Annotated in this window: 47 protein-coding genes, 1 tRNA gene and 1 pseudogene (2 of these 49 only partly in view); 21 read left to right on the top strand and 28 right to left on the bottom strand. The window is 47.3% G+C overall.

Features of this window, described 5'->3' with window-relative positions:
* The 3 genes in view from SIB74_RS11930 to SIB74_RS11920 are tightly spaced (at most 27 nt apart) and all read left to right on the top strand, a layout consistent with a single transcriptional unit that may run on beyond the window.
* Nucleotides 1–598 carry the 3' portion of a transketolase C-terminal domain-containing protein gene (locus tag SIB74_RS11930; protein WP_063396474.1) on the top strand. It extends 461 nt beyond the left edge of the window, so the window shows 598 of its 1,059 coding nt (coding positions 462–1,059); its start codon lies off the left edge, out of view; it ends in the stop codon at nucleotides 596–598.
* A 27-nt stretch (nucleotides 599–625) separates the two neighbouring features.
* Nucleotides 626–862, top strand: coding sequence for a hypothetical protein (locus tag SIB74_RS11925; protein ID WP_063396475.1), 237 nt, complete (start codon nucleotides 626–628; stop codon nucleotides 860–862).
* Entirely contained in the window at nucleotides 859–2,022 is a 1,164-nt protein-coding gene (locus SIB74_RS11920) for a radical SAM protein (protein WP_063396476.1), read from the top strand. The genes SIB74_RS11925 and SIB74_RS11920 overlap by 4 nt, the downstream gene beginning before the upstream one ends.
* An 823-nt stretch (nucleotides 2,023–2,845) precedes the next feature.
* Here the strand turns inward: SIB74_RS11920 and SIB74_RS11915 are convergent.
* From SIB74_RS11915 to SIB74_RS11865, 11 genes are read right to left on the bottom strand one after another with little or no spacing between them, the layout of a single operon-like run.
* Complete coding sequence (locus tag SIB74_RS11915; protein WP_063396477.1) at nucleotides 2,846–3,898, bottom strand: nucleotidyltransferase family protein; 1,053 nt, start codon at nucleotides 3,896–3,898, stop codon at nucleotides 2,846–2,848.
* Nucleotides 3,898–5,382, bottom strand: coding sequence for an imidazole glycerol phosphate synthase subunit HisH (gene hisH / locus SIB74_RS11910; protein WP_063396478.1), 1,485 nt, complete (start codon nucleotides 5,380–5,382; stop codon nucleotides 3,898–3,900). Before hisH ends, SIB74_RS11915 begins: the two co-directional genes overlap by 1 nt.
* Complete coding sequence (locus SIB74_RS11905) at nucleotides 5,360–6,718, bottom strand: N-acetyl sugar amidotransferase (RefSeq protein WP_063396479.1); 1,359 nt, start codon at nucleotides 6,716–6,718, stop codon at nucleotides 5,360–5,362. The genes hisH and SIB74_RS11905 overlap by 23 nt, the downstream gene beginning before the upstream one ends.
* 42 nt (nucleotides 6,719–6,760) lie before the next feature.
* A complete protein-coding gene (gene neuC, locus SIB74_RS11900) occupies nucleotides 6,761–7,894 on the bottom strand; it encodes a UDP-N-acetylglucosamine 2-epimerase (protein WP_063396480.1) in 1,134 nt (377 codons plus the stop codon).
* 4 nt (nucleotides 7,895–7,898) lie between these two features.
* A complete protein-coding gene (gene neuB, locus SIB74_RS11895) occupies nucleotides 7,899–8,909 on the bottom strand; it encodes an N-acetylneuraminate synthase (protein WP_063396481.1) in 1,011 nt (336 codons plus the stop codon).
* A complete protein-coding gene (locus tag SIB74_RS11890; protein ID WP_063396482.1) occupies nucleotides 8,909–9,487 on the bottom strand; it encodes a NeuD/PglB/VioB family sugar acetyltransferase in 579 nt (192 codons plus the stop codon). Before SIB74_RS11890 ends, neuB begins: the two co-directional genes overlap by 1 nt.
* Nucleotides 9,480–10,673 (bottom strand): LegC family aminotransferase, encoded by a 1,194-nt coding sequence (locus SIB74_RS11885; protein ID WP_063396483.1) that lies wholly within the window; start codon nucleotides 10,671–10,673, stop codon nucleotides 9,480–9,482. Before SIB74_RS11885 ends, SIB74_RS11890 begins: the two co-directional genes overlap by 8 nt.
* The gene (locus SIB74_RS11880; protein WP_413681733.1) at nucleotides 10,670–11,680 is read right to left on the bottom strand and encodes an NAD-dependent 4,6-dehydratase LegB; all 1,011 of its coding nucleotides are present in this window, start codon (nucleotides 11,678–11,680) and stop codon (nucleotides 10,670–10,672) included. Before SIB74_RS11880 ends, SIB74_RS11885 begins: the two co-directional genes overlap by 4 nt.
* Nucleotides 11,677–12,453: an oxidoreductase gene (locus SIB74_RS11875; RefSeq protein ID WP_231906117.1), complete on the bottom strand. Its 777-nt coding sequence runs from the start codon at nucleotides 12,451–12,453 to the stop codon at nucleotides 11,677–11,679. The genes SIB74_RS11880 and SIB74_RS11875 overlap by 4 nt, the downstream gene beginning before the upstream one ends.
* Nucleotides 12,454–12,463: 10 nt before the next feature.
* The gene (locus tag SIB74_RS11870) at nucleotides 12,464–13,171 is read right to left on the bottom strand and encodes a cytidylyltransferase domain-containing protein (RefSeq protein ID WP_063396484.1); all 708 of its coding nucleotides are present in this window, start codon (nucleotides 13,169–13,171) and stop codon (nucleotides 12,464–12,466) included.
* The gene (locus tag SIB74_RS11865) at nucleotides 13,171–14,151 is read right to left on the bottom strand and encodes a Gfo/Idh/MocA family protein (protein ID WP_063396485.1); all 981 of its coding nucleotides are present in this window, start codon (nucleotides 14,149–14,151) and stop codon (nucleotides 13,171–13,173) included. The genes SIB74_RS11870 and SIB74_RS11865 overlap by 1 nt, the downstream gene beginning before the upstream one ends.
* 415 nt (nucleotides 14,152–14,566) lie before the next feature.
* On the opposite strand from SIB74_RS11865, the gene SIB74_RS11860 reads away from it, so the two are divergent.
* Entirely contained in the window at nucleotides 14,567–16,063 is a 1,497-nt protein-coding gene (locus SIB74_RS11860) for a TIGR04372 family glycosyltransferase (RefSeq protein WP_063396486.1), read from the top strand.
* A 93-nt stretch (nucleotides 16,064–16,156) separates the two neighbouring features.
* Here the strand turns inward: SIB74_RS11860 and rfbB are convergent, their stop codons facing one another.
* From rfbB to rfbA, 5 genes are all read right to left on the bottom strand, one after another.
* The gene (gene rfbB / locus SIB74_RS11855; RefSeq protein ID WP_063396487.1) at nucleotides 16,157–17,212 is read right to left on the bottom strand and encodes a dTDP-glucose 4,6-dehydratase; all 1,056 of its coding nucleotides are present in this window, start codon (nucleotides 17,210–17,212) and stop codon (nucleotides 16,157–16,159) included.
* A 40-nt stretch (nucleotides 17,213–17,252) separates the two neighbouring features.
* On the bottom strand, nucleotides 17,253–18,173 hold the full coding sequence (gene rfbD, locus SIB74_RS11850) for a dTDP-4-dehydrorhamnose reductase (RefSeq protein ID WP_063396488.1): 921 nt from the start codon (nucleotides 18,171–18,173) through the stop codon (nucleotides 17,253–17,255).
* Between the two features lie 18 nt (nucleotides 18,174–18,191).
* A complete protein-coding gene (locus SIB74_RS11845) occupies nucleotides 18,192–19,385 on the bottom strand; it encodes a hypothetical protein (protein ID WP_156486153.1) in 1,194 nt (397 codons plus the stop codon).
* 175 nt (nucleotides 19,386–19,560) lie between these two features.
* Entirely contained in the window at nucleotides 19,561–20,166 is a 606-nt protein-coding gene (rfbC, locus tag SIB74_RS11840) for a dTDP-4-dehydrorhamnose 3,5-epimerase (RefSeq protein WP_063396490.1), read from the bottom strand.
* Nucleotides 20,156–21,085, bottom strand: coding sequence for a glucose-1-phosphate thymidylyltransferase RfbA (rfbA, locus tag SIB74_RS11835; protein ID WP_231906118.1), 930 nt, complete (start codon nucleotides 21,083–21,085; stop codon nucleotides 20,156–20,158). The genes rfbC and rfbA overlap by 11 nt, the downstream gene beginning before the upstream one ends.
* A 12-nt stretch (nucleotides 21,086–21,097) precedes the next feature.
* Between rfbA and SIB74_RS11830 the strand changes: the two genes are divergently transcribed.
* Complete coding sequence (locus SIB74_RS11830; protein ID WP_063396492.1) at nucleotides 21,098–21,568, top strand: GNAT family N-acetyltransferase; 471 nt, start codon at nucleotides 21,098–21,100, stop codon at nucleotides 21,566–21,568.
* Nucleotides 21,569–21,581: 13 nt separating this feature from the next.
* Here SIB74_RS11830 and SIB74_RS11825 read toward each other — a convergent pair.
* From SIB74_RS11825 to psbZ, 3 genes are all read right to left on the bottom strand, one after another.
* A tRNA-Gly gene (locus SIB74_RS11825) sits at nucleotides 21,582–21,653 on the bottom strand.
* A 78-nt stretch (nucleotides 21,654–21,731) separates the two neighbouring features.
* The gene (gene ribH / locus SIB74_RS11820; protein WP_063396936.1) at nucleotides 21,732–22,226 is read right to left on the bottom strand and encodes a 6,7-dimethyl-8-ribityllumazine synthase; all 495 of its coding nucleotides are present in this window, start codon (nucleotides 22,224–22,226) and stop codon (nucleotides 21,732–21,734) included.
* A 55-nt stretch (nucleotides 22,227–22,281) separates the two neighbouring features.
* Complete coding sequence (psbZ, locus tag SIB74_RS11815) at nucleotides 22,282–22,482, bottom strand: photosystem II reaction center protein PsbZ (protein ID WP_011129459.1); 201 nt, start codon at nucleotides 22,480–22,482, stop codon at nucleotides 22,282–22,284.
* 156 nt (nucleotides 22,483–22,638) lie between these two features.
* Between psbZ and mutS the strand changes: the two genes are divergently transcribed.
* The 5 genes from mutS (at nucleotide 22,639) to SIB74_RS11790 (ending at nucleotide 33,189) form a co-directional block, all read left to right on the top strand.
* Complete coding sequence (gene mutS / locus SIB74_RS11810) at nucleotides 22,639–25,422, top strand: DNA mismatch repair protein MutS (RefSeq protein ID WP_063396937.1); 2,784 nt, start codon at nucleotides 22,639–22,641, stop codon at nucleotides 25,420–25,422.
* Between the two features lie 53 nt (nucleotides 25,423–25,475).
* Nucleotides 25,476–26,237 (top strand): peptidylprolyl isomerase, encoded by a 762-nt coding sequence (locus tag SIB74_RS11805; RefSeq protein WP_063396938.1) that lies wholly within the window; start codon nucleotides 25,476–25,478, stop codon nucleotides 26,235–26,237.
* Nucleotides 26,234–29,161 (top strand): peptidase domain-containing ABC transporter, encoded by a 2,928-nt coding sequence (locus tag SIB74_RS11800; RefSeq protein ID WP_063396493.1) that lies wholly within the window; start codon nucleotides 26,234–26,236, stop codon nucleotides 29,159–29,161. The genes SIB74_RS11805 and SIB74_RS11800 overlap by 4 nt, the downstream gene beginning before the upstream one ends.
* Before the next feature lies 1 nt (nucleotide 29,162).
* Nucleotides 29,163–30,338, top strand: coding sequence for an HlyD family secretion protein (locus tag SIB74_RS11795; protein WP_063396494.1), 1,176 nt, complete (start codon nucleotides 29,163–29,165; stop codon nucleotides 30,336–30,338).
* A 346-nt stretch (nucleotides 30,339–30,684) separates the two neighbouring features.
* Entirely contained in the window at nucleotides 30,685–33,189 is a 2,505-nt protein-coding gene (locus tag SIB74_RS11790; protein WP_063396495.1) for a S8 family peptidase, read from the top strand.
* A 75-nt stretch (nucleotides 33,190–33,264) separates the two neighbouring features.
* Here SIB74_RS11790 and SIB74_RS11785 read toward each other — a convergent pair whose 3' ends face one another.
* Nucleotides 33,265–33,900, bottom strand: coding sequence for a precorrin-8X methylmutase (locus SIB74_RS11785; RefSeq protein WP_063396496.1), 636 nt, complete (start codon nucleotides 33,898–33,900; stop codon nucleotides 33,265–33,267).
* A 65-nt stretch (nucleotides 33,901–33,965) separates the two neighbouring features.
* Here SIB74_RS11785 and holA point away from each other — a divergent pair, with 65 nt between their 5' ends.
* Nucleotides 33,966–34,976: a DNA polymerase III subunit delta gene (holA, locus tag SIB74_RS11780; protein WP_063396497.1), complete on the top strand. Its 1,011-nt coding sequence runs from the start codon at nucleotides 33,966–33,968 to the stop codon at nucleotides 34,974–34,976.
* Between the two features lie 48 nt (nucleotides 34,977–35,024).
* Entirely contained in the window at nucleotides 35,025–36,812 is a 1,788-nt protein-coding gene (locus tag SIB74_RS11775) for an aspartate kinase (protein WP_063396498.1), read from the top strand.
* 68 nt (nucleotides 36,813–36,880) lie between these two features.
* On the opposite strand, the gene SIB74_RS11770 is transcribed toward SIB74_RS11775, so the two are convergent.
* From SIB74_RS11770 to SIB74_RS11755, 4 genes are all read right to left on the bottom strand, one after another.
* A complete protein-coding gene (locus SIB74_RS11770; RefSeq protein WP_063396499.1) occupies nucleotides 36,881–37,081 on the bottom strand; it encodes a hypothetical protein in 201 nt (66 codons plus the stop codon).
* A gap of 349 nt (nucleotides 37,082–37,430) precedes the next feature.
* Nucleotides 37,431–39,470 carry an excinuclease ABC subunit UvrB gene (gene uvrB, locus SIB74_RS11765; protein WP_063396500.1) on the bottom strand — a complete coding sequence of 680 codons (2,040 nt, stop codon included), beginning with the start codon at nucleotides 39,468–39,470 and terminating at the stop codon, nucleotides 37,431–37,433.
* 104 nt (nucleotides 39,471–39,574) lie between these two features.
* Entirely contained in the window at nucleotides 39,575–39,994 is a 420-nt protein-coding gene (locus SIB74_RS11760; protein ID WP_197463314.1) for a phage holin family protein, read from the bottom strand.
* Nucleotides 39,995–40,047: 53 nt separating this feature from the next.
* Nucleotides 40,048–40,824, bottom strand: coding sequence for a DUF561 domain-containing protein (locus tag SIB74_RS11755; protein WP_063396501.1), 777 nt, complete (start codon nucleotides 40,822–40,824; stop codon nucleotides 40,048–40,050).
* An 84-nt stretch (nucleotides 40,825–40,908) separates the two neighbouring features.
* Here SIB74_RS11755 and tilS point away from each other — a divergent pair, with 84 nt between their 5' ends.
* Both tilS and SIB74_RS11745 read left to right on the top strand, forming a co-directional pair.
* The gene (gene tilS / locus SIB74_RS11750) at nucleotides 40,909–41,940 is read left to right on the top strand and encodes a tRNA lysidine(34) synthetase TilS (RefSeq protein ID WP_063396502.1); all 1,032 of its coding nucleotides are present in this window, start codon (nucleotides 40,909–40,911) and stop codon (nucleotides 41,938–41,940) included.
* Nucleotides 41,889–43,010 (top strand): hypothetical protein, encoded by a 1,122-nt coding sequence (locus SIB74_RS11745; protein WP_413681729.1) that lies wholly within the window; start codon nucleotides 41,889–41,891, stop codon nucleotides 43,008–43,010. Before tilS ends, SIB74_RS11745 begins: the two co-directional genes overlap by 52 nt.
* Here SIB74_RS11745 and SIB74_RS11740 read toward each other — a convergent pair.
* The 3 genes from SIB74_RS11740 to SIB74_RS11730 form a co-directional block, all read right to left on the bottom strand.
* Nucleotides 42,996–44,999 carry a ribonuclease J gene (locus tag SIB74_RS11740; RefSeq protein ID WP_063396503.1) on the bottom strand — a complete coding sequence of 668 codons (2,004 nt, stop codon included), beginning with the start codon at nucleotides 44,997–44,999 and terminating at the stop codon, nucleotides 42,996–42,998. The two genes, SIB74_RS11745 and SIB74_RS11740, sit on opposite strands and share 15 nt — an antisense overlap.
* A 100-nt stretch (nucleotides 45,000–45,099) precedes the next feature.
* Nucleotides 45,100–46,008 carry a 4-hydroxy-tetrahydrodipicolinate synthase gene (gene dapA / locus SIB74_RS11735; protein WP_063396504.1) on the bottom strand — a complete coding sequence of 303 codons (909 nt, stop codon included), beginning with the start codon at nucleotides 46,006–46,008 and terminating at the stop codon, nucleotides 45,100–45,102.
* Nucleotides 46,005–47,036, bottom strand: coding sequence for an aspartate-semialdehyde dehydrogenase (locus tag SIB74_RS11730; RefSeq protein WP_063396505.1), 1,032 nt, complete (start codon nucleotides 47,034–47,036; stop codon nucleotides 46,005–46,007). Before SIB74_RS11730 ends, dapA begins: the two co-directional genes overlap by 4 nt.
* 173 nt (nucleotides 47,037–47,209) lie before the next feature.
* Between SIB74_RS11730 and tig the strand changes: the two genes are divergently transcribed.
* From tig to SIB74_RS11695, 7 genes and pseudogenes are all read left to right on the top strand, one after another.
* Complete coding sequence (gene tig, locus SIB74_RS11725; protein WP_063396506.1) at nucleotides 47,210–48,649, top strand: trigger factor; 1,440 nt, start codon at nucleotides 47,210–47,212, stop codon at nucleotides 48,647–48,649.
* Nucleotides 48,650–48,695: 46 nt separating this feature from the next.
* Complete coding sequence (gene clpP, locus SIB74_RS11720; RefSeq protein ID WP_063396507.1) at nucleotides 48,696–49,370, top strand: ATP-dependent Clp endopeptidase proteolytic subunit ClpP; 675 nt, start codon at nucleotides 48,696–48,698, stop codon at nucleotides 49,368–49,370.
* A gap of 88 nt (nucleotides 49,371–49,458) precedes the next feature.
* Nucleotides 49,459–50,817, top strand: coding sequence for an ATP-dependent protease ATP-binding subunit ClpX (clpX, locus tag SIB74_RS11715; RefSeq protein ID WP_063396508.1), 1,359 nt, complete (start codon nucleotides 49,459–49,461; stop codon nucleotides 50,815–50,817).
* Between the two features lie 4 nt (nucleotides 50,818–50,821).
* Nucleotides 50,822–50,959, top strand: a pseudogene (locus tag SIB74_RS11710) (lecithin retinol acyltransferase family protein); the annotation flags it as partial.
* A gap of 332 nt (nucleotides 50,960–51,291) precedes the next feature.
* The gene (locus tag SIB74_RS11705; protein WP_063396509.1) at nucleotides 51,292–54,549 is read left to right on the top strand and encodes a S8 family serine peptidase; all 3,258 of its coding nucleotides are present in this window, start codon (nucleotides 51,292–51,294) and stop codon (nucleotides 54,547–54,549) included.
* A 97-nt stretch (nucleotides 54,550–54,646) separates the two neighbouring features.
* The gene (locus SIB74_RS11700) at nucleotides 54,647–55,327 is read left to right on the top strand and encodes a lecithin retinol acyltransferase family protein (protein WP_063396510.1); all 681 of its coding nucleotides are present in this window, start codon (nucleotides 54,647–54,649) and stop codon (nucleotides 55,325–55,327) included.
* 23 nt (nucleotides 55,328–55,350) lie between these two features.
* On the top strand, nucleotides 55,351–57,171 hold the full coding sequence (locus tag SIB74_RS11695; RefSeq protein ID WP_063396511.1) for a DNA polymerase III subunit gamma/tau: 1,821 nt from the start codon (nucleotides 55,351–55,353) through the stop codon (nucleotides 57,169–57,171).
* Between the two features lie 4 nt (nucleotides 57,172–57,175).
* Here the strand turns inward: SIB74_RS11695 and SIB74_RS11690 are convergent, their stop codons facing one another.
* Nucleotides 57,176–57,671: the 3' end of a glycosyltransferase gene (locus SIB74_RS11690; protein WP_063396512.1), read on the bottom strand. It continues 836 nt past the right edge of the window; only the last 496 of its 1,332 coding nucleotides appear in the window; its start codon lies beyond the right edge, outside the window; it ends in the stop codon at nucleotides 57,176–57,178.

The following is a 57,671-nucleotide window of genomic DNA, read 5'->3' as shown; positions in this document are numbered from 1 at the left end:
TATATTAGAAAACTTTAATATGTTTATCAATCCAACCATATCACTAGAACACAGATGGATACATTATTCATACGATATTGGCAGGAATCAACTTTGCGATGGAAACTCTTACATTGTAAAAGAAGGAAAAGATGTGACAATTATTGCATATTCATATAATGTCCTCTTAGCGTATAAAGTATCCGAAATATTGTTGGGCTTTAGCATTAATATAGAAATAGTTAACTTATTCAAGGTATCAGGTTATGATTCAACCATGATTAAAGAGTCTGTCAAAAAAACAGGAAGGGTCATTGCAATTGATCTAGACAAACGAAATTTTAGTATAAGTGATCAGATATTCTCAGATCTATTCCAAGTATCTGACATTAGGCTTAAAAGTAAGCCTATAAAACTAGCGAATAGAGATGGTTATTCGCCTTCTTCACGCGAACAAGCAAAAGAGTACTATTTGACGATTATTGATATAGCAAAGGCTATCATCAGTACACTTAATATAGAGTCTGGAAAGGCAAAAGAAATAGAAGAGTTGGTTCAGGCTAAAGAAAGTCAAAGGCCTAGTGACGTGCCTAATTCGGAATTTTTAGGGCCATTCTGATATAATTGTTGAAATTTTGTTCTAACCATGGAACTGCCTGAGAGGTACTCAAAATTGATGAACATTATTGATGATCATGTTGATATCGATGGTATCCGTAATATTGAAGTGAATTTAACAACTGCTATGAAACCTAGGGAGCGCGGTGAAGTGCTTTTAGATCTTGAAGATGATTTAATCAAAAAAGATCCAAGAGTTAGAATATGGCATTCCCCATTAGGCGATAAGAATAGTTTAAGAAATCTCAGAGGAGTCGAGCTATGACATTAGAGAAAACAAAGGTAGAGGGCGTACAAACAAGTGAGGGCAAACTAGTTCTTGACAATCACAAGCTTGCATACCATTACCCTCGATTTGAATCTTGGCTTCAAGGAAACAAAACAGCACCTATATCAGTCGACATGGCATTGACTCGTTCATGCGGTGCAATGTGTAAGTTCTGCTATGCAATGGTTCAAGAACCTCAAGAGAGAAAAGCTATTAAAGTTAAGGATGCACTTAATTTACTAGATGATTTTGCGGAAATTGGTGTTAAAGGTGTTTCATTAATATCTGATGGGGAGAGTACTTTATCTCCTGCATACGTACCTTTCATACAACATGCAGGAAATGTGGGAATTGATGTTGGTAATGCAACAAATGCCTGGGATTGGGATGAAGAAAAAATAGAGAAAGTTCTTCCTAATTTAACATGGGTTAGGTTTACAGTGGCAGCTGGTACACCATCAAGATATGCAGAAATAATGTATAAAAGCAAAGACGACACGCAAGTCTTTGACAATGCAATGAAAAATATTAAATACGCAGTAGAATTGAAAAAACGACTTAATTTAAATGTCACCTTAGGTATTCAAATGGTGCTTATGCCTGAGTTCAAGGATGAAATTATTCCTTTTGCAAAGCTTGGTGTGGATTTGGGTGTAGATTATGCTGTGATAAAACATTGTTCAGATGATACAGAAGGTTCACTGGGAGTTGACTATACAAAGTACGCAGAGCTCACAGATAAACTTCTGGAGGCAGAGGCATTATCTAATAAAAAGACGAAAGTAATTGTTAAATGGTCAAAGATTGAAGAAGGCTCTGATTGTACATACACAGCGATGTATGGACCACAGTTTTTGTTACAAATTAGTGGTTCCGGCCTGGTGGCTCCATCAGGAATGTTTTTTAATGCGAAATATTCTAAGTTGCACATAGGTAATTTTACAGAAGAGCGGTTCAAAGATATATATAGCTCTAAGCAATACGACCGAGTAATGAATTATCTGACTTCATCTAGATTCAATGCGAAAACGATGATGGGGAGTTTGCCTATACAACATTATTTGAACAAGTCAATTGATAATCACATCAATGGTATTGAGTTAATTAAGCCATCAAGCATAGAAGAGCAAAGACCATTGCATGTTAACTTTCTATAGATTGATGTTTTTTATAAAAAATTCCAAGACTTAAGTCCAGAAACTACTATGGAATGTGTTTTACGATTCTAATTACTTATAAATGTTAATGCAATAGTTAACGAGAAAAGAAAGGGTGTTTAAAATTTATTTCAAGAGAATTAAAAGGCAAGTGATTAATCACTAATGAGTAAATATGCGGAGTATAATAAATAATCAATTGGCAAGTTATTAGGTAGATGACTCTTGGTAATATAGTTGAGGGTATCAGCAGTAAAAGAGCTTCAATAAATTGAATCAAAGGAATAGGCGATAATATAACAAGGTAGGATATTACACAAAAGGGCACACTGTTTGTATGATAACTAGCAGGGCTATACCTGAATTGAGAAAAATGCCTGTGGGTTCTAAATTGTAGGGTATAGGTTTAAGGAAAAGATATAGACTAATTAGGAAGTTTTATACATTAAGCTGGGGTCAAAGATATTCAGAAGCATAACATAAGTAAAATGGCAAAGGTTAATGCTAGCATGTATAAGTGAACCTTTTAAGAATATTTATTGCCAAATTATAAGAGTTTTTGTAGTTTATAGAATATTAACTCGAGGGAAGTCTGAAGCAGATATACAAACTAAAAAGGAATAAGGTTTGACTGTATGGCGATCTTAAATATTACAGCTTAGATATATATTACAATGATAGGTAAATTGAAAAAACAAGAAGTCTTACCAATAAATAATTATTATTTTATGAAACAGATTAGTCAGAAATGACCTGAGCTAGAAGATAAATATATAGAATATACGATAATAGCCAGTAAGGAATAAAAGAAATAGGAATTTGATTAATTGTGCATTTCACAAGCAATTTCGTAATCCGATGGTCTTCCAATATCTATCCAGTTTTCATGAAGTGGAAAAACCTGCAAATTTAACCCTTTTTCTAACCCGAAACCAAATAAATCGGGCATATCACAGTAACTATTAGTGTTCAACAACTCTAGTAATTTGGGTCCGATCACATACATTCCCGCATTGACTTGATTTCGATAAATAGGTTTTTCTTCTAATCCTGTTAAAATATTACCTTTGCTTCTTACAACTCCAAATGGGTTTTGTATCTCGTGTGATCTAACAGCAATAACTCCATCAGAATCATCTCGTTTCGCTTGTAGCACCAGATCACCAAATGAAACATTGGTGATCACATCCGCATTGGTAACTACAACGTGATTGCTTCTAGTATGGTCTGGCAGGGATGCAAGGGAGCCAGCCGTACCCAGGGGTTTACCCTCATGAATATAATCAATTTTAACGTCTAGGTTCGAACCGTTCCCAAAATAGTTTGTAATAACATCTGAAAGGTAATTAACGGAAATGACAATATTGGAAAAGCCATCATATTTAGCTCGATTAATAATATGTTCTAAAATAGGTCTGCCTTGCAAGGGCAGCATAGGTTTCGGTACATTAGCAGTAAGTGGCATTAGTCTCTTGCCACGTCCTCCAGCCATAATTACAAAAGTCTCAGAACGTTGTTCAGAAGTGCAAAGGGTTGGAGATACATGTACACCAACCAACATCCCAAGAGCGTCAACTATTGGAAGGTGAAAAAAATGATTTAGTTGCATTAGATTAATTGCTTCATTATCGTCTAAATTAGGGGAAACAATAAGAGGAGAAGTATTCATGACTTTCCTTATTGGACTGTCTAAATTAACCCCATTCAATAGAGCTTTTCTGATATCACTGTCAGTTACCATACCAGCTAGTTTCCCGTCATCCCCTCGAACCAATGCCAGTTGGTAACCTCCCTTATTGATTACTTGAAGGGATGAATTAAATGAGTCAGACTCAGATACTGTAATTTTATGCCAATCATTTATTCTGGTGTACATTAAACCCTCTCCAAAAGCTGATAGCACATTGATTGAAGAAGCTCTAAGCCTTTAAGACCGCTTCGTTCAGGATGAAACTGAAATCCAGCTATTGATTTCTTTCTTACACCTGCTACAAAAGTTACATCGTCATACTCGCAATTAAATATGATTTCGGATTCTTTAACATTAGAGGCGACATAGCTATGTACAAAATATTGACTTATTCCTTCGAAAGATGAAAGGTTAGCAGACATTCTAGTTGAAATTAAATTATTCCAGCCTATATGAGGTAATTTTAATGTATCAATATTAAGGTGCAGAGATGATAGCAATCTAACATCGCCATCTATAAATCCCAGGCCCTTGGTAAATTCAAATTCATCACCTTGTTGAAATAGAAGTTGCATGCCCAGGCAAATACCGATCAAAGGTCTATCATGATTTATCCAATTAGCTAAAAATTTATCGAGTTTTAAGTCTGTTAGGTTTGACATTGCTTTTGGGAAAGATCCGACTCCAGGCAAGGCTAATAAGTCACAATCTTCAAGTTTATTTATTGTATTAGAAAGAAGTGTCTGATAGCCAAGTTTCTGGAATGCATTGATTAAGCTCTGTTGATTGCCCATATTATAGTCAATAATGCCTATCAGTTTAGGCTTTAACTGAGGTTTAGTCAGTCTCGGATGAGTTAGAACTGGATTCCTAATAGGTAACTCTGGGGAAGAAGACTTAATATTATCTTTTAATCCCTGAACATTGATAATTTGTTTATGAAGTGCTGTAGCTATGCTAACAGCCATGATATTAGGTTGCTTTAAACAATCAATGATTTCCTGATCCTTGCTCAAACCTCCACCATAAATTAGCGGTATCTTTGCTACCGAACCGGCAGAAATAATGAGATCATTGTCTGGGCCAAGACATGTACCATCCTGGTCAACTGAAGTCAATAGAATTTCACCAGCTCCATTATCCTGTACAAATTCTATCCATTCGATTACAGATTTTCCGGTTCTCTCTCTACCGGCTTCTGCCATAGCTTCCCAGTGTTCATTGCCAATCTTCCTTGCTTGAACAGAAGCAACTACAGATTGACTACCAAAGGTTTTTGATATTTGACTGATAAGGCCAGGATTCTGATGTGCAGCCGTGTTAATAGCAACTTTATCTGCACCAACTGCTAATAATGAAGCAGCATCATGAACTGATCGGATTCCCCCCCCAGCTGTGATGGGGATAAAAACATCATGACTTGTTTGCCTGAGGAGTTCATATAGACTATTTCTACCATATAAACTTGCTACGGCATCAATATATAAAATTTCATCCACACCAAAGTTTGTATAATTAATTGCCGCCAAATGTGGATCTCCTATTACACGTAATCCTTCAAATCTAACCCCCTTGATAAGTCGACTTCCTTTGATATCGAGTCTAGCTAGAATTCGTTTTTGTAAAGTCATTATAAGTAGATAATATTTATATATTACCAGCCCACTCATCAGCAACAAATTCTTGACTGTCGCTACTTCCGTCAAAGATACTATGCCTTAACTTCCAACCTGATATCGAATCATATTTCCACAAGTGAGGAGATCTAAAACTTTCGCATAAGTTAGTGTAATAAGTTTTATCAAATATTGGATTTTCAAATGCTCTAGAAGCGACTGGAAAATCACTCTCAGGTAGGCTTAAGTAATTGAAAATTTCCTCTGACCATCTTTGGGGAAACTCACCATCATACTTACGGATTAAAGCTATACCTTCCTCTCTGAGTATATCTCCAGAACGAACTTCTTGTGCAGCATCATATGTTGCCCTTCCTATTCCAAATTTAATCCATGTTGTATGATAATGAAAGTCATCAATTCGATCATCAATCGAATTGTATGTACTGTATGTACCAGCAGTTCTCTCAGGTGCACTTTGGAACCCACCATGGGCAATTGAATAATAATAAGCATTTTGTGGGTGCCATTTTTCATAATATCCAAGATAGTGAACTTCTATCTTCTTTTCCTTGATTAAAGATGGATTAATGGGAACATATGGATCCCAGTCAACTGGTTTAAGCCCCAAATTTCTGAGTTCAGATAGTGATGCACCTCCTAAATAAATTTGATCTTCGCTAGCAGCCGAAAAGTAATCCCAGCTACGTTGAGCTTTACTCATGTCTGCCTGTGGATTACCATACTCAGCTTCATTTTCACCATAGAATATAAGCGGTATATCATATAGTACTGCTAATTTTGGTCCTAAGTTTTTCTGGCCAAGTATAAATGGTTGAAAAGGATGGAGCAAGTTCTCTACTGCTAATCGTGTTATTAATCTGTGAACTCTACCATTTGGAGTAAACAGAATATTGTCGAAACCTGCATGAATCCATGCTTGATGATTCTTCCAGCCCCAGTCGGTATAAATATGGGGGGCCCATGTACAAGTTAGAGGATTCATTCGATATTTTGTTTTTAGCAAGTGTGCTTGCATAAAACTGTCTTTCCCGCCACTCCCAGGGACTAGACAATCGTAACGACCATCTTCTCTTCGATATCTATTACAAAGTTCTTGGAGTTCTTTCTCTCTTTCTTCCCAATCTATATCATTTTTTTTATGTGCGACATTACATGCATCACATATTTGATTTTCGTCAAAATTAATTGTTTGCTTTGGTGACTTACCGTCATTCTTAAATTCAGGCGTACTGGAAGGGCGTTGATTACTTATTACACATGATTTGCAAAACTTAACTTCACTAGGCAGGCCGTATAAGGCTTCTGAAGAATTACCTTCAGAAAACCTAGACTTGTCAATAGGCCTAGGGTATGGATAGATCACCATGTCTTCTTGGCAAACGAGTTAGGTGCTGGTGTGGAAATTGAATTAATTTTGGAATTCAGATTTAAGCCACTTTACAATAAAATCGGATGGACTGGCAAGCATAGTGTTTTGAGTGCTCTGATTTGTGCTATGTAAGTTTTGCAAGCAGACTTTATTGAGTTTCTCAAGTATCTCTTCTTTGTCTGTACTGGTATTTGTTACATCGCCGAAAGGAATTCGGCCAGACTGCCTATTACCAATATTTAAGACTTTAACTTGAAAATATGCTGCTTCAATTAAACCGCTTGATGAGTTACCTGCCATAACATCAAATAACCTCAGTGAGTTAATGTATAGTTCATGCCCAAGAGAAGGAATACACCAAGAACGGTGGCAGTTATCATTCACAAAAGAAGTCATCAACTTGAGAATTTCTTCACCGCCTTTATCTATATTGGGATGAGTGAACAAAACATTGCAATCGATCTGCTTAATTGCTTCTAATAAATTTTTAAATCCAATGATACCTTTATCAGGTGATAGAGTTTCGGAATGGTAGGTTACAAGAAGATTTCTATTTGTAAAGCGATATTTTGTAAGATTCTCAAACTCATCTTTTGAAATTATACGGCATCCCATTATATTGTCTAATGCCATGGGGCCAATATTGAAGACATGAGTTTCTGGTTGGCCCATTTTAATGACTTTATCACGATAATGTTCATGAGAAGTAAAGTGCCAGGTGCTTAGTTGAGTTATTGCATGTCTTAGCTTGTTATCTATAGCACCTTCTGTAGTTTCTCCTCCGTGTAAGTGTGCTATTGGTATGCATTCTAAATGTGCTGCAGTCGCAGCTGCATATGATTCATAGCGATCTCCTAAAATTATAATCATGTCAGGTTTACTAGTGAGAAGACATTTACTTGCTCCTACAAGAGTCTCTGCACATAACTGGGCCATACTAGGCAATGGTAATGAATCAATTAGTAATGGAATTTTGAAGTCAACAGATATATTATCATTTATGATTTCCTGAACAGTAAAGCCATGTCTAGCACTAAGATGAGTTCCACTAACAATTAAATTGAGATCAATTTTTGGCTCTCTGTCTAATTTCATTGCAAGATGTCGAAGCAACCCATACTCGGCTCTTGTGGCAGTAAATATAGCGACTATTGGATTGTGATTAACAGTCATGAGCTCAATAAGAAATTAATTCACCTGCATTAAAATCCCGGATTGCTTTTGTACCAATGATTTTTTGTATAAGCATTGGACTGAGTCCATCGGCAGGTCTTTGACAGATTAAATTATCTTCTGTCAATACACTATTTTTTTTAATAAATTCTGCCGCCCTGACGCTTCTCCGTGCAACATATTTTGTATCTTGCTCAGATGGCTGAGTAACTTTAAATCCATCACCTAGCATTTTTTCACATTTGCGTATACTAGTTACCATTTCACTAAACTCCTTAGGGTTCAGACTGGATGCATGATCAGGCCCTTCCATCCGTGTATTTAATGTTATGTGCTTTTCAATAACAGTAGCTCCTAAAACCACAGCTGCTATTGGTGCAATAATTCCAAGAGAGTGATCTGAATATCCAATAGAACAGCCGAAGGAATGCCTAAGAGTCTGGATGGCATGCAAATTTAACTCAATTTCAGGAGCTGGATAAGAACTTACACAGTGCAACAAAGTAATGCTGTTTCGGTTGATTCCTGCTTCTAAAAAAATGTTAAATGCTGATTCTATTTCTCCTAAGTTAGTCATGCCGGTACTCATATAAATGGGCATTTTATGCTTTTTAGCACAAGAGGCCATTGCTATTAATAAGGGAAGATTTGTAATTTCACCTGAGGCTACCTTGATAATTCCAACGCCGAGGGTAACTAGCATATTTAGTTCAGGAATTCCAAATGCTGTGGAAAGGAAGCTTATCCCATGATCATTGCAATGATTTGCTAATTCGTAATGTTGATTTGTAGTCAACTCAAGTCGACTAAGCATTTTATTTTGGGTTTCATCAAGATTACTATTTTGCTGATAATTGGCTTTTATTGAATCAGGGCTTGCTAAATGGTTTGCTCTAAATGACTGAAACTTAACGGCATCTGCCCCTGCTTTGGATGCTTCATAAATCAACTCTTTAGCCAATTGCAAATCTCCATTATGGTTAACTCCAGCCTCTGCAATTATGTAAGTGGACATCACATTACTCGTTTACCAGCACTTATAATAGACCCAGGTGGTATTACGACGCCTTCTCGTATAATTGCTCCACTACCTACAAAACTTCGATCTCCTATTTTGACTGAGCCATTAATTAGAACGCCTGTACTGATGTGGCAAAAGTCTCCAATGGAGACATCATGCTCAATTAAACAATTGCTATTAAGGATACAGTGCCTTCCTACATGAGAATCTGCATTAACGATAGTGCCATGAGACACCAGGGTGCCCTCACCTATTTTGCAATGTTTGCTAACATATGAATTCGAAGATACTATGATGGGGATATTAAATTTTAGGGTTTTAATCAATTGTGCAACCTTAATGCGCGGTGTCGGGTCCTTAATTTGCCCTATCCCTATTATAATTGAATGACATATTTTGCTAAGATTTTCTAGATCATCATCACAACCAACAACTGAATAACCCATCAAAGTTTTGTGTAATTCCTCTTTTGTTCCGACAAGCCCTTGAATTTTCCATATATCTTGAGATTCAATAATATCTATGACCGACTTCGCATGACCACCACATCCTGCAATCAGTAATTTATTCATAACTATCTTTTCTGAGAATCTGAGGGCTGCTGGGGAGACATATAAGACGATCTGATTGATCTTCTGTGACAAATAGTTCACCTTTTGGGACATTCTTATACATAGGTAGCTTGTGAAGAGGCTGCCAGGCTGGCCTAAGCAAAATTCCTTTCTGATGAGATACTTCGAGTAAGTTAACTTTTTGTCGGCAGGCTTCTTCTCTATTTGTATCAGTAAATCTTACAGAAATGAGCCAGTTATTACTTTTGCCATGTCTAGTTGATTCAATAAATTGTATGTTTTTAATATTACTGAAGGATTTTCGGTATTTATTAGCGAGGTTATATTTCACTTTTATTAGTTCCTTAAGATTTTCCAATTGTGCAACTCCAAGAGCAGCATTAATATTAGGCATACGGTCATTCCAACCTATTTGATCATGGAAAAATTCCCATGAATGGGGTACCTTTGCTGTGGTAGATATATGCTTAGCCTGACGTGCTATATCAGAGTCATTTGTTATTACTGCACCCCCTCCACCTGTTGTGATTAACTTATTACCATTAAAACTAAGCACTCCCATTTTTCCGTACATACCGCAGTGAATATTCTTATACCAACTTCCGAGTGCTTCTGCTGCGTCTTCAACAACAGGCAGATTCCATTCATTTGCAACTGCACAAATATCTTCAATTAAAGCAGGATTGCCAAATACATGCACAGGGACTACACATGTAATTCTTCTACCGGTAATACGATTTATCGTCTGATTATCCTTTCTGATTGCAATGTTTTGTAGCTGTCTTTCAAGAGCCAGAGGACTCAATCCTAATGTATCTTGGTCTATATCAACAAAATGTGGAATTGCTCCAAGATGAGAGGCTGCATTTGCTGTAGCCACAAAGGTTAAGGATGGCATTATGACTTCATCGTTAGCTTTAACATCTAAAAGATGCAGTGCTAGCCTGAGAGCTACTGTTCCATTACAAACCGCTATAGCATGCGATGCTCCTGTTTGGTTACATAGTTCCTCTTCGAATCTGGTAACCCATTGCCCAGCGCTACTGACCCATCCATGATCTATACAATCTTTAACATAGGCCAATGCATTCGTTTCTCCAAAATCTGGTTCATGTAATGCAATTGGACAAGAAGCTGAGGAGTAACAGCAAACTTCCTCAATTGCATCAAGTAATTCTAAGTTCATATAGTGTATAAATTCGATTTATAAAGATCCAAGTTTGATGGCTCCTGAAACCATTCAGCGGTTATTTTTATACCTTTACGAAAGCCATCAATACCTCCATATTGAGGCACCCAGTTACTAATACTCTTCAGTCGACTGTTATCTCCAAACAATCTATTTACTTCGGAAGCATTTGGACGCATTCTAGTTTGTTCATGGTTTATTGTAATTTCAGCATTCATTACTTCTGCAATAAGGTGTGCAGTTTCTCCGATTGAAATTTCAAAATTACTTGCTGCATTAATTACTGAACCGATAGCATCGGGGCTTTTTGCTACCTCAATAAAAGCTGAGCATGTATCAGTTACAAAATTAAAATCTCTTGTAGGATTAAGTGCTCCAAGTGATATATTTTTTTGTCCGGAAGCAATCTGACTAATAATTGTAGGAATAACGGCTCTCGTACTTTGCCTAGGCCCATATGTATTAAAAGGCCGTAATATTGTCACAGGAGTTTCAAAGCTTCTCCAATAGCTTAATGCAATCTGATCTGCACCTATCTTACTAGCAGCATAAGGAGATTGAGCAACTAGAGGGTGGTCCTCCGTAATTGGAACAAACTGAGCTGTTCCATATGTTTCTGAGGTTGAAGTATGAACTACTCGATCAATTTCTAATTCACGTGCCGCCTGTACCACATTCAGTGTTCCATGGATATTTGTATCTATATAGCTACTCGGTGCTTGATAACTGTAAGGAATAGCAATTAATGCAGCCAAATGAAAGGTTTGCTGACAACCCTTCATCGCATTCTTTACACAGAGAGGATCTCTGATATCTCCTAAAACAATTTCCAGTTCCGATTTTACAGCTTGGGGTAGGTGTTCAAGCCAACCCCAATTCCCCTGTGAATTATAAAGACAAAAAGCTCTGACCTTATAACCTTCTATTAATAAGCATTCAACCAGATGGGAGCCTATAAATCCATCTGCTCCAGTAACTAATACACGAGTCATTGAGTTGTTCATAGCGACCAGCCATCATCTACAATGATATTTTGTCCGTTTATTGCTTCAGCATAATTTGACAATAAAAAGATTATAGAAGGACTAATCTGTGAAGAATCTAATAGTCCTATGTTGCTACAACTTCTCCTATATTCTTGTATAAAGGCTTCTGGTTGGTTGTCAAGAACTCCGCCTGGACTGACACAATTTACTCGAATATTTTTATTGGAATACTTTTTCGCTAACCAGCGTGTAATTGCAATGACTCCTGTTTTGATCGCGGAGTATTCAATGGGTGAATTCATTTGTGTGTCATCATAATGATGAAATTTTGGTGCTGACACGCCTTGGATAGACGAAATATGAACCAGTTTGCCCCCAGAATGCTGCAGAAAATGGTCAAGAATTTGTTGAGAAAATAAAATCACTCCTCCCAATTGATCTCCTAGATCTTGCTTTAAAAACTTTTCTTCAAGACTATCAAATGCTTCACCCCATCCTTGAGATGTTGGATATGCACAATGAACAGCACCAGTAATTGGCCCAGCAACATCAAAGGCCTTGCCAATAAGCTCTACAATATTAGTTTTATTAGTAATATCTGCAGGAATGGCATAGATTTTATTCTTAAAGTTAACTGACATTTGATGTTCAAAATCGGCCAGCTTTTTTTCATTGATATCCGAGATCACTACAGTTGCTCCCACCTCCAGCAATAATGTGCTAACTGACATGCCTATTCTTCCAACACCTCCTGTTACCAGTATAGTTTCAGAACTAAGGTCAATTTCCATAAGTAGATGCCTATAAAGTGAGCAAATTGTCAAAGCTTCTGCTTTCTATTAGAAACTTTGCGATCTTAAAGTCAAATTCAGAATCTATATCAATGGCTCTCTCCTCAGGGACTTGTGTTACTCCTACGCTACCATCCCATATGCTATTTGATTGCACTATATAGGAGCATTTTGCCGCATAGGCTACAGTAGTAATATCAAAGCATTTAGGAGCATCTTGCCTGCGAGTAATCGATTGACTTGAATTGATTAGTTTAACTTTGGATCCTTCATATTTAACCATATTAAACCAGGGGTTTCGCTTTGATTCTGTAATTGCAAAAACCATATCATTACAATTTTCCAACTCTTTAATACAATCTAAAACATCATCTACTATTCTACATGGAGATGTAGGCGGCAGGCTAACGAATATGTCAAATTCACCATAATTTTCATAGACATTTTTAATGGCATGCTGCCATGCCAACCACTCTGGCGCATCATCATCTGCAAGCTCCTCAGGCCTCCAGATTACTTTTGCGCCATAAGATTGGGCTATCGTGCCAATCTCACTGCAATCGGTTGAAACGAATATATCTTTGATGCAACTTATTTGCTGTGCAATTTTAATACTATGAGCGACAAGAGGATGACCTGCGATAGGAAGAATATTTTTGCGTGGGAGACCTTTAGAGCCGCCCCTTGCAAAGATAAATGCATTAACTTTCCCAGGCATTAGGAACAAGCAATCTGTTGAATCTCTGAAATTCGCCTTAGCACAGTCAAAGCCTCTGCGACTGTACACATTTTAGTACTTGGATTCCATTTGGCAAGCCAAAAATCCTCTAATTGACGCAGCAATCTCTCCTGAGCGCCTGAAAATAAATAATGTACTTCTTGATCTTGTTCAGGCCTTGTAATTACTAATTTGCCTTCAATCAGATCCCAAGTAATCTCTCCTTTTGTAAAGCGAAAATTGTAAATTCTTTTAGCCTCAAAGGTACAAAAGTCAATTCTGATTGTCATTCCAAGGGAGTGTTGTGTCTTTGCTAACACTATTGCATGATCTTCTACATTTATATCTAAAGTGTTTGAATTATTTGTTATTGATGAAATAATTTTAATCGGTCCTAATAGCCATTCGGAAATGTCGATTTCATGACTTAACTCATGTAAAACTCCTCCGCCTAAGCAACTTTTAGCCGAAACAGATTGTCTATAGTCTTTTCCTTTCCTCCAGTCAGGCAACCAAGATCCACAATAAAAATCAGAGATTATTAATTCGCCAAGTTCCTTAGACCTAATATAATCTTTAACTAAAGAAGCACCTGGGTCTTGCCTGAGCAAGTATCCGATATAAACCAATGTATGTTCCTGCAGATCCAGTAATTTCAACCATTCTTGCTCGCTTTCATTTCCAACTCCAATTGGTTTCTCAATTAAAGTGGGAAAACCCCTACTGGCCGATGCCAGGGCTTGGCTTAAATGCAAATTTGCAGGCGTGGCAATAATTACTGCATCTGGATTCCAACTAAGTGCATTCTCCATCTGGTCATATATCATTTTAATACCAGCAATACTTTGGAGATTCCTTTTGCTGCTGCACAGCACACCAATATCCACATCTTTCCATAAAGACTGAATTGCTGAATAATATTTCTTACCCATGCTGCCAAAACCACATATAAGAATTTTCTCGGGACTTTCAATAATCATTAATTGAAAAGTATAATAGTTTTAATTTAGCATAGTCTAATTCAATGCTGGAGTTAGCCTCAAATTATTGCAATGGTACTAGTCAAGTATCAAGCAGAAATCTCATTTTTTTAAATTATCATCGCTGGTCTTTATCTAAACCAGCACACCTTAAAAGACATTCCAATGTCACGTAAATGTATAGTGTACGAGTATCCATGAGTGAATTTGTTCACCAGACCATTCGCAGATGAGTTTGTTAGTATCTAAGCTGAATAGAACGTTATTATGATAAGCCATATAGATGGAAAGGCAGTACTGAGAATAATATGAACACCAAAACTTCATTCATTGTTTATGGGTGATACGCCCCTCTAGAGGACACAATTACTGGAGAGCCCTATAATTACCAACAAACTCCAAAAAGAGCTGGACATTGAAAATAAGATCATATCATCTTTTTTCCGCAAGCTATAAAATTAAATTAAAATTTTTTTCAAAATCTTTCTGGGTAGTCATTGACGCGACTATCTTCAATCTCACAAGATTTTATAATCTTATCTTATCCCATTTATTTAGCGATTGCCAGATAATATCACCCCTTCCCTATGCGATTGGCAATCAGGCAGAAGAGATTAAATTTCATGCTCTATTATGTGCAATCAACGAAAAAAAACCTGTTATTCTATTCCCGGCTCATCATTTACAAAGACTTCTACAATATAAGCAATGTAATTTATCTCTAAGCAGTGCATGCCAAAACTATTCCAAAGAAATGATAGGCAGCGTGAAGTACAACAGCATTTGGTTAATTTTCAATGTAATCTTTATAGTGCAAAGGTTTACATACTTACTGGTGGGCAAATATATAATTAAGAGAATCAATATACTCTCGGGAAACAATGTATCTGGCCTTTCATACTATTGGTCATTTCCAAGAATTGGCATAGATAATTTATGGAAAGAGTTAAGTATTCATACTATTGATGACATCAATAGTAAACGCCTTCAATTACTACAACGATTATTAAATGCTTCTATTGAGAAAATATTTCATAAATCTATTTTTTCAACATGCAGTCATCTAAACGATTTATTTTCAGGAGAAATAATTATCTTTCATGTAAGATCTAGTGTTTATCATAACGATGCAAATAGACGGAATCGTAATTCCAATGTAAATAATTTTATTAACAGCCTAGAAAGCTTATCTATGAAAACCGCCTCAAAGGTTATAATTATTGGTGATCGCAACTCATTAGATTTTACTATTAGAAATTCAATCATTAACTTGCCTAATCTTCTCAAAGATGAGTCTTTAAGACGAGTATTAGAACTTGAACTGATTCGAAAATGCTTTCTATATATCGGTACGCAATCAGGTCCGATGGACGTCGCAAATCTCCTGTCAAAACCAACAATATTATTTAACTGCATTGACTTATCAACTGCTAGTGGGCACTTGTGGTCAGAACAGCTAATGTTTACGAAGCCGCCAAAACTAAACACAACTATAGAAGCATGGATTGAGGCTTATTTTTGTGATTTAAATGGTGATTATCAAGGCGAAGATTTTGAATGTCATAGTTCAACTAATTTTATCGCAACTGCACTTTGCGAAGTTAAGGCAATGATACCTGAATTAAAAAGACTTAATCGTGATTATTACAACAATACTAGTCATTTCTCTCACCGTCAATTAAATTCAATCAAGACAATAGCGACAATGGTTCCCAATAGAACAATAGACCGCTTCATTAATGATTTAGTTAGAAACTGGGAAGACAGGGCAGCAGCATCGCCTTTTAGCAGCTTTTCCTCATACTTACGTGACGAAATTTTACGTTTATGTATAAAAAATAAGTTTTCCAATTTAAGCAAAGGCTATGCATTTATTGATAGTGAAAATATCAGCGTATCTAAAACCTCGTGATGCAAAAAAGTCGCGAAGTTAAAGTATATAAATTTAAAGTGTTAGCTCTTCTCAGAGCCTCACTGGTCATCCCCTTCAACCAGCTCGTCAGCTTCAGCCCAGACGCCCCCCGCTGTAACCGGCCTGCTGCAGGACCGCTTGACACCAGTCCAGATTGCTGAGATACCAGCGCACCGTGGCCTCCAGACCCTGCTCTAAGCCATGGCGAGGCTGCCAACCCAACTCGCTGCTGATCCTGGAGGCATTGATGGCGTAGCGGCGATCATGGCCAGGACGATCAGCCACCAGAGTAATCAAACCCGCATGGGGAGCACCCTGAGGTCTCAGTTGATCCAGCACGGTGCAGATTGTCTCCACCACTTGCTTGTTCGTACGCTCTCCATGGCCGCCAACGCAATAACTGTGACCCAGCTTGCCCTTGGTAGCAGCCAACAGAAGCGCATCCACATGATCCTCCACGAATAGCCAATCACGCACGTTGGCACCATCTCCATAGAGGGGAATCGGCTCACCGGCCAGCGCCTTGAGAATGACCACAGGGATTAACTTTTCCGGGAACTGCCAAGGGCCATAGTTATTGGAGCAGTTGGTTAAGACAACAGGCAATCCATAGGTGTGATGCCATGCGTTCACAAAATGATCACTAGCTGCCTTGCTCGCTGAATATGGGCTGCGTGGATCGTATGGAGTGGTTTCTGAAAAGCGTCCACTCTTACCAAGTGACCCGAAAACTTCATCCGTGCTGATGTGATGAAAGCGAAATTGCTCTTGGCGTTCCCTTGGCAATGCCTCCCAATGCTTCCTAACAGCCTGAAGAAGATTAAAAGTGCCGCTCACATTGCTAGCCAGAAACTCCTCAGGCCCAGCAATCGAGCGATCCACATGACTTTCAGCAGCTAAGTGGAGTACAAGATCAGGATCCGCTTGCTGTACTGCTGCGACTGTGGTCTCCGCATCAACAAGGTTGACCTGTTGCAACACGTGACGCTCAGCAACGCTGCCAACTAATTGCTGCTGAATACCGGTGAGATCACTTGCATAGCCAAGCTTGTCGAGGTTAAAGACGATGGTGCCACTATCTGCCAGCAGGCGTCGCACCACTGCACCACCAATAAATCCCGCTCCACCTGTCACCAAAACCCTCATCATGCTTCGGTTAATTGCGATATTCTTAGTCGACTGGGTGAACCTAGTCAGAAGCCAACACGGCGATCACCGCTTTTAAGGCTTCTCTCCAGTGCTGTGGTTCGAGTCCAAGAGCAGCCGAACTGCTACTGCAAGCAAGCAATGAATAACTAGGACGCTTGGCAGGAGTGGGGTACTCGGCAGTTGTAATGGGTATGACAGTCGCTGCTTGTTGAAGCAGCCCTGCATCAACACCCAACTCACCAATAGCTACAGCAAAGTCATACCAACTTGCAGCTCCTGCATCACTCCAATGAAGAATCGATGGCAGCTGCTGCTCTTCGATCCCTTCATCTTGCACTTGACTAGCCCGCTGCATCAATCGCCAACAGGCTTTGGCCAGGCCCAATGTGCTGGTCGGGCAGCCAACCTGATCAGCAACCACCGCCAATGGCTCCCTGGCCGCAGCTTTCGTCTGATGAAGCCTGAACATCGTGAGCAAAAAATTGCTGCCAACCGGTCCATAAAGCCAACTGGTACGCAGCACATGTGCCCGGTCTCCCAAAACGTTTAGTACTTGTTCTTCACCAGCTGCCTTACTGGCGCCATAAATACCCAGTGGCGAAAGAGATTGCTGAGGATGATATGGGGTACCCTGCTGGCCATCAAAGACAAAATCAGTACTCAATTGCAACATCCGTCCGCCATGAGCAGCCAGGCCCACTGCCAAGGCCTGCGGCCCGTCAGCATTCACAACATGAGCGAGCCTAGGTTCCTTTTCTGCTCGATCCACGGCGGTATAAGCACCAGCATTAAGCACCCAATCAGGGCGATGTGTGTCCACAATCGCTTTGCAAGCATCAGCATCGGCAAGATTCAACTGTGAACGATCAAAAGCAAACAACTCAACATCTGCTGGACAAGACCGAATCAACTCCTGACCCAACTGACCCGTGGAGCCGGTTAATAAAGCCCGCAAAGGCATAGAGGAGAAAGCGAGAGGCTAAAGATTAATGATCTGAGTATTGACATCAAATTCAGTAATATTGATGCCCATTAGCGTGATCGTGCCAAGAGAAGTCTGAACAAGCAGATCGTTGCCCTGCTGAGCAATGGAATAATTCAAACCAGCTTCTAAGCCAAGGCGATCAGCATCAAAAATATTGAAATCAAATACCGTGTCATTACCTGAGGTGAAGCGAAATAGATCGGCTCCAGAACCACCCCAATAAAGGTCATCACCAACTCCACCGGTGAGCTGGTCGTGTCCGCGCCCTCCCCTCAACGTATCGCTACCACTCCCTGAATACAACTGATCTGCATTCTTGCCTCCTCGAACAACATCATCGCCAGGGCCACCGCGTACAAGATCAAAACCTCTACCACCCAAGAGATCATCATTGCCACCAGCACCAAACAATGCATCGTCCCCGCCAGCCGCGATGATTACTTCGCTGTAATCTCCACCAAAAATCTGTTCTGAGTGATTAGAGAAAACCTGCGTTTCAGCGCCCCAAATCGATACCAAAGCCTCTAAATCATTAACGGTATAGGCATTCGGCCAACTCCCCGCAGAAGGAGAGCGATAGGCCATCACAGTCTCTTCTGGATAAGCACTGGTCCATGGATCTGAAATCCCATTGACCGCATCACCATCAGTGATATCAAAAGGATGCTCAAGGCCTAGTGAATGCCCTAATTCATGGATGAGGGAATACCGCAAATATTTCAAATCAGCACCAAAAGCCGGCGCATTGATAAATAGCTCCCACCAATCACGACCCGCCTCATTATTCGTCGTGGCGAGACCCAGAATGTCGCCACCAAGGTTGATCTCGCTATCATAATACAATTGAATATCGCTAACTTCTTTATCGCTTGTGAAGCGAAACTCAGCGTCCAAGCGCTGATCAAGGAATCGCACAATCTCCTGAAGAAACTGTTGATCTGCTGCACTAATTGGCAGGCTAGAAATTGTTTGGCTACCGAAACTCCCTCCTCCTACCGTCACTGCACCACCAGGAGTATGCAAATAGATATCGATGAAGCCATCACGATTGAGCTGACCCCGCGTAAAGGTCGCCAAATCTTCACCAATCAGCTCATTCGCCGCAATTGCCCTCATCGCAGTACTGCGATAGTTATAGCCACCTGTTTTGAGTTCTATTTGCCGATTAAATTCACACAAGAAACACATAATAACTTGCTAGATCATGCTCAAGCCTCTCATTCAGACTAGTCAAAACAAGGTGTTTGTATACCCTTCATCTGAAGGTTTCAGCCGTCTCTCAGCTGATGTTAAGGCGCTTGTATGCCCTTCATCTGAAGGTTTCAGCCGTCTCTCAGCTGATGTTAAGGCGCTTGTATGCCCTTCATCTGAAGGTTTGAGCTGCAGACAACTCCTCCATCAAAGGAGCAACAGCATCCTTCTGAGAAAGAGATGCTGGAATCTGATCTCCATCCACGTGCAGAACTGGCCAGGCAATGCCTAAACGTGGATCATCCCAGCGAATCGCACGCTCGCACTCCCGACTCCAGAAATCCGTGGCTTTATAAAGCACCTCAGCACTCTCTGAGAGAGTCAGAAAACCATGGGCAAAGCCAACCGGTATCCAAAGCTGCTGATGGTTCTCAGCACTCAAACGCGCGGCCACCCAATGCCCATAAGTGGAGGAATTGAAGCGCAGGTCAACTGCAACATCAAAGATCTCACCTACCACGCAACGCACCAGCTTGCCCTGGGGATGCGGCGGCAATTGATAGTGAAGTCCGCGCAGCACACCACAAAACGAACGCGAGTGATTGTCTTGGACAAACTCAGGCGCTTCCTGCCCATGACTTGCCAAAACGTCCTGCCAACGACGCTGATTCCAACTCTCAAAGAAAAATCCCCTCTCATCGCCATGCACCTGAGGAGACAGCAACAAAGGTCCCTTTAGATGGATCCCTGCCGACGTGGTCAGGACTTCAGCTTGCATTGATGGATCCAGATTGAGGATTCTCAAGGACTTGCAGGAGGTAGTCGCCATAACCGCTCTTGCATAGGGGAGCAGCCAAATCGGCCAACTGCTCAGCCGTGATCCATCCCAACCGCCAAGCCACCTCTTCAGGGCAACCAACCTTGAGACCCTGTCGATGCTCCAAGGTGCGGATATATGCACCCGCCTCATGCAACGAATCACAGGTTCCCGTATCCAACCAAGCCATGCCACGACCCATTAATTGCACGCGTAGTGATCCTTCGCTCAAATACTGACGATTGAGATCAGTAATCTCAAGTTCTCCACGCAGCGATGGTTCCACGCGCCTAGCACGCTCAACCACCGTGGAGTCATAGAAATAAAGACCGGTCACGGCATAGCGACTCCTGGGCTTTGCAGGCTTCTCCTCAATGCTCAACACCCGCCCATCAGCAGCAAACTCGACAACGCCATAACGCTCTGGATCACGCACCGGATAAGCAAACACCGTGGCACCAGCCCCAAAAGCATTACTAGCCAAAAGCTGGGGTACCAAATCATGACCGTGAAACAAGTTATCTCCGAGCACTAATGCTGCTGGTGCTTCAGCTAAAAAATCAGCACCAATCACAAACGCCTGAGCCAAACCATCAGGACTGGACTGCACCGCATAGCGAATCTCCATCCCCAAGGCACTGCCATCTCCAAACAAGCGCTGAAAAGCCGCCTGATCATTGGGAGTGGTGATGATCAATACCTCCCTAATACCCGCCAACATCAGCGTGGTAAGCGGGTAATAGACCATTGGCTTGTCGTAAACCGGCAGCAACTGCTTGCTCACAGCCTGAGTGATCGGATGCAGACGCGTGCCACTGCCCCCAGCAAGGATGATGCCTTTGCGCATCATTGAACTCTGTCGCTGAGAGGATGCTGCCATGGAGCTCGATCAATGGCAGCCATCCGCCTAATCCAACACGCCCCTGGAGCTCCTGGGCTGCGTTGGTTTGGCCTGGGACCAGGCCTACGACCAACACGCGGCTTACTGAAGTTGCAGCGCTTATTCAATAAGCACGCTTTCTGGGCTAGTGGACGCAGCATCGCCCAACTGCGCCGCCTCCTTGCTGGCAGCACTGTAGTGATAACCCTCTGGCATGACAAACGCATGATCGGCTTTGGCCGGGCTACCAGCGACGGCATCTACCGTGCCGTGCTCTGGGATGTGGTCGTCGCCGGCGACCTTCAAGGGTGTGGCCTAGGCCGCCAAGTTGTGGAAGCCCTGCTCACTGCACCCACGATCAGCAATGTTGAGCGGGTCTATCTCATGACAACCAAAAGTACAGACTTCTACAAGCAACTCGGCTTCCAAAAAACCAAGAAACAGAAATTACTGTGTTTAGAAGAGGTCTTGAACAGACCTTAAAAAAACCTTGGCAAGCGGATGAAGAGATTCGAACTCTCGACCCTCTCCTTGGCAAGGAGATGCTCTACCACTGAGCTACATCCGCAATTCATGCCTTAGGGATGTCTCCCCTTGGACAAAGACAGCATGCACCACCGAAGGGGAACTGGTCAATTCCAATCAATCAGCTGGCGGAAGTGACTGAGCGAAGCACTGCCATCAGCGAGCCCATTTCTAAAGCCTGTAGCCCATAACTCCAGCCCAAATTGCTCTTGATGCCAGCCCGTTCAAGCGCCTGCTGCATCGTGTCGGTTGTTAAAACACCAAAAATCACCGGCACACCTGTCTCCCTTGAAACTGATGCAATGCCCTTACTGGCCTCAGCAACCACCACATCAAAATGGGGCGTGTCACCACGAATAACCGCACCAAGAGTGATCACCACTTGATATTGACCACTGAGTGCGAGTGCCTGAGTCACGATCGGCAACTCAAAGGCTCCAGGTACCCATGCCACATCGAGTTGATCGCTGTTGAACGATGTGTCGACACCATGGCGAGCCAAACAATCAAGACAGCCACTTAAAAGCTTGCCAGTCACCAAGTCGTTAAACCTGGCAACAACAACAGCTATACGCAGAGCTTGTGCATCGGTATAACGCCCTTCATATGTGGCCATCATTCAGTGGCAGAAACTGCCCACATGCTCTCATCACAGCAAGTGAGTGATTGGTTCAAACCACCAAAAAGCTGATTGCTCCGTTGAGCAAAACGAGATGGAACCAAACCCCGCCAATGATTTCGATCTTTTTGATTTCAGGGTTGCGGCGATCGCCAGGATTTTTTTGGGTTGCATAAAGCACCGGAATCCCAACAACCAAAAGCAATGATGCGAACAACAGGGCGTTCACAGCGATGTCGGAAATGATCTGCATGGAGTTGAGGCGGCGGAGCCAATGCTCTGATCTTTGAAAATTCTCCCACGAGGCCGAGGCTTCTCATGAAAAGGCCGCCATGGGTGTCGCGAGGCTTCACATCCTGCCCAGCACACCAGACTTACGATGCCATCTCTTTGCTGGCAGGATTATCCAATGACTGCCAACGCTGAGTTATTGCAAGGCAGTCTGTTTGGTGATCTGGAACCGCAGGCAAACGCTGAAAGCTGCTCAGAAACGATTACACGGGCTCTGCGTAACGATCTCTCTGATCAAGAACTCGTCGACGAATCCCTAAAAAGGCCCCGCAATCGACATAAGCCAACATCCGTTCCAAGCATCCCACTTGATTCTGAAAGCCAAGAGCAACTCGAAACAGCCGATAAAGACAACGACCTGCCCGCCTGGGCACACCACAACCTCGTTGACCCTGAGCAGCTCACGCCAATGCTGCGTCACTACGTGGAACTCAAGGCCAAACATCCCGAAAGGATCTTGCTCTACAGACTCGGCGATTTTTTTGAATGCTTTTTTGAAGATGCCATTCAGCTCTCAAGGCTGCTGGAGCTGACTCTCACTGGCAAGGAAGGAGGTAAAGGGATCGGCCGTGTGCCAATGGCAGGCGTCCCCCACCACGCTGCAGAGCGCTATTGCGCCGAATTGATCCGCCATGGACTAAGCGTTGCCATTTGTGACCAACTGGAAACAACTCCAAGCAAAGGCGCACTGCTCAAACGCGACATCACCAGGGTGCTCACCCCAGGCACGGTGCTTGCCGAAGGCATGCTGACAGCTCGCCGCAACAATTGGCTGGCAGCAGTTGTAGTTGAGCCAGCACAAGGCAACCAACCGTTTTGCTGGGGTCTAGCCAACGCCGATGTCAGCACAGGCGAATTCCTTGTCACGCAACAGGAGGGGAGCGATGAGCTGCACCAACACCTTGCTCAACTCGAGGCTTCGGAACTGATCATCGCTCAAAAGATCGGAGAAAGCAGCAGGCCTGCGTGGTGTCCGGAGCAGCTCTTCCTGACAACGATGGCTACTACACCCTTCAGTCAGCCAGAGGCCGAGCGCACGCTGCTCAATCATTACCGGCTCAGCACCCTTGACGGTCTAGGGCTGCAAGAGGTGCCTTTGGCACTAAGGGCCGCCGGCGGACTGCTGACTTATCTAAGGGACACCCAACCCCTTGCTGAAAACGTCGATGAAGGCATCGCCCCGATGCCCCTGGAACATCCGCTCACAGTGTTCGCAGGCGATGCCTTAGTACTCGACGCTCAAACCCGACGCAACCTAGAACTCACTAGCACCCAACGGGATGGCCAGTTTCAAGGGTCACTGCTGTGGGCCGTAGACCGTACCCTCACTGCCATGGGAGCCCGCTGCCTGCGCCGCTGGATCGAGGCCCCCCTCCTAGACAGCAAAGCCATCCGCGCCCGGCAAGCGGTGGTGAACCATCTCGTGGAGACACGCTCGTTGCGGCATTCACTGCGACGCTTGCTACGACCGATGGGAGATCTCGAACGGCTGGCCGGCAGGGCAGGCGCCGGTCATGCTGGTGCCCGCGAACTCGTGGCTATCGCCGATGGCATTGAACGATTACCACGGCTAGCAGAGCAACTACACAATGCATTGAGCTCTGCCCCACACTGGCTAGACAACTTGCTGACTCTGGATAAGAGCCTGCCAAAGCTGGCGGCGAGTATCCGCGAGCAATTGATCAATAACCCACCGCTCAGCCTCAGCGAGGGAGGCCTCATGCACGACAACGTCGATCCGCTGCTGGATGGCCTGCGCAATAAAATGGATGACCAAGACACCTGGCTTGCAGGTCAGGAAATCCAAGAACGGAAACTCAGTGGCAACCCTAATCTGCGCCTGCAATATCACCGAACCTTCGGCTACTTCCTAGCCGTAAGCAAAGCCAAGGCTTCCATGGTGCCGGACCACTGGATCCGCCGGCAGACCCTGGCCAACGAGGAACGCTTCATCACTCCAGATCTCAAAACCCGGGAAGGACAGATCTTCCAGCTCAGAGCAAGGGCCTGCCAACGGGAATACGAACTATTCTGCCAGTTGCGCGAGCAAGTGGGAAAACAGGCAACTTCAATCCGTAAAGCAGCCCGGGCAGTGGCAGGACTCGATGCGCTAGTGGGCCTAGCAGAAGTAGCCGCCACTGGAGACTATTGCTGCCCAGAAATCGATAACAGCAGAAAACTACAGCTCAAAACCTGCAGACACCCAGTGGTGGAACAACTACTGGTAGAGAGATCCTTCATCCCTAACGATGTAGAACTTGGCAAGGACATCGACCTCGTCGTACTCACAGGCCCAAACGCCAGTGGCAAAAGCTGCTACCTGCGTCAAATCGGCCTCATACAGTTGCTAGCCCAGGTGGGTAGTTGGGTGCCTGCAAAGCAGGCCCGTGTTGGCATCGCAGACCGCATCTTCACCCGTGTCGGCGCCGTCGATGACCTAGCGGCAGGACAATCCACCTTCATGGTGGAAATGGCAGAAACGGCCAACATTCTCCATCACGCCAGCGATCGTTCCTTGGTGCTTCTCGATGAGATTGGACGTGGCACCGCCACCTTTGATGGCCTTTCGATTGCCTGGGCGGTGAGCGAACACCTGGCAAGAGATCTAAGAAGCCGCACTGTGTTCGCGACCCACTATCACGAACTCAATGGGCTGAGCCAAGAGCTGACCAATGTCGCCAATTCTCAAGTTTTGGTGGAGGAAACAGGCGACGACCTGGTGTTCCTGCATCAGGTGGCCGCAGGCGGTGCAAATCGCAGTTACGGCATTGAAGCCGCCCGTCTAGCTGGTGTGCCTGACGACGTGGTGCAACGAGCAAGGCAGGTGTTAGCTCAGCTTCAAGACGATGGCTCATCTCTGCCAGCCCTGCCAAGCGCGAAAACAATCAAAAGACAATGCTGAGAACCTTTCGCCTCACACCGACCCACTAGCCTCAATTGGCACCCAAGAACATCGTGGACGACCTCCAAGAGAACGTTCGGGAGAGCCTCAACAAGCTCCCTGAAGACATTGTGATTCTGCTTCGCAGTCAAAACCTGTTGAGGTCACTCGTGCAGAGGATGGTCATTGATCAAGCCTGCGCAGCTGTTCAGTTACCCGCAGAAAAACTGGATCAGGCGATTGCGAGTTTCTGCGAGCAACATGGACTAAGTGATGAGGAACGTCTCGAGCGATATCTCTCTCATCAAGGTCTGATCAAGCCAGACCTCATTCATCAACTCGGGATCCCTTTAAAAGTTCAATATTTAAGTCTGAAAGAATTCAGCGCCAAAGCCGAAGCGCACTTCCTCAAGCGCAAGGAAGAACTCGATCAATTCACCTACAGCTTGCTCCGAGTTGAGGATTCTGATCTGGCCCATGAGCTTTACCTTCAGATCGAAGCCGGAGAAGCCGATTTCACGGTGCTGGCAACCGAACATTCCCAGGGCCGAGAAAGAGCGTCCCACGGCCTCGTAGGGCCTGCAAGCCTCGGCAGAGCCCATCCCCTCCTTCGCCAGCGCTTACGCACAGCAACCCCAGGGGTCTTACTGGAGCCTTTCAAAATCGAGCAATGGTGGGTCATCACGCGGCTTGAAGAGCGGCAACTCGCCACATTTGACTCCAACATGCAAAAACGCATGGCGATCGAATTATTCGATGGCTGGATTGAGCAACAAACCAATCAACTGATCTCAGTTGTTCGCGGCGATCAATTTGAGAATGGTGCCCTCACATGACACTGGCGAATCTGAATCACCCCCTTGCTCCACTGCAAAACGCTTTACAGACCAAAGGTGAGCGGCTGAAGTTTCAAATCGGTCAATCCCTATGCGAAGAAAATTATCTCCCTGGTCATGTGTTGCTGATCGAAAGCGGCACCGCCCGTCTGCTTGGTAACAGTGATGGTCGCTTGACCACCCGCATCAAACTTGAATCCGGCTCCTTAATCGGAGCAGTCTCTCTACTAAGAGGTGAATCTTGCGAAGCCGTGCGAGCTGCTACAGAGCTTGTGGCTTGGAGCATCACAGACGCAACCTTCCAACAGCTCTACAACTCTGAAAAAGACATTCGAGACTGTTGTGAGGCTTACCTCTGGGACGCTGAAGTCGCTGCACTTCTCCAAGGGATCCGTGCAAGCACACCCAAGAGCCACCATTCCCTGGAGGCATGGCTGAAGATACTCGGCCCTCTGGCCACATTGATGCGCGCGAATAACGATGAAGCAGAAGCAGCCCTAAACAATGGCAAACGTCTATTCCTCGCCTCGTCGATACCCAGCTGCCAGATCAACACTGAGCTGGACTCAATCGCAGCAATTCGTGAGTTAAGCAAACCCCAATCTGGTTTCTGCCTAAGGCTGATTGCCCTACCAGCCGACTCGCTAGCCACTCTGCTCAGACCAGCAGTCGATAGCAAGAGCAATGCAGCTCTGCAGAACGACGAAGAGACCCCTGAGACAACACTGTCACTCGCACCATCAAGACCACCCGTCAGCAGCCTCAATAGCCCCTCAAGCTCCGAAGACTTCTTCATTGGCGGTCAAGGCCCTCTCCAAGAAACCCTGGCCTGCTTCCAGATGCTGGCCAAGCTGATGAAGCTGCCATTCAGACGCGACTCGATCGAGAAAATTCTGCGTGACAGTCTGCGCCGCGGCCAAACTCCCACCCTGCGAATGTGCGGCCAGATCGCAGCCGGACTTGGCTTACACGTTGCCGGAGCCAAGGTACCAGCCTTGATGGGCACTCGCTTACAGACCCCCACCTTGGTGCCATGGAATCAAAGCTTTGCTCTCGTAACACGCAGCGATCAACTAGGCCTCACCCTGGCCTCACCAAGCGAGGGTTTTATCAAGCTAGATCCGAGTCAGCTGGAGGAAGCCTTTCCTGAAGGCATCGAACTGCTGCTCCTAGACCGTTCCAACACCACTCCTGAGCAGGCCTTTGGTCCAAGTTGGTTCTGGCCAGCACTGCAGCGCTATCGGGGTGTCTTAATCCAAGTTTTGATCGCCGGTTTCGTGGTCCAGCTCTTCACGCTGGCCAACCCGCTGTTGATCCAAGTCATCATCGATAAGGTCATCAATCAACGCAGCCTCGACACACTGCAGATCCTTGGCTTTGCCCTTGTCATCGTGACTGTGCTTGAAGGTGTGTTGGGCAGTCTCAAAACCTTTCTCTTCGCTGAAACCACCAACCGCATCGACCAACGCCTAGGCGCTGAAGTGATCGACCACCTACTTCGACTACCACTGGGCTATTTCGACAAGCGCCCAGTTGGCGAATTGGGCTCAAGGGTGAGCGAACTGGAGAAGATCCGCAACTTCCTCACCGGCCAAGCATTGACCACCCTGCTTGATGCTGCCTTCTCTGTGATCTATGTGGTGGTCATGGTGATCTACAGCTGGCTGCTGACCCTGATTGCCTTGGCTGTATTACCGATTCAGGTCGGACTCACACTGTTGGGAGCACCTCTTTTCCGGCGTCAATTCCGACAAACTGCCGAGGAAAATGCCAAGACTCAAAGCCACCTGGTTGAGGTGCTAACAGGCATCCAAACAGTGAAGGCTCAGAACGTAGAAATGATCAGCCGTTGGAAGTGGCAAGAACGTTACGGCCGCTACATCAGCCGAAGCTTCGAAAAAACAATTAGTGGCACGGCCCTAAGCCAAACCAGTCAGGTGCTACAAAAAATCTCCCAATTACTTGTGCTTTGGGTAGGCGCAAGCATGGTTTTGGCTGGAGACCTAACCCTTGGACAACTGATCGCCTTTCGCATCATTTCCGGCTATGTCACCCAACCGCTGCTAAGGCTCTCAACGATCTGGCAGAGCATCCAAGAACTGAGGGTGAGTTTTGAACGTCTTGCGGATGTGATCGACACCCCACAAGAATCAAATGACCTCGATAAAGGCAAAGTTCCACTGCCACCGCTTGAAGGAGATGTGAGCTTTGAAGATCTCAGCTTCAGCTTCAGCAAATCAACAGCACCAGTACTCAAAGACATCAGCCTCAACATCGAGGCTGGCACCTTTGTGGGCATCGTGGGTCAGAGCGGAAGCGGCAAGAGCACATTGGTCAAGCTGCTGCCTCGTCTCTATTCACCAGATCAAGGTCGCATCCTCATCGACGGCTATGACATCGACAAAGTGGAGCTCTACTCCTTACGACGCCAGATCGGGATCGTGCCGCAAGATCCTCTGCTGTTCTCAGGCTCGATCAGCGAAAACATAGCCCTCACCCAGCCTGATGCCGATAACGACGAAATCATCATGGCTGCAAAGTTGGCAGTCGCCCACGATTTCATCATGACGCTACCGAGCGGCTACAGCACGCCGGTGGGTGAACGAGGCTCCTCCTTAAGCGGAGGTCAACGTCAACGGATCGCTATCGCTCGCACGCTCTTAAGCAATCCCAAACTGCTGGTGATGGACGAAGCCACCAGCGCCCTCGATTACGAAACCGAACGCAAAGTTTGCGACAACCTCGTCAACGCCATGCATGACTGCACGGTTTTTTTCATCACCCACAGGCTCTCCACTGTTCGTCGAGCCGACGTGATTGTGGTGATGCATCAAGGGGCAATCGTGGAAATGGGCACTCACGAAGTCTTGATGGAAAAACGAGGTCGGTACTACGCCCTCTATCGCCAGCAGGAGTCGAGCTGAAATGAACAACAAGCCTAACCCCGTCGGCGGACTGATCCGCAGAGCTCAGAACCAACTAGAGCAGAAAGTGACCTCTGTGTCACACGATGAAAGCGTGCTCCAGCAAAGCCGCTTTTGGATGCGTGCCGTGACCTGGAGCCTGATCGGCACGACTGCCTTTGCAGTGGGCTGGTTGGCCATCGCGCGCACGGAAGAAATCGTTGTCGCACAAGGCAAACTTGAACCTTTAGGCGATGTCAAAGAGATTCAAATCCCAGTGGGAGGAGTCGCTAGGGACATCCTTATCAAAGGAGGTGATCGCGTCAGTAAAGGTCAGATTCTGATCCAGCTCGACACTGAAACATCCTCAGAACAAGTGAACTCCTTAGAAGCTCAGTTCGCAAAAAAACAGCAACAACTTAAGCTCAAACTTGAAGAACAACAGGGAACCCTAGATCTCAGCCGAGAACAAGTCGCCACAACCAGAGATAATCTGGCCCTTGAACAACAAATCCTTAGCCGGTTTGAATTTCTTAGCGCACAGGGCGCTTCCTCTGAGCTTCAGTATTTACAGCAACGCAACAAGGTACGAGAACTACGCGGAAGGGTCATCAAAGAGAAATTGGATGGCGCTCGTCAACAATCAATCCTCAATCAAGAAATTGAACAGCTCAATTCCCAATTAGCCCAGCTTAAGGCTCAACTCACTGAAGCAAAAGTAACGCTGAAATACCAGTCTTTGCGTTCTCCAGTGGATGGGGTGGTTTTTGATCTCAAGCCAACCACGCCTGGCTTTGTCGCCCAGTCAAGTGAACCGGTGCTCAAGATCGTGCCCTTCAACAACCTGGAAGCCGATGTGGAAATCCCCAGCAACAAAATTGGTTTCGTTCGCGAAGGCATGTCCGTTGACATCAGTATTGACTCCTTCCCCGCTACAGACTTCGGGGTACTTGAAGGCAAGGTGACCTCGATTGGCTCCGACGCACTTCCACCCGATCAACAACAACAACGACAGGAATACCGCTTCCCAGCCACCATTCAGCTCGACAGCCAACAACTCAAACTCAAGAACGGCACCACGCTTCCCTTACAAGTAGGAATGTCGCTCACTGCAAATATCAAACTGCGCAGTGTGAGCTATTTACAACTACTGCTTGGCCAGTTCCAGAGTAAAACCGATTCACTCAGGCAACTATGAAGCACACAAGAGACCATTAATATTGAATGTAAAAACGCCAAAGCAACAACAAGCGAAGATTGAACAAATCTAATTATTTGCTAAAAAAGTCAACAAGAAAGCAGCATCAAAATAGAGAGATAAAAGCCAAGGCTTTTGCCTTGAATCAGTATCAAGGCTGATCTAAAAAAATCTAATCACAATCCATACCTCTTCTAATCAATCGTTCTGCAAAATAAAGATGTGATCTAGGTCACGATTAAATGTGAGCAAGTGCTCTACTCAAAAAGTTCTAGATCACATCTAAATTCATGACATTGATGGAACTTGATTCAGCCATTCAAAAGGCATTGCCTTTTTTGTAGTCATGAAACGACTTTTCAGAACTATCGACACAAATAACAAGCAATCAAAGAGCAGAGACTTTATTAGTGAATCTCTAAATTTAGCAAAGCCAACAGAAAACCAGAACAATCAAATTGGCGAAGGGCACTCAAGCCACTATTACAATAATAGCGAGATGCCTGAACGAGAACAGCCCTTTGAACTCGAAGCTAGGGAAGCATCAAATGCAAGCAACAAAAGCGAAGATCCTAATCACGACAGCAAGCTATCTTTTGGCAGGCAAGAAAAATTTAATGTTCATAATACAACGAGCCTAGAAGATCCGATTCTAGGAAATCAGCCGGCTCAAAACACATTTGGCCTACGCTTAAGACAGCCATTTGGTTCATTCAATCATAGAGGCTTCTCTTCCAGGGACAATCAGCAGGATCAAGCTAAATCAGATCATGATTCTATTCACCAGGAAAATTCCTCGTTCAGGCGCAATCAAAATGCTCACCATCAATCACCAAATGATTTCAATCATCAAGGACAATTCACAAGAAAATCAAATGGGTTTAGCATAGGAAAGTTTAACTGGATCGCAAGAAAAAATCAAAAGGAGTTACCGGAAGATCGTACAAATGGCGAACATGAAGCTGGCGAAGAAGGTGTTTCACAGAACCCATTTGGCCAAAGTTTTCAACGGCAAGCTTTCAACAAAATCCCACAAGCCTACGATGTCGACCTAAGCATAAGCATCAAACCATGGGACTTGAGTGTAGAAAGTCTATTTGATTATGGTTATACCCGAATTTATGATGCATCACACGACGGCACGAAAAAAGAAGTGTTTGAAGATGGTGCAATCAGAATCAATTATGATGGTGATTTCCTAAATGATAATAGGTTGGATTTCTCAGATATTTTTGGCTGGAGTTGGGACCCATTCTCAACAATAAAGATTGGCAATGTTGAAGCTCAAGTCAATGCAACCCACACCACTACAGGAGAACGTATTGATCTAGGCGCATATATATTAGACCTCTCAGAAGATCGTTTCCTTGTCGATCTTAACGACAAGATCGATGCTGCGGAAAGCTTCTTCGATAGACGCAGTAACTGGGACTTTGATGTAGATATTGATGCTGTGTTCGGTGGCATGAGGGAAAACATAGAAGACTTTGATGAAACACTAACAATGATTGATGCGCTTGATTGGAGTACATTTGATGGTGATATTGAAGCCAATACTTTTAATTATTATGATATGGATACCTTGGGGTTGGTAGGTTCTGAATATGATTCAGGTAGAATTTACAAGGCTCGTGGTGGAACCGACGAACTAATACTCAATGGTATTGATAGTGCAGACATCAAGAGCTTCAATGGCGAAAGCTTCAGTAGTCTTACTGATTACACAACGATCGGCGAACAGGCCATTTATCAAGGCACAGCTTTCGACATCTTGAGCCTCACCAATGGGGATGAGATTTATCTGCAAGGTTTTGAGAGGATTTCCACCGAAGACGATAGCTACCGCATTAGAGAAGGAATGAGCGACAGCACAAAAGAACAATGGAATCTAAATGCTATGGATGCTGCAAGTGCATGGCGTTTCAACAAAGGTTCTGACAAGGTCAAGCTTGTTTCTCTAGATACTGGTCTTAATGACGTTGCAGGAAGTGTAACTGATGCTCATGATGAAATTAATCATGTGCAAAATCAAAGTGCAAAATCAAATAACTCTCATGGTCATCGAGCGATGAGTGTGATGGGCGCTAAGCATGACAGTGAAAACCTTGCAGGGATTGCTCCAGGGAGCCAACTTGTTGCCTATAATGTTTGGAGTGATACTTTTTATGAATCAATTGAAGATGCAAAAGATCAACGCAATTGTGATGAGCGTCTAGTATTTCAAAACGCAGCCTGGCTCACTAATCCTAGTTCTAACTGGCCTAGCGCAGAGGCAATGAAAACCTCTTTTGAAGAAACTCAAGAATATGCCTTCTTCTCTATTGCCGCAGGTAATGACTGGAATAAAGACACAGTTTGGGCTGCTGGGCAACAACCAGATGATTTAATTCCAGATGAAACAACTGAACTGGATAATATTGCCATCGTTGGTGCTCTGAAATTCACAGGCACAGAAGAAATCGATGCTATTACTGGTGGTTCACTTACTAATGTGACAGGAACTGAACTTGCTGGTTACTCAAATGCTGGTGATGGAATGACGATGGTTGCACCGACAGACAGCCAATCTATTGATGCCAATGGAACAGTAAGTTCTTTTGGCGGCACCTCTTGTGCAAGCCCTAATCTTGCTGGTGCAGCCGCATTGGTCTGGAGTGAGAATTTAGCTCTTACGGGTGTAGAGGTTAAAGACATCATCACGACTAGTGCTATGGATCTGGGAGACCCGGGGACTGATGCCACCTACGGTGCAGGCACAGTCAATATTGACTCAGCTGTCCGTCGTGCTCACGCCCTTTCAGTCGATCATGAGTTAGCCAGTCTCTACAGCAATACGGATTTTCTAGCTTGATTCACAACGCTTTCTAAGCTCATCTACTTTCATTGCCCTGGGCATATGTCCAGGGCTTTTTTTAGGACTTCAATCTCATTGATCCAACCAAGCACGACGTAAAAGAGCATTCACCGTCGCTGCAACCAGACCAGCCCCACCCCGACTACCCATTAAGCGAATATGAGCTAGTCCGCTAACAGCTAACCGCCGCTTGCTGTCAGATACACCGACAAAACCCACAGGCATGCCGATGATCAAACTAGGCGGAGGTGAACCTGATGAGACAAGCTCCAGCAATGCATCCAGGGCCGTAGGTGCACTACCAATCAACACAATCGGCGCTTGTTGATCCACATATTGAGTCGCCAATTCTTGCCATGCGCATCGCAAGCCTTCGGCTGTTCGCGTGGAACCGTTTGGTGCCTCATCCGGCGCCCACTCCAGCACACTTCTTACAGATGACTTCAACGTTCGCAACGCCATCGGACGCACTGCTACAGCCGCCATGGCCGTATCGGTGAGAATTGGCGCTCCGGCCTGCAAGGCAGCCAGCCCAAGCTCACAAGCCTCTGGACTAAAGCGCAGCAAAGGAGTTAGGCCAAAATCACCACTGCTGTGAATCAAACGCTCCAACACCTGCTGCGGCAAGGGATCCAAACCCGTTACGCCCAAATGCTCCCGAATGCGGCGAATGCTTTCCGTGAAGATCGGATGATCAAGCGACTTCACGTTTCTGCCTTAAGCCCGATAGACATCAAGCATCATCAGATAACGATCTTCGGTCTGCCGCTGCAATGCCGATCCATCTCATCTGGGGCGATGATGCCGCCGCCCGAGACCACGCCATCGAGGCTCTGATCGGCGATGTTGTCGATCAAGCATGGAGCAGCATCAACCTCAGCCGCCTCGATGGAGCTGATGCTGGGCAAGCAAGCCAAGCCTTGGCAGAAGCACGCACACCACCCTTCGGCAGTGGCGGACGACTGGTGCTGTTACAGCGCAGTCCATTCTGCAACGCTTGCCCGAGCGAACTCGCCAATCGTTTCGAAGACGTGCTGGATCTGATTCCAGAAACCAGCCACCTGGTGCTATGCAACCCCAACAAACCAGACGGCCGACTGCGAACAACGAAGGCCTTACAAAAGCTTGTGAAGTTGAAGCAAGCCAGCGAAAAAAGCTTTGTCCTGCCGGCGATCTGGGATGGTGCCGGTCAGCAGGAGCTGGTGGAACGCACCGCCCGCGACTTAGGCCTGCAGCTGGAGCCTGAAGCCACTACAGCGCTGGTGGAAGCCATCGGCAATGACAGTACGCGGCTTAACGCAGAGCTGCAAAAACTGGCTCTCCATGCCGACATTCGCCAAGAACGCGCAAATGCTAATCAATCACAAACTTTGATTAAAGCCGAAAACGTAGCCGCGCTGATTGAGGGAATGGCCACCAATGCACTACAGGTTGGCGATTCACTCTTGGCAGGCCAAGCCGGAGAAGCGATCGCCCGTCTGGATGCACTACTGGATGCCGGTGAACCAGCACTTCGCATCGTGGCCACCTTGACAGGCCAAATCAGAGGCTGGCTTTGGGTGAGTTTGCTGGAGCAACAAGGGGAACGAGATGTGAATGTGATTGCCAAAGCAGCAGGTATTGGTAATCCCAAGCGGATCTACGTGATGCGCAAACAACTACAGGGGCAGCCACCGCAACGATTCCTCACCCTGCTGAGTCGCTTGCTTGAAGTAGAAGCCGCCCTCAAGCGAGGTGCAAAACCTACTGATGCCTTCCGCGACGGGTTACTCAGCACTCCCTAATCCAGTGACGACACGCTGAAATAATCAGAACGTGTGTCAAAGGCATGGATGACGTTGCTGGTGCAAAAATTCGGCGGGTCATCCGTCGGAAACGTCGAGCGCATCCAAGCCGTCGCTGAGCGGATTGCGACCAGCAAAGATCTCGGCCACGACCTGGTGATTGTGGTATCCGCTATGGGCCAAACCACTGATGAACTCACAGCCCTAGCGAAAGTGATCAGCAGCAATCCCCCTCAACGGGAAATGGACATGCTGCTAGCCACGGGAGAACAGGTTTCGATCTCCTTGCTTTCAATGGCACTGCATGAACTGGGCATACCAGCCATTTCGATGACTGGAGCCCAAGTGGGCATCGTGACAGAGTCTGCCTATGGCCGCGCTCGAATCCTAGACGTCCGCACTGAGCGCCTGCAATCCCTGTTAAGCACTGGAAAGGTGGTAGTCGTGGCAGGCTTCCAGGGCACAAGCCTGAGCAGCGTTGGCACCGCAGAGATCACCACCCTCGGCCGCGGTGGTTCAGATACATCTGCAGTTGCCATAGCAGCCGCCCTAGGAGCAGATGCCTGCGAGATCTACACAGATGTACCAGGAGTACTCACAAGTGATCCACGTCAGGTCAGCGATGCCCAACTGATGCAAGAAGTGAGTTGCGACGAGATGCTTGAACTGGCCAGTCTGGGCGCCTCCGTGTTGCACCCCCGTGCGGTCGAGATTGCACGCAACTTTGGAGTCGCCCTGGTCGTGCGTTCTAGCTGGAGCAACGAAGCCGGAACCAAGCTCACAAGCAAATCAAAGCGCCCCCTCGGTCGAGAAGGTCTAGAGCTTGGTCGGCCTGTGGATGGCGTTGAACTTGCCGAAGGTCAAGCGGTGATCGCCCTCTCTCACGTGCCCGATCAACCGGGTGTGGCAGCCACACTTTTTGAGAACCTCTCTAGCGATGGCGTGAATGTGGACCTAATCATCCAATCAACCCATGACCGCAACAGCAATGACATTGCCTTCACAGTGGCCGAAGCCGACTTAGCTAAAGCCCACTCACTTTGCGAAGGGCTGCTTAAAACCGTCGGTGGCCAACTCTCAGCTGAAGCCGGAATGAGCAAACTAAGCATCAGCGGAGCAGGAATCATGGGACGCCCCGGTATCGCCGCAAGCCTTTTCGACACGATCTCACGGGCAGGAATCAACCTACGGCTGATCGCGACCAGTGAGGTGAAAGTAAGCTGCGTAATCGATGCAACGCTGGGAAGCAAAGCCCTGCGTGCAGTCAGCACAGCCTTTGAACTCAGCGACAGCCAAGTACGCATCAATCCTTTGGTCAACGGCAAAGGTGAACCAGAGGTTCGAGGGGTGGCACTCGATCAAGGTCAAGCCCAGCTGAGTGTGCGAGGGGTGCCAAATCGGCCTGGGACAGCAGCAGCTCTTTGTTCAGCGATGGCAGAGGCAGGAATCAGCCTCGATGCGATCGTGCAATCAGAGCGACAACATGAGGATGGAAGCCGGGATATCAGCTTCACCCTCAAGCGCGATGAGCGAGAGCAAGCCAATAAGACTCTTGCCCCCTTACTTGCCCAATGGCCAGGAGCCAATCTCGAAGACGGTCCTGCAATCGCCCGGGTAAGCGCAGTGGGGGCAGGCATGCCAGCCACCGCCGGTACAGCAGGGCGGATGTTCCGAGCTCTCGCAGATGCAAAGATCAATATCGCCATGATCGCCACCAGTGAAATCCGCACAAGTTGCGTGGTGGCTGAGCCCGATGGGGTCAAGGCGCTGCAATCAGTGCATAAAGGCTTTGGGCTGGGTGAAGAGACTGGTCATCCAGTACAAAGCAACTCGTAATGGCTGAAAAGTTCAGCTAGGCAATCATTCAGCAGAAAGACATCCGGTTTTAATGGATTGATTCAGCTTCAAATCAACGTTGCGACACCCTTCCAGTCTTGTTCTGAATGGGTATAGGCCTCAGCTTCCTGCAATGAACCAAAACAGCTAACAGCCTCAGCAGAGACGAGCCCTCCCAATGGCTCAACACCCTTTAGATCACCATTCAGATGCTGAAGCGAATGGATGAACTCATTACTAATCAAGAGGCAGGGCACCTCTATAGACATCGGCCTTCACCGCAATCTAATCGTGCCCAATGAGCCATTTAAAGCCCTATGGCTGGCATTCTTACGAGCTAATCAGGTGCACCGCTAAGCACCCTTACTCCAATTCGCGGCCCTGCCTCAATGAACTCATGCGCGAGCTCAATAGGCTGCCCAGCACAAAGTTGTTTCGAGCTTATTTCGGCTACAGAAAAACTCGCTAAAGACTCCTCAAGTCGTTGTCTTGGTTCAAAGAACCGCGCCATTCAGGCTAATGAACAAGGATCAAACTTCCGACAACTACAAGTATCAGATGGAATGCAAACAAAAGGTACTTTCTACAAAAGGGGATCGCATGAACAATGGCACATGATCAAGTATTGCGAATCAGCTTCTGCCTGAACTTCTTGATGCGATCGCGCAGGCTTGCTGCTTCCTCAAAATTAAGATTCTTGGCAGCTTCTTTCATCTTTGTTTCGAGCTGATCAATCAACTCAGGCAAAGCATCAAGGGCTAAGCCAGCATCCTGATCTGAATCAAGCGCATCAACAGCCCGCCCAGTAATCTGTACCAAGTCAGCATCTTTACCATCCGTCTGTAAGCGCCTTGATAACTCGAGAAACGAGAGGATCGAATTGCTCGCTCTCTTACCCGCTGGCGTTGGCACGATGCCATTCAATTCGTTGTAAGCCTTTTGAATCTCGCGTCTTCGCTCAGTTTCACTAATCGCTCTTGCCATCGAATCTGTCAAGTTGTCTGCATAAAGAAGTGCCATCCCATCCACATGCCTAGCCGCACGACCAATGGTCTGAATCAGCGACCGCTCTGCTCGCAAGAAACCTTCCTTATCAGCATCAAGAATGACCACTAACGACACCTCCGGAAGATCCAAACCTTCTCGAAGAAGATTGACACCCACAAGAACATCATATTCGCCTAATCTCAAATCCTGAATAATCTCAATCCGCTCGATTGAATGGATTTCCGAGTGTAGATAACGAACGCGCACATCATTCTCAGCCAGATAATCGGTTAGATCTTCCGCCATACGTTTGGTCAGGGTGGTGATTAACACTCTCTCCTGCTTCTTTGCTCTTATACGGATTTCCGCCAACAAGTCGTCGACCTGGCCTTGCGTCGGTCGCACTTCCACCAAGGGATCAAGAACCCCTGTGGGCCGAATCACCTGTTCAGCCAGCTGACCATCACTCTGCGTGAGCTCCCAATCACCTGGCGTCGCACTAACAAATACAGTTTGCCTCGCCTTCCTCCAGAATTCCTCACTCTTGAGAGGACGATTATCAGCAGCACTAGGCAATCGAAAACCATGCTCAATTAAAACTTTCTTACGAGCTTGATCGCCGTTGTACATCGCCTTAAGCTGAGAACATGTCACATGACTTTCATCCACCACCAGTAACCAGTCATCAGGGAAATAGTCAATCAAGCATTCAGGAGGCGTTCCCGCGGAACGGCCAGCAAGATGGCGAGCATAGTTTTCAACACCATTGCAATAACCAACCTCCCGCAACATCTCCAAGTCGTAGGCAGTGCGTTGCTCTAAACGCTGCGCTTCCAAAAGCTTGCCTTGTTCATTGAGCACCTGCAAACGCTCACGCAGTTCATCACGAATCGCTTGAACTGCAACATTCAATCGCTCTTTAGGAGTCACAAAATGTTTGGCCGGATAAATATTAATGGCTTCCAAGCTTTGCAAAATCTCACCTGTTGTTGGGTCCAGATAACGGATTGCCTCTACCTCATCACCAAAAAGCTCAATCCGTACTAGCCGATCTTCATAAGCAGGGCCAATCTCCAAAACATCCCCTCTCACTCGAAAACGACCCCGAGTAATGTCAAAGTCATTTCGACTATATTGATTATCAACCAACTCCCTCAATGAACTGCGAAGGTTGAGTGTTTCGCCAACTTTAAATTTAACAGCAGCCTTTAGATATTCGCTAGGAATGCCTAGACCATAAATGCAGCTGATTGAAGCTACTACAATGACATCATTACGCTCAAATAAGGAACGCGTTGCTGAATGACGCAGCATATCAATCTCTTCATTGATTGAAGCTGTCTTGGCTATGTAGGTATCACTAACAGGCACGTAAGCCTCTGGCTGATAATAATCATAGTAAGAAATAAAATATTCAACAGAATTATCAGGAAAGAACTCCCTAAACTCATTGCAAAGTTGTGCAGCAAGCGTCTTGTTATGAGCCAAGACAAGAGCCGGACGGCCAGTCTGAGCAATCAAATTGGCAATCGTGAATGTCTTACCCGTACCGGTCGCTCCTAAAAGCGTCTGGTAACGCTGGCCCTGATTGACCCCCTCCACCAACCGAGCAATCGCAGTGGGCTGATCCCCCTTCGGGCTATAGGGCGCCTTGAGGTGATACTTCGGCATTAGGGCCGTAACGGGCAGCTGCTTAGCCTATGAGCAGATGCCATGAACGGGCTATTCCAGACTTTCTCAAAACCTGATGACCTTCTAAGCAATGCCTTGAACTCTCAGGCTGAAAGCAAAGCAGCTCTAGTGAACTCAATATCAGAGATGCCGAGAGATCGCAACACAATCGTGCTCACAACGCTGTAAAAGACAGCGCCGCAGATGGCACTAAGCAAACCGTTCTTGAGCCGAAAACCATTAATCAGCCATGCTGCCAGAGCAAATAAAAGGATCGTGATCAACCAGTTGAACAAAAACGACACTGGCCAGATCAGCCCCCCCAACGACGTAATTGCCCAGAATGGAGCCAACAGCAACTTGAGAGGCACGATCAACAACGTACCCAATAGGCCAATCATCACAGCCGACCAAAATGCTGTGCTGAAATTGGCCATCTCAATGCCAAGGGGCAACGCAGCAACCAACAACAAAATGAGGGCCCGAATGGGCCATTGCAGCAACCAGCCGAGCGATCCCAACATTTAAAACAACCGACGCAAAGCAGCTGACTAGACAGTAATTAACGCTATTAACGCTAGTGAATTACTGCAGATTTGGGCGTACTGAGAGCTTCACGCAAGCCCCGCACAACAGCAATCATTGCCAGCTCATCATTGAGACGGTTCACCGCAGATCCAACACCTACACCAGCGGCACCAGCAGCAATAGCCATGGGCACCGTCACTGCCGATAAACCAGAAGCACAAAGCACAGGAACTACCCGCTCAGCAGCCTTCAGTGCTGTAGAAATGCTGTGTGCAGCAGCCAAAGTGGGAGCAGCTTTCTCAATCAAGCCAAGACTTCCAGCACTAAATGGTTTAGCGCTCGTGCCGCCCTCCGTCTGAATCAGATCGGCACCGGCAGCAACCAAATCCACTGCCAGTTGCTCCTGCTGATCCATCGGCAACACATGGGGCACAGTCACACTCAACACCACCTCAGGCAACAACACCCTGGTTAAACGAGTCAGCTCCAAGACTTCGGCGACACCAAAGATCCGGCCCTGAGGATAAAAAGCATCGAAATTTCCAATTTCCACCATGGCAGCACCAGCTGCAACAGCTGCAGGGAACAGCTCAGGGTCCACTGCTGACACACAAACCGGAACTCCAGCGGATTCCCGGATCGCCAGTTGCACCAGCTCTGGATCACAAGCCACATCAATCAGATCAGCGGCACCGTGGCCAGCAGCCCGCGCCACCTGCGCCACCGAGAGGGCCTCGAAATTCATCAAACCAGCGATCACCTTGAGGGCCGAGCGCTGCTCGAGACGCTGACGCAAGTGTGTTGGCAACTGAGCGAGGCGTGTCATTTAATCAACGATCTGTAGATCCATACTCCCATTTGCCAGGCTCCTGCACGGCAGACTGGCCTCAGCTGAATAAACCACTGCGCTATGGCCTCATCCAGCTCAGCGCAGCTGCCCTGGAGCGCCTGGCACGCACGTCTGCATCACAAACTGCTAGCGAATCCAGATCTACTGCCAGCAGAAGTCTCACTCTTGATCGCCGTCTCCGGTGGTCAAGATTCAATGGCCCTACTTGGCCTATTGATCGATCTCCAACGAAAACATGGCTGGTCTTTAGAGGTGTGGCATGGCGACCACAACTGGCATGAACAATCAGCAACGATCGCAACTGAACTCAAGGATTGGTGTGAAGCACACAACTTGAGCTTCTGGTCTGATCAAGCCAAACCTGGACAAACCAACAACGAAGCCACAGCGCGACATTGGCGATATGAACAACTGACGCTTCACGCAGAACGTTTGTCATCCAAAAACCCAAACCATCCATGCCGGTATGTGCTCACAGGCCACACCAGTTCTGATCGAGCTGAAACCTTGCTACTCAACCTTGCCCGTGGTGCGGACCTGGCGGGACTGAGCAGCATGCGCCAATGCAGGCCCATCAGCAAAGACAACCCTCACCAAAACGTGCAGCTCATACGCCCTTTGCTGGGGTTCTCGCGTGAGGACACCGCCCAGATTTGCAGCGAGCTGTCCTTACCTATCTGGCTTGATCCTGCCAATTCCAATCCAGACTTCAGCCGCAACCGAGTCCGCCAAGAAGTGCTACCAGTACTGGAATCTCTCCATCCGGGCTGCAGCCTGCGCATGGCCGCTCTCGCCGAAAGGCTCAACCATCACCATGCGGACCAGCAAGCCATCGCCATGCTGGCTCTAAACAACCTCAGCAAGCAAAACGGCCTCTGCCGACAGGACCTAGCCCAACTACCGATCACAGCAAGAACAACTCTTTTGGCCTATTGGCTAAAGCGATCAGGAGCACCAAGCCTGCCAGCAGTCCAACTTGAACAGATCAGCCAAAGCATTGGCCCCGGAAAACCACCTGGATCTCTACATCTCGCGCAGGGATGGAAAGTCCAATGGCAGCGAAACTCGGTACAACTAGAACATCACGACTGACTCCGGTGGACGGCGACTTCCAACAGCAGTACCTGGCCGCCGAGAAGGCCTATGGGGCAGGAAATTACGAAGCAGCGCAATCAATCTGTGAACGCCTGCTAGGCCAACTAGAGCTGCAGCAGCAAGGACCTGAGCAAGAAGCAATGCTGGCCTGGCAGGCGTTTGTGGCTCTGCTAATGGGCCACGTCCAGCTCTACGGAATAAACGATGTCCAGCAAGCCCAACACCACTACAACCTGGTTCTAGATAGCCAACCACAAGAGACTTTGAAAGAACTCGCCGAACAAGGCCTAGAACGATGCCAAGGCGAATTGCAACGAGAGCCTGCAGATACAGAAAAACATCCTCAGAGCCCTACCACTAAACAATCCACAAAACACAAGCCACTGGCTCTAAAAGCTGAAGTCATAGAACCACGGCAGAGCCTGATTAACGATCCCTTCCTATCTACAGAGACCCCAAACATTAATGAGGCCAACAAAGGTAAACATCCTCAATCTGATCAGCAGGCTAATCAACAAGAGACAAGGAAATTGAGCAATGAAATGTCAGAGTCTCTGACTGATCTGGTTCGTGATCCCTTCCTATTCCCAGCCGCCCATACTGCAGCCACAGAAGCAGATCACTCTCAATCGAAAACCAAACTGGAATCAACATTCATTGCAGATAGCATGAAGCCTGAACAGATATCTAAGCAAAAAAACTACTCACAACAGACTGATCTTCAACAAAAGGTTCATGCGAAACAAGAACCATCGGCAACAACGAAAGCTCTAGAAATAAAATCAGAACTCAATACAGAAACCGAAATAAGGCCAACAGCGAAATCAGGAACAAACCCAATCACACAAGAAAAACAGGACACTTTTAAGCAAGCAAGAGCGACCACAACGGCAATCTCACATGCATCAACCAATGACCTCCTCAATGATTCATTGTTGCGCGTGACCATGCCCCCTTGCGCTGGCCTTTCCAAGCAGGAGACCAGTCAATTGCAGTCAAAGAAGCGAACATCAGCAACGCTGACAGCTCGCCTCAAAAACTTCTGGATGGTCTTAAGCCGCCGCTGAGCGGCGACGGCGTGTGCGACCGGAAGGCACCTCTGCTGACTCAGGTTCAGATTGAGTCTTGACATTGGCTTGATCAGCAACCGTCTTAGTAGTCGACGTTGCTGACACAGCTGCCGCAACCTTGACAGGAGCCGCAGCTGGAGTTCGGCGTCCGTTACTAGCCAGATCACGATCACCACGAATGCGGGTCACCGATCGATCCTCAGGTTCAGCATCAGCCATACCCTTATAAGCAGGTGTTCCGCCTGGTGCCGGCTGAACTAAGCACAGAAGCAAGGGCTCAACTTGCAACTCACGACGCATACGACGACCCAAGCCCACTTCCACTTCTCGCTGCAAACCCATCCAATCGACTTCAGGAGTTTTGCCATCTGTTTGACGAGAGAACTGCTTCCAGCGGTTTTCCAACACCCAGCTTATTTCCCGTTCAGTCCAAATCGACATCTTACGGGGGTCAGCAGCGGTCACGACACCTCGCAAGTTCACTCTTGGCGGTGCAACCATCACTCCATCGGTACTGATTGCAGCCAGCACAGTGACAACACCATCTTCAGCAAGTTGCTGGCGCTCTTTCAAAACACGAGCATCAACAATGCCATTGCGAGAAGCATCGAGAAGTTCAATTCCTGCTTTTACTGAGTCTCCTTTACTAATCGAATCAGCTGAAAGTTGAACGACATCACCATTATCAAGAATCAAAATATTTTCGCTAGCTACGCCCATAGACTGCGCAGTCTTGCTGTGGCAAATAAGCATGCGATGCTCACCATGTACAGGCACAAAAAACTTTGGCTTTGTTAAAGCCAGCATCAACTTATGGTCCTCCTGGAAGCCATGCCCAGAAACATGGATACCCTCTCCCTTGCCATAGACCACCTTCGCTCCCAGCATCATCAAGCGGTCAATGGTATTAACAACTGAGATCGTATTACCCGGGATCGGACTCGCCGAAAAGATAATCGTGTCAGAGTTCTTGACCTGCACATGTTGATGCTCACCGCGTGAGATGCGACTTAACGCAGCCAACGGCTCGCCCTGACTCCCTGTCATCAACAACAAAGTCTCGCGATCAGGCATATCACGAATCTGTTTGATCGGTACGAACAGATCATCAGGAGCACGCATATAGCCAAGTTCACGCGCCTTAGCGATCACATTGAGCATCGATCGCCCAAGCAAACCAACTTTGCGTCCGTTCTTTAAAGCCAGCTCCAATATCATTGAAACGCGGTGAATAGAGCTCGCAAAAGTTGTGATAATCACTCGACCATCAGCTTGAGCAATATGGCGATCTAAAGCAGGAAATACCGATCGCTCAGGTGGGCAGAAGCCAGGCACCTCAGCATTGGTTGAATCACTGAACAAACACAAAACACCTTGCTCGCCGTGATGTGCAAGGCGAGCCATATCAAAATTTTCGCCATCCACAGGAGTATGGTCAAACTTGAAGTCTCCTGTGAAGATCACCGAGCCAACAGGAGTGGTGATGGCAAGCGAAAAGCTATCTGCCATCGAGTGGGTATTGCGGATAAATTCCACCGAAAAATGTTGTCCAACCTTGACAACATCCCTTGGACTCACGGTCTGGATCGTGGTGCGATCTGTAACACCAGCCTCTTCCATCTTTCCCTGGAGCATTGACATGGCCAGGCGCGGGCCATAGATCACTGGAATATTGAAGTGCTTGAGGTGATGAGGAATCCCACCAATATGATCTTCATGACCATGGGTCACGATCATGCCGCGGATGCGCTTTTGGTTCTCGCGTAGATAACTGGTGTCTGGCATCACCACATTGACGCCATGCATCCCATCACTGGGAAATGCCAGGCCAGCATCCACCATCATGATGTCGTCGCCGTACTCGAACACGCAGGTGTTCTTGCCAATCTCATGGAGCCCACCAAGAGGAATCACTCGTAAGCAGGGCTCTTTGGCTTTACCGTCTCTAGAAGAGGTGGATCTGGAAATGGTGGAACTAGACGTCATGACAAAAGCGTACGAAAACTATTTGGGGACTGAAATGAAGCGAGCGCTCATGGCGAAAAGCTAAAGCGACAAGCCATCAATTTGGGAAACAGCCGTGGCGTCAGGTCTGACACAAGGCAGTCAAGGTGTTTGAAAGAGCATCTCGCATAACGGGATCAAGAGGAAGCAAAGGGAGGCGGGGGGATCCGACCGGCCAACCGCTGAGCTCGAGGGCTGCTTTAACAGGAATCGGATTGGTGGTGACAAATAGAGCCTTGAACAAAGGTTGCAACTGCTCGTGATAACTGAGGGCAAGAGCACCCTGACCATTGAGATAAGCCTCAATCATCGCCTTAAGCCGACGACCTACAAGGTGACTTGCGACACTAACCACCCCAACAGCCCCCACCGACAACATGGGCAAAAGCAAGCCATCGTCGCCGCTGTAAACAGCCAGTTTTGAACCACACTGCAACCTCAACTGCGTCACCTCATCCGTGGTGCCACTAGCAGCTTTGACACTCACCACATTCGGACATTCCATCAACCTTGCAACTGTTGCTGGAGCAAGCGAACAGCCAGTCCGCCCAGGAATGTTGTAGAGCATCAGCGGCAACTCAGGGGCAGCCTGAGCAATAGCCCTGAAATGGGCTTCAAGACCTTCCTGCGGAGGCTTGTTGTAATAAGGAACAACCACCAATGCCCCATCAGCACCCACCGCAGCTGCCTGAGTGGTGGCCTCTATCGCCTCAGCGGTGCTATTGCTACCAGTGCCGGCAAGAACCTTCACACCTGGCCCCACTGCCTGACGGACCACCCCAAGCAATTGATGCTGCTCCTGCCAGCTCAGAGTGGGCGATTCCCCAGTCGTGCCACAGACAACCAGCCCATCAGATCCCTCATCCACGAGATAGCGAGCAAGACGACCAGCCAAAGCCAGATCAACGCATCCATCAGCGTCAAAAGGTGTAACCATGGCCGTCAGCAAACGGCCAAAAGGAGTTGGAGACAACTCAGCAGCAGAGCTCATGATGACGACAACAACAATTCTGCAATTTGGATCGCATTTAGAGCGGCACCTTTACGGATCTGATCCCCGCATAGCCAAAGCTCGAGAGCATTGGGATCACTGATGTCCTGCCGAATGCGACCCACCGCAACCGGATCGCGATCAGTGACATCGGTAGGCATGGGAAAGCGATTCTGCTCAAAATCTTCGATTAACTCGAGCCCCGCTGCCACCTTCAGCAATTGGCGAGCTTCTTCCACTGGAAAAGGCTCGTCAAACTCAATATTCACAGCCTCCGAATGGGCTCTAAGTACAGGCACCCGAACACAAGTTGCGGTAAAGCGCAAATCAGGAAGGCCCATAATTTTGCGCGTTTCATTGACCATCTTCATTTCCTCCTCGCAATAGCTATTGGCCATCAATGGAGAGTTGTGCAGGAACAAGTTGAAGGCAAGGGAATGAGGAAGCACTTCACTACAAGGCGTGTCGCCCGCTAAAACAACCTGAGTGAGCTGCTTGAGCTCCTCCATAGCGCGTGCACCTGCACCACTCGCCGACTGATAGGTGCTGACAACAACGCGACGCAAAGCACGTCTTGCAGCCAAAGGTGCCAGCACCAGAGTTAACAAAATCGTGGTGCAATTCGGATTTGCAATCACCCCCTGATGCTCTCCAACCGCCTCAGGATTGACCTCTGGCACCACGAGTGGCACGTCGGCATCCATCCTGAAGGCACTGGAGTTGTCAATCATCAGCGCACCGGCTGAGTTGATCACCTGCCGCCACTGACGCGATACGGATCCACCAGCTGAGGCCAGCACCAAATCAACCCCCTCAAAAGCAGCTTCGCTCACCTCCTGAACGACGAGGCTGGAGCCATTCCAAGGTTGAACATGGCCCGCAGAACGCGCAGATGCCAATAAGCGCAACTCACCAATGGGAAACGAGCGTTCCTGCAGCAGCTGAAGCAGCTCCTGACCCACTGCGCCACTGGCACCAAGCACAGCAACTGTGAGGGGACGATCGGGAAAAAACGATATGGGAAGCAAGCGGTGAGATCAGGTTATTGACTGAGTTCAGGGGTTCGATCTCAATAAAAAATTGAACCCAGCTGGGATAAAGCCCTACAGCCTCAATCAGGCAAGACGTTGAGACCACAATACGTGTTGAGAGATGAACTGACGCTTTCTTAGGGTGGTCTTCTGCTCGCAGTCGTCCGTCCATGAGTGCCACAGCACTACAGGTCAAAACCACGCAGAAACCCAATAGTCGGCTTGCTCTGGAAGTAGCGGTACCAGCAGAGCGCTGCCAGGCCAACTATGAGGCCGCTGTCACCCGCTTAAGCCGCACCATCAATCTTCCAGGCTTCCGCAAGGGGAAGGTTCCACGTGCCGTTCTGCTGCAACAGATCGGCCTGGTAAGAATCCGTGCAACAGCCTTAGAAACGCTCGTCGATGCTGTCTGGCGTGAAGTCCTCGAACAAGAATCAATCGAGCCACTTTGCGAACCCGAACTCAGTGGCGGCTTTGACGCTCTTCTGGAAAGCTTTCAGCCCGGCGAGGCACTGACCCTCATCCTTGAGACAGACGTCACCCCAACCCCAAAACTTAAGGCCACCAAAGGGCTCCAAGCCGAAGCAGAAGTGGTGACTTTCGATCCCACCAAGGTCGATGAACTGATCGAACAATCCCGCAAACAACTAGCAACCCTTGTACCCGTCGAAAGTCGCCCAGCAGCAATCGGCGATATCGCTGTGGTTAGTTTCAGCGGCACCTACGACGACGACGGCAGCGCAATCGAAGGCGGAAGTAGTGAGTCCATGGATGTCGATCTTGAAGATGGACAGATGATCCCCGGCTTCGTGGAAGGGATTATCGGTATGAGCTTGGGCGGTGAGAAAACTGTTGATTGCCACTTCCCAGACGACTACTCGAAAGAGGATGCTCGCGGCCGCAAAGCCAGCTTTGTGATCAACCTCAAGGAGCTCAAAACCCGCGAGTTACCTGATCTTGACGATGCCTTCGCCCAGCAGTCCAGTGACAAAGCAACTCTGGAAGAACTTCGCAACGATCTAGAACAACGTCTTCAGGAAGACGCAAAGCGTCGTGATCGCAGCAATCGTCACGACGCACTGCTGGAAGCATTGACTGAGCAGCTGGAAGTAGATCTACCAAACACCCTTGTGCAGCAAGAGATACGCAACCTTGTTGAACAAACTGCCAGTCAATTCGCCCAACAGGGGATGGACGTGAAATCCATGTTCACCCCAGAGCTTGTGCGTTCCTTGATGGAATCATCACGCCCAGAAGCCGAAGAGCGCCTACGTCGCAGTCTTGCCCTCACTGCACTAGCTGAAAGCGAAGATCTCAAAATAGAAGAGAGTGAAATCAGCGCTAAGGTCAAGGAAGTAAGCCGCGAGCTTTCTGGCGAACGCGATATTGACCCGGCAAGGTTGCGTCAAGCTGTTAGCGACGACTTACTCAAAGACAAATTGCTGGACTGGCTCGAAAACAACAGCACCATTACCGAAAAGGTGCTTGAAAGCGAGGCAAAAACCAGTAAGCCCGCTGCAAAATCCAAAGGCAGCAAAACTAAATCCACAAAAACCAAGACCAACAAAGCCAAGACTGAAAAACCTGCCTCGGACAAAACCAAGTCCTGAATGGCACCAATAGATTGATAGAAGTGCTCCCCTAAAGCCCAAGCGAGTGATCGATTCCTGCTGCTACCACCCCATCCACAATCGCTGGCAAGGCATTCGTCCTGTCTCATCACCAGGGATCCTGCCCACAGTGGTGGAACAGTCGGGCCGAGGAGAACGGGCATTCGACATTTACTCGCGCTTACTACGTGAGCGAATCATTTTTCTTGGCACTGGTGTTGACGATCAAGTGGCAGATGCCCTCGTTGCTCAGATGCTCTTCCTTGAAGCCGAAGATCCCGAGAAGGACATCCAGATCTATATCAACTCCCCAGGTGGTTCAGTGACCGCTGGTTTGGCTATCTATGACACCATGCAGCAGGTCGCTCCAGACGTCGTGACCATCTGTTATGGCCTTGCTGCCAGCATGGGGGCTTTCCTTCTCTGCGGAGGTACCAAAGGCAAGCGACTGGCACTACCCAATGCACGGATCATGATTCATCAGCCCCTGGGTGGTGCCCAGGGCCAAGCAGTAGACATCGAAATCCAGGCCAAGGAGATCCTCTTCTTAAAAGAAACCCTCAACGGCCTTCTCGCCGAGCACACTGGCCAACCCCTTAACAAAATCGCTGAAGACACTGACCGCGACCACTTCCTTTCTCCAGCAAAAGCGGTTGAATACGGACTGATCGATCGGGTTGTGGATAGCCTCACGGGCGGTGGAATCGTTACGGAAGGGTGACGCAACCCTGATCTGACACGATCCTGAGCGTTCAGGCTGGCCAACATTCGTCAGATCCTGTCTGCCCGTTTGCAGTGATCACAGCCCGATGGCCAAATTCGACGCCCATCTAAAGTGCTCTTTCTGCGGCAAGTCTCAGGACCAAGTACGCAAATTGATTGCCGGGCCAGGTGTCTACATCTGCGATGAATGCATCGATCTCTGCACCGAGATCCTGGATGAAGAACTTGTCGATAGCCAAGGCAACCCACGTCACAGCAGCGAGTCCAATCGCAAGGCTGCAACTGCTTCCCATAAAAGTGGAAAACCAGCACCCACACTCGCCACCATACCCAAACCTCAGGAGATCAAAAACTTCCTAGATAAGCAAGTGGTGGGGCAAGAAGCTGCCAAAAAAGTACTTTCAGTCGCCGTCTATAACCACTACAAACGCCTGGCTTGGCAAGGTGACGGCCAAGGCGAAACCGATCTCTCTGCAACCAGGCTCCACAAGTCAAACATCCTGCTCATCGGTCCAACAGGCTGTGGCAAAACCCTATTAGCCCAGACCCTGGCCGAACTCCTGGACGTGCCCTTCGCCGTTGCTGATGCAACCACACTGACCGAAGCCGGCTACGTGGGCGAGGATGTCGAAAACATTTTGCTGCGGCTATTACAAAAAGCCGACATGGACGTGGAGCATGCCCAGCGCGGCATCATTTACGTCGATGAGATCGATAAGATCGCCCGAAAAAGTGAAAACCCCTCCATTACCCGCGACGTATCCGGTGAAGGAGTACAGCAAGCCCTACTAAAGATGCTCGAAGGCACAGTCGCCAACGTGCCCCCCCAAGGAGGGCGTAAACACCCCTATCAAGACTGCATCCAAATCGACACCAGCCAGATCCTCTTCATCTGCGGTGGTGCCTTCATTGGCCTCGAAGATGTGGTGCAACGGCGACTAGGCCGTAATGCCATCGGTTTTATGCCCAGCGATGGTCGAGGGCGCAGCCGTGCCAATCGTGATCTAAAGGCCTCACAGGTGCTTCACCACCTTGAAGCCGACGACCTCGTGCGTTACGGCTTGATCCCTGAATTCATTGGCCGCATTCCCGTGAGTGCAGTGCTTGAACCCCTTGATTCACAAGCACTCGAATCGATTCTCACGGAACCTCGTGATGCACTGGTCAAGCAATTCAGCACCCTGCTGAGCATGGACAACGTGCAGCTTGAGTTTGAATCAGATGCCGTAGAAGCTATCGCCCAGGAAGCACATCGGCGCAAGACCGGGGCCCGAGCACTACGAGGCATCATCGAAGAGTTAATGCTGGATTTGATGTACGACCTTCCCTCAAAGAAAAACGTGAAGAAATTCACCGTGACCCGCACGATGGTTGATGAACATACCGGCGGCAAGGTGCTGCCTCTACCAGCCAACGACGAGCGATCGCATCAGGAATCAGCCTGATCCAGTGGCGACGGCTGACCACCTAAGGGTGCCCCGCCAGCACGGACTTTTTTTACATCACGGAATTGATCTTGGAGATGGCAGCGTGGCCCACTATCTAGAAAATCAGTCAATGCTTCCAAACACCATCAAGGTCTTCAGCTCCGTCAAAAGAACTTGAGCTATGCCAAATAGCTCAGCAGAATCACAAATACCCATGTTCGTCAGCATAGATAACGCTTTTGCTTGGGATGGGTACATCCGCGAACAACACCTGATCTAGGCAATCAAGCAGCAGCTTTCATCCGCCGAACAGATATAAGCCCTGAGCATGATCCATGTCATATCAAGGGGAAGAGCAAACATACATATCCACGCTTATACAGATGTGAGGAAAAGCACAGTATTTCGTGATCAAGAACAATATCTAACTAAAAGCTAGATGCAATAACAGATTAGTCCAAAAAATCTCATTTTTAACCCCGCTAAAAGACAATGAGAAAACAAGAAACTGCCAACAAACAGCTCGTGACCTCGCGATTTGATCGCTGGCAAGATGCGCTCAGCAAACCAATTCAACAATCAATCGCATTTTTCTCCAATCCTGAAAACTTAACCAACAAGGATTCAAGCGATGTATTGCGCTGGGTGATTGCCGGACCAACTCAAAAAAACCTTTCTGCATTTAAACAACAAGCAGCCAGGGTCGGAATCAAAATTCAAGATGAGAATCTGAGCAATGCAGGATTCGGAATTGATGAGCTACAACTAATCGCCTTCGAGCCTGGTTCCTTATCAGATTTTCAAAGGTTGCAAACAGCAGCGCAGAAACTTGACCTGGCACTCTGGCAAGAAGTGGTTCAAACACACTCCGGTGATGGGCCTATCGACACAGCTGCCATTACAGAAGGAACCTTCGACCTCAACCTTAACGACAATAATACAGCCACTGATGTCAATGGTGACGGCACTCCAGACCCTCTCTTTCATCTATTAGCAAGCAATGATGCTAACGGTAGTTATGGCGTCAATGCTGTTGGAGCATGGAGCCAAGTCAGTGGTGAGGGTGTCACTGTTGGAGTTCTAGATACATTCTTTGATCTAAATCATACAGATCTAAATGCGGCTATACCAACAAATTTTGACTGGGACAATGATGGTCAAAATGATGGTGTAGACAACAACAACAACAACATTCCAGATCTCTTCGAAAGTGAGCAATTCACCCATGCACTAGGTTCACCTAATTGGCCCGTAAATAACCCACCACAACCAACACCCCCTAATCAATCTCATGGTACGGCTGTTAGTGGAATCGCGGTAGGCAGAAGCAATGGAAACTCAGGCATTGGTGTTGCTCCTGAATCCAACTGGATCCCAGATGGCTTTCTTGACCATCAAAATCTATGGCCATCTCAGAATTACTACAATTACGCTGATGTCGTTAACAATAGTTGGGGGATTCCGAATACAGCCGGCGTTTTCCAAACATGGACTCCCCAACGACTTGCCAACTGGCAACTTGCCACAGATGGAGCTATTCAAGTTGTTACTGCAGGCAATGACAGAGACCCAGGCAATACAGCAAATCAGGGATGGAGCAATACAAACAATTCTGAAAAGACTAGAAGAGAAAATATTGTTGTTGCAGCAACAATGCGCAATGGTGAAGTAGAACAATACAGCACACCTGGCGCCTCAGTTTTTGTCAGCGCCCCTGTAAATGGATCAAACTTCAGGTTTGCAAACTCATTTTTCGCCAACGCAGGAGTCCAACGCACAACAACAGCGGATGTCACAGACAATGTGGCGTCCAATGCAGACAATTCGGGTTACATGAATGGACCCACTGACACCAGATTCAATGGCACATCAGCCGCAGCACCGATGGTGACAGGAGCTATCGCCTTGATGTTAGAAGCGAATCCAACACTCACTGTAAGGGATATTCAGCACATCCTTACTGAAACATCAGTCAAAAATGGCCTGATAGATAGTGATGGAGACGGTTTACTCGATGCCATTAACCCCAATGCCGGCGGCAATGCAGCGTTCCCAGGCGCAGCAGGAACAATTGAACTAAGAAATTCACTAACAGCGGGTGTTAACTCGACTTTTAACATTGCGGATGGTCACAACACAGGCTGGTTTCAAAATGGTGCCGGCAATTGGGTTAGTGATTCCTTCGGTTTCGGCATCGTTGATGCAGGAGCAGCTGTTGCATTAGCAAACAACTGGACAAATGTAGGAGATGAGCTCAAAGTCACCACTGACACGATTTTAAACAACCCATACACCATTCAAGAAGGCACTATCTTTTTAGGTGGACTCAATGCACTCACAAATGCAGGCTCTTGGAATGTCAACAACCACATCGAACTGGAATGGGTTGAACTCACTCTGAACTTGAACCTGCCAGAACAAGATGAGGTGATGCTGGCGATTCAATCACCATCTGGAACCAGATCAGTGTTGATGGCTCCTGGTGGAAACGATGCAACCGCATTTAATGGTCAGCGCACCCTGATTACAAATCAGTTCTGGGGTGAAAGCGCAAATGGACAGTGGAATATCGAAGTTCTTGATGTGAACAATGATGGTGATAATGCCACCATCTCAAACGCAACTCTGGACCTCTACGGAACCTGTAATCAAACTTGCCCCCTTGAGGTTAAATCCTTCAAAGAACTATCAAACAGTGGCTTTGGTCTCGGCCAGTTAGCCAATCAATTCCTGCAAGATGGTGGTGCAAACCAAGGCAGCTATCAACTTCACTCAGTGATGCCGATTGGCGATTGGGAATCCTATGGAAATTTCACAGAAGGCTACAACACAGGCCTGAAAATTGATCAAGGGTTGATCTTCACCAGTGGTCGCGCCAAAGATGCTATTGGACCTAACTCATCACCTAGCACCTCAACAAATTGGCAAAATTTTGGCCATCCACTACTAGGTCCAAATAGCAAGGATGCTTCAGGAATCGAGATTCGTTTCTCCCCCAATCAAGACATGGTCTTGGATTGGAATGCACAATTTGGTTCAGAAGAATTTGACGAGTATTCGCCCAGTATTTTTGATGACAAATCCGGCATCTTCTTTACTGAAATTACTAATCAAAAGGACCCACTAGTTGGATACAACCCAACAAACCTCCTCTCCGGTCCTAATCAAGGTCCCTTCTCAGTGAATGGCTTCAGCGAAAGCCCTGGCATCTTTGAGAAATGGATGAATATGACCGAGCCTTGTGGACCAGTGAGCTGGGAATATGATGGAGGAACAAACTTTGCAATCACCTCCAAAAAAGCGGTGCTGGAAAAAGGCAAGACTTATGCACTCGCACCAATAATTGGTGATGCAACCGATCATATCTATGACAGCGGCATCATCATCGGTCCAAACAAGCCAATTTTCAACTTACCCAAGCTCCCGAGGTTATGGGAGCCACGGAAAAAATCTCTTCCATTCCGCAAAGAAGATCTTATTGAGCTTGACATTAAGCCCGAAAGAAATGGAGCCAATAACAATTTGGATGCTCTCAGCAAACTGGGCCAAGTCTCCTTCGCTGAGGCCTCTGCACGTGGTCTCGAAGACATCGACATCTTCACCGATCGTTCGCTTGAGGCCTTCTTCACAGGTAACAACCTCTCCAGAGAGCAACTCAAAACCATGCTCACTGGCCTCCATTCCGAAGACGCCATGGACAACCAGCTCTTGAGCAACCACTTCGCCTCTGAAGTTGCAAGAGTGATTTGATGCCTTGACTTCTTGAACCAAAAGCCCCGCCAAATTGACGGGGCTTTTTTTCATTCCTTTGCAAGACAAAATAGATACAAAGATAATTGTTCTGGCAATGGCCGCCGCCGACCACCTAAGGGTGCCCCGCCGTCACGGACTTTTTTTGCATCACGGCATTGATCTTGGAGATGGCAGCGTGGCCCACTATTTAGAAGGTCGGTCAATCCTGCGCAGCTCCCTTGAAGACTTCTCTCGCGGTGCAACTGTGAACGTGGTGAATCACACACAGGCCTCTCCCTCAGGCGTGACCCTGAGACGAGCGATGAGTCGCATTGGAGAGCAGCGCTACAACCTACTTTTCAATAATTGTGAGCACTTTGCCAACTGGTGCAAAACCGGGCGACATCGAAGCAGCCAGGTCGAGGACTGGATGCAAACCAGCAGCCTAGGAGCACTGGCACTGGGTCAAATCATCCCTGCTGCCCTACTGACAGGATTATCACTACTCCTTCGGCGAGGATTGGTGGATGAAACCTCGCGGGAACGTGCAAGGCAAGCAGTAGCTCAACTGAAAAGTCTGCGAGTGAACTTACTCAACAAACTGGAAGCAACACTTGAGCAAGCAGAGGGATGGCTTCATGGCGAACCAGACAACAACTTGATCGATCACCACAACTCCCGCAGCCGTTCTTTGCTGTTAAAAGGTCAGACCCTTGCCGATGAACTAGCAGCAATAGAAGATCTAGAAGCCCGCATCACTGCATTGCTCGACGAACCAAAAGCCAAGCCTGAGTAACCTCAACATCCCGCCAGCAGCGCATGAGCCAGGCCTACCAGCCGCTGCATCACAAATATCGACCACAGCGCTTCGATGCCCTGGTGGGGCAGGACGCGATCGCCGCGACCCTCAGTCATGCCTTGCGCAGCAGCCGGATCGCACCGGCCTATCTATTCAGCGGTCCACGAGGCACTGGTAAAACCTCCAGTGCTCGCATCCTGGCCCGATCACTCAACTGCTTGAACTGCGACCAGCCAACACCCGAGCCATGCGGAAACTGTGAGCTCTGCAAAAGCATTGCCGCCGGCACAGCACTAGACGTAATCGAAATCGACGCCGCCTCCAACACCGGCGTAGACAACATTCGCGAACTGATCGAACGCTCCCGCTTTGCCCCGGTACAAGCCCGCTGGAAGGTGTATGTGGTGGACGAATGCCACATGCTCTCAACCGCCGCCTTCAATGCCCTACTGAAGACCCTTGAAGAACCACCGCCACGGGTGGTGTTCGTACTAGCAACAACCGATCCACAGCGAGTGCTGCCGACCATCCTCAGCCGTTGTCAGCGTTTTGATTTCAGGCGGATTCCACTGGAAGCGCTTGAAAAACACCTAGAGATGATCGCCACTCGTGAAGCCATTCCAATTGAGCCCGAAGCCCTGCATGTGGTAGCCCAGCGAGCCCAGGGAGGGCTTCGAGATGCGGAAAGCTTGCTTGATCAGCTCAGCCTGCTGCCAGGACCCATCAAAGCAGAAGCTGTATGGGAGTTGATGGGAGCCGTGCCAGAGCAAGAGCTGCTGAAACTAGCCGCAGCCTTGGCCCAAGCCGATCCACTCTGCTTATTGGAAACCTGCCGAAACCTGCTGAATCGAGGCCGTGATCCAGGTGCACTTCTGCAAGGGCTGGCAGCGGTGTTGCGAGATTTGGTGCTCATGACTGCCGCACCCGATCGCCCTGAACTCACAAGTGTTTCTCCACAATTCCGCAATCAATTGCCGCCCCTAGCCAGCCAAATAGGTCGTCAACAGCTTTTGCAATGGCAGGTCCAACTCAAAGGAAGCGAAAGCCAGCTGCGTCACAGCGTTCAACCCCGTCTCTGGCTTGAAGTGCTTCTGCTGGGTCTGCTGGCCGAACCACCTTCCAGTGAAGCTGTAACCGCAGTGCCAATAACAAAGACAGCTCAACCAATAACCCCAGCTGCGCAGGCGATCACTGCCAACGCATTGACCCCGACAACACAAATCCAACAACCCCCTTCTGGATCAACGACGACCCACGATCCAGTCTCAGCAATCACCCCAAACGCAGAACCCGATCCACCCCCGGCTCCAGCCCAGAAAACCCCTAACAGCAATCTGCAGGAGTTATGGCAACAAATACTTGGCAGTTTGGAGTTACCTTCCACACGCATGTTGCTCTCTCAGCAAGCCCAGCTAGTGCGCCTTGATGACCATCGCGCCGTGGTTCAAGTTGCCGGCAACTGGATGGGAATGGTGCAAAGCCGTGCAACCCTCCTGGAACAAGCAATAGCAAAAGCCCTGGGAAATTCCAGACAGCTTGTTCTCGAAAGCCAAAGCGGAAGTGCCACACCAATGCCCAGCCCACAAAAAACGGGTGCGGCACCAACACCAAACACATCCGCTTCCACTGCTGAACCATCACCACCACCACAAGTTCAATCCAGCTCTACAGGCGCTTATCCCCCAGATCCTGCAACCAGCGCCGCCATCACAGACCAGCAAAAGCCTCTAGAGGAGGATTCGCCTACGCCTCAGCCCACTTCCTCTTTAGAACCCATCGACAGCAAAGCAAAGCGACTAGCTGACTTCTTCAACGGCAAAGTGCTGGACGTGGACCTTTAAACATTCAAACCTGAACAGGCTGTTGGCCATGATGACTGGTCTTGGCCCACACCAAACTCTTCGGGAACAGTGCCATCCGTACTGTCACCCAAGGGATAACCACAAACCAGTGAGACAAATAAGCAATCGCCACCACAAGATTCCACGGGGTTGGCGATGGCAAAGCAGGCCCATCACTGATGCTCCTACAACCGCGCCAGTAAGCCATCCCTGAAATGCTGAAGGCCACGATCGAAAGGGGCCAATAGGTTGGGATAGTGCGTGTAAATAATGTGGTGAACAGATCAGCGAAAGACACCACTGGGAGGGCGTATTGAAGGAGAAAAAAACAAGCCAAATCACGACGCTGAGCCAGAGTTAACTTGCTGGACATCAAGACTGGCCAGTAGTCAAAAAATCGCTGCAATCCACCCTCGGCCCAACGTTGTCGTTGTCTCCAAAGAGCTGACAAGCTCTCCACTGCCTCCTCCTGCACTGGAGGGTTCCAAACAATCCCGACC

This window comes from Prochlorococcus sp. MIT 1306 (genome assembly GCF_047304515.1).
Taxonomy (GTDB): Bacteria; Cyanobacteriota; Cyanobacteriia; order PCC-6307; family Cyanobiaceae; genus Prochlorococcus; species Prochlorococcus marinus_D.
This window is presented reverse-complemented; position numbering and strand designations above follow the sequence as displayed.

Coding starts and splice junctions, on each gene's coding strand:
- uvrB (WP_063396500.1), bottom strand. CDS start 39,470: ATGCCGAAGTATCACCTCAAGGCGCCCTATAGCCCGAAGGGGGATCAG.
- holA (WP_063396497.1), top strand. CDS start 33,966: ATGCCGATCCATCTCATCTGGGGCGATGATGCCGCCGCCCGAGACCAC.
- SIB74_RS11800 (WP_063396493.1), top strand. CDS start 26,234: ATGACACTGGCGAATCTGAATCACCCCCTTGCTCCACTGCAAAACGCT.
- SIB74_RS11920 (WP_063396476.1), top strand. CDS start 859: ATGACATTAGAGAAAACAAAGGTAGAGGGCGTACAAACAAGTGAGGGC.
- SIB74_RS11915 (WP_063396477.1), bottom strand. CDS start 3,898: ATGTACACCAGAATAAATGATTGGCATAAAATTACAGTATCTGAGTCT.
- SIB74_RS11755 (WP_063396501.1), bottom strand. CDS start 40,824: ATGACACGCCTCGCTCAGTTGCCAACACACTTGCGTCAGCGTCTCGAG.
- tilS (WP_063396502.1), top strand. CDS start 40,909: ATGGCCTCATCCAGCTCAGCGCAGCTGCCCTGGAGCGCCTGGCACGCA.
- psbZ (WP_011129459.1), bottom strand. CDS start 22,482: ATGCAGATCATTTCCGACATCGCTGTGAACGCCCTGTTGTTCGCATCA.
- SIB74_RS11880 (WP_413681733.1), bottom strand. CDS start 11,680: ATGAACAACTCAATGACTCGTGTATTAGTTACTGGAGCAGATGGATTT.
- rfbB (WP_063396487.1), bottom strand. CDS start 17,212: ATGATGAGGGTTTTGGTGACAGGTGGAGCGGGATTTATTGGTGGTGCA.
- SIB74_RS11845 (WP_156486153.1), bottom strand. CDS start 19,385: ATGTGTTTCTTGTGTGAATTTAATCGGCAAATAGAACTCAAAACAGGT.
- SIB74_RS11795 (WP_063396494.1), top strand. CDS start 29,163: ATGAACAACAAGCCTAACCCCGTCGGCGGACTGATCCGCAGAGCTCAG.
- ribH (WP_063396936.1), bottom strand. CDS start 22,226: ATGGCCACATATGAAGGGCGTTATACCGATGCACAAGCTCTGCGTATA.
- neuB (WP_063396481.1), bottom strand. CDS start 8,909: ATGTCCACTTACATAATTGCAGAGGCTGGAGTTAACCATAATGGAGAT.
- SIB74_RS11905 (WP_063396479.1), bottom strand. CDS start 6,718: ATGGTGATCTATCCATACCCTAGGCCTATTGACAAGTCTAGGTTTTCT.
- mutS (WP_063396937.1), top strand. CDS start 22,639: ATGACTGCCAACGCTGAGTTATTGCAAGGCAGTCTGTTTGGTGATCTG.
- SIB74_RS11700 (WP_063396510.1), top strand. CDS start 54,647: ATGGCCGCCGCCGACCACCTAAGGGTGCCCCGCCGTCACGGACTTTTT.
- SIB74_RS11830 (WP_063396492.1), top strand. CDS start 21,098: ATGGCAGCCATCCGCCTAATCCAACACGCCCCTGGAGCTCCTGGGCTG.
- SIB74_RS11695 (WP_063396511.1), top strand. CDS start 55,351: ATGAGCCAGGCCTACCAGCCGCTGCATCACAAATATCGACCACAGCGC.
- dapA (WP_063396504.1), bottom strand. CDS start 46,008: ATGAGCTCTGCTGCTGAGTTGTCTCCAACTCCTTTTGGCCGTTTGCTG.
- SIB74_RS11925 (WP_063396475.1), top strand. CDS start 626: ATGGAACTGCCTGAGAGGTACTCAAAATTGATGAACATTATTGATGAT.
- clpX (WP_063396508.1), top strand. CDS start 49,459: ATGGCCAAATTCGACGCCCATCTAAAGTGCTCTTTCTGCGGCAAGTCT.
- SIB74_RS11775 (WP_063396498.1), top strand. CDS start 35,025: ATGACGTTGCTGGTGCAAAAATTCGGCGGGTCATCCGTCGGAAACGTC.
- SIB74_RS11890 (WP_063396482.1), bottom strand. CDS start 9,487: ATGAATAAATTACTGATTGCAGGATGTGGTGGTCATGCGAAGTCGGTC.
- SIB74_RS11885 (WP_063396483.1), bottom strand. CDS start 10,673: ATGAACTTAGAATTACTTGATGCAATTGAGGAAGTTTGCTGTTACTCC.
- rfbA (WP_231906118.1), bottom strand. CDS start 21,085: ATGGCAGCATCCTCTCAGCGACAGAGTTCAATGATGCGCAAAGGCATC.
- SIB74_RS11745 (WP_413681729.1), top strand. CDS start 41,889: ATGGAAAGTCCAATGGCAGCGAAACTCGGTACAACTAGAACATCACGA.
- SIB74_RS11760 (WP_197463314.1), bottom strand. CDS start 39,994: ATGTTGGGATCGCTCGGCTGGTTGCTGCAATGGCCCATTCGGGCCCTC.
- rfbC (WP_063396490.1), bottom strand. CDS start 20,166: ATGCAAGCTGAAGTCCTGACCACGTCGGCAGGGATCCATCTAAAGGGA.
- SIB74_RS11875 (WP_231906117.1), bottom strand. CDS start 12,453: ATGGAAATTGACCTTAGTTCTGAAACTATACTGGTAACAGGAGGTGTT.
- SIB74_RS11740 (WP_063396503.1), bottom strand. CDS start 44,999: ATGACGTCTAGTTCCACCATTTCCAGATCCACCTCTTCTAGAGACGGT.
- tig (WP_063396506.1), top strand. CDS start 47,210: ATGAGTGCCACAGCACTACAGGTCAAAACCACGCAGAAACCCAATAGT.
- SIB74_RS11790 (WP_063396495.1), top strand. CDS start 30,685: ATGAAACGACTTTTCAGAACTATCGACACAAATAACAAGCAATCAAAG.
- SIB74_RS11770 (WP_063396499.1), bottom strand. CDS start 37,081: ATGTCTATAGAGGTGCCCTGCCTCTTGATTAGTAATGAGTTCATCCAT.
- SIB74_RS11865 (WP_063396485.1), bottom strand. CDS start 14,151: ATGATTATTGAAAGTCCCGAGAAAATTCTTATATGTGGTTTTGGCAGC.
- neuC (WP_063396480.1), bottom strand. CDS start 7,894: ATGACTGTTAATCACAATCCAATAGTCGCTATATTTACTGCCACAAGA.
- SIB74_RS11705 (WP_063396509.1), top strand. CDS start 51,292: ATGAGAAAACAAGAAACTGCCAACAAACAGCTCGTGACCTCGCGATTT.
- SIB74_RS11870 (WP_063396484.1), bottom strand. CDS start 13,171: ATGCCTGGGAAAGTTAATGCATTTATCTTTGCAAGGGGCGGCTCTAAA.
- hisH (WP_063396478.1), bottom strand. CDS start 5,382: ATGAGTGGGCTGGTAATATATAAATATTATCTACTTATAATGACTTTA.
- rfbD (WP_063396488.1), bottom strand. CDS start 18,173: ATGCCTTTGCGGGCTTTATTAACCGGCTCCACGGGTCAGTTGGGTCAG.